The sequence below is a fragment of the Streptomyces sp. NPDC014734 genome, from assembly GCF_043083325.1.
Lineage (GTDB): Bacteria > Actinomycetota > Actinomycetes > Streptomycetales > Streptomycetaceae > Streptomyces.
Genome location: NZ_JBIBYN010000018.1, coordinates 69,972 through 126,369 on the forward strand (window position 1 = coordinate 69,972; position 56,398 = coordinate 126,369).

The window sequence follows — 56,398 nt, forward strand, 5'->3', positions numbered from 1 at the left end:
GGCCCTGCGCACAGCGGGCAGCACGGCGCGCGGCACCGTCACCGACGCGGCACTCACCGCGCTCGACGACCGGGCCGGCACCGCCGAGCTGATCGCGACCGTGGACGTCCGGATCACCGAGCGCACCGGCCGATCGGGCACCGAACGCAAGCGCTTCGAGGCCACGCTCGCCCGGACCGGGGACGGCTGGAAGGTCAAGGCGCTCACCGCGATCCCGGTCGGTGCCGCATGAGGAGCGGGGGAGGACGGCGATGGTGAGCACCGGCGAACGGACCGGAACCCTGGACGAGGAGGCGACGCAGCCGCCCCCGGAGGGGGCACGGGGCGCGGAGCCGCCCGAGGCGTCCGAGGCGTCGGACGACACGGTCACGGGCGGGGCGGGGCCCGACGGGACGGGGACGGACGCCCCGGAGCGGGAGACGACGCCGGCGGACACCCGGGACGGGGACGGGGTCCGGCCCGCCCGGCAGCGGATCCTCATGGGCGCCGTGGTGCTGCTGGTGATCGCACTGGTGGCCGCGGGCATCGGGCTCTTCGTCGCCGGACGGCAACTGAGGGACACACCGGCCACCGACAACCTCGCGCTGACCGACACCGCGGCGACCACCGGGGTCGTGGGCGACGTCAGCGACGCGCTCGGCAAGATCTTCACGTACGGGCCGCAGGACACCGCCCGGACCAAGGAATCGGCGAAGCAACTCCTCGCGGGGAAGGCACTCCAGCAGTACGCGGCGCTGTTCGGCCAGGTCGAGAAGCAGGCCGGCGACCAGAAGCTGACCCTCACCACCCATGTCGTGCGGGCCGGTGTCACCCGGCTCTCCGGCACCAGCGCCCACCTGCTGGTCTTCCTGGACCAGGTGTACGAGCGGCGGGGCGGGGCGGCCACCACGGCAGCCGCCCAGCTCTCCGTCACCGCCGAACTGCGGGGCGGGCACTGGAAGATCGTCGACATCACCGCCAGATGACCACCACCACACAGTGATCGACACGGACACCGCGGGACGCACCGCCCGGAGCGGTTCGGCCGGCAGGGGAGAGACAGCGATGGCACGGGTACGGACGAAGCACAACCCGCTGGTGGCGGTGGCGATCGCGCTCACGGTCGCGGCGGCCGCCGCGGCGGTCTGGGGCGGCTGGTCCTGGTACGGGGCGGCGCACGACACGTCGGCGTCCTACGCGCAGACCCGGGACGACGCGCTGGCGGCGGGCGAGCAGGCGGTGCAGAACATGAACACGCTCGACCACCGGAAGCTCGACGAGGGGCTGGACAACTGGGAGGACTCCACCACCGGCGAACTGCACAAGCAACTCGTCGAGGGACGGGGAGGGTTCGAGAAACAGATCCAGGAGGCGAAGACCGCGAGCACCGCCAAGGTGCTCTCGGGCGCGGTCACCGAACTCGACGAGCGGGCCGGCAAGGCGTCGGTGATGGTCGCGCTGCGCATCACCGTGACCGCCCCGAAGGCCGAGCCTGCGGTGAAGGAGAGCCGGATGCTCGGGCAGCTCACCCGCACCTCCGAGGGGTGGAAGCTCAGCGCCCTCGGCCAGGCGCCGGTCGGCAACACCGCCGGCTGACGCCACCGGCTTCCCATCCCGTCACCGAGAGGACCACCGGACATGTCGACGACCCGTCACCTCGTCAACCGTCGAAGGCGCCTGGCCACCGTCGCCGCGGAACGCGGCGGCGCCACCGCCCCACCGCGCGGGCCCGCGGAGCCGGGTGCATCACGAGCCGAGCCCGACTCCGCGCCCGCCGCCACGGCCACGGCCACGGAGGAGCCCCCGGTCGTCCGGGCGGCCGAGGACGACGCCGACCCGGAGGACGTCGCCGCGTCGGGAACGCGGGGCGCGGACGGCCGGGAGGAGCAGCGGAACGAGGCGGACGGGAAGAAGAGGGCGAGCATCCGCCCCCGGCTCCGGATCGGTCTTCCCGCCGTCCTCTGCGTCCTCACGGTACTGCTCGGCGCCTTCGCCGCCCTGGCCTTCGGCTCGGCGGCGAGCCTGCGCGACGAGCCGGCCCGGCACAACACCGCGCTCACCGACATCGCCCGCACCAGCGAGGTGAAGGGCCAGGTGTCGGAGGCGGTCGGCGCGGTCTTCTCGTACAACTACGCCGCCACCGCCAAGTCCGAGCAGGCGGCCAGGACCCACCTGGTCGGCAAGGCCGTCCAGCAGCACCGGGACATGCTCGCCCAGGTCCGTGCCCAGGGACAGAAGCAGAAACTCGTGCTGACCACGACCGTCACCGACAGCGGCGTCGAGCTCCTCGACGGCGACCGCGCCCGACTGCTGATCTACGCCGACCAGAGCAACACCCGTACCGGCACGTCGGACGAGACGACCTACGCGGCGGCCATGTTCGCCGTGGACGCCGTTCGCCGCGACGGCACCTGGCGGATCTCCGCCATCGACACGTTCGCCCGGTGACCCGGGGAGCCCGGTGATCCGGGCCAGAACCGGCGATTGCGGTGAGACCAGTGATCCGAAGGATGAGGGGAGCACCAATGAGATTCACCGGCACCACGCGGCGCAGGATCGGCGGCACCGCGGCCGCCGTCGCCGCGATGGCCGCGCTCACCGCGTCCCAGGCACCGGCCGTCGTCCGCCACGAGCAGACCCCGAAGGAGCGGCGGCAATCCGACGAGGTGGTGTGGTCGCAGGTGCCCAACGACGACTCCTACCACACCGAACTCCCACCGCCGAGCACACCGAAACCGCCGGAGAAGGGCGTGAAGCAGAGCCCGGCCGCAGCCCGGACCTGGGCCGAGGCGGGCATCCCCGCCACGGTGCTCGCCGCCTACCGCAAGGCGGAGGGCGTGCTGGGCCGCACCGATCCCGGATGCGGGCTGCCCTGGCAGTTGCTGGCGGCGATCGGCAAGGTCGAGTCGGGGCACGCGGCCGGGGGACGGGTCGACGTCCACGGCACGACGCTCACCCCGATCCTCGGACCGGTGCTCGACGGCGCCGGCTTCGCCCGGATCCCGGACACCGACGACGGCGTGTACGACGGGGACCGGACGTACGACCGGGCGGTGGGCCCGATGCAGTTCATCCCGTCCACCTGGGCCCACTGGGGCAAGGACGGCAACGGCGACGGGCGCCGCGACCCGAACAACGTGTACGACGCGGCCCTCGCCGCCGGGTACTACCTCTGCGCGGGAGCCCGCGACCTGACCGTGAAGGCCGACCTGGACCGGGCGGTCCTCGCCTACAACCACTCCGACACCTATCTGCGCACGGTGCTGTCCTGGCTGGAGTTCTACCGCGAGGGCGTCCACCCGGTGGCCGACGGCAAGGGCGTCGTCCCGAGGAGCCCCGGCGCGGGCGGTCCCACGCAACCGACGCGACCGGTCGGCGGCCCCGGCGCACCGGGCGGCGACATCGTCATCGGGCCCCGGCCCGGAGGTTCGCCCGGCCCCTCGCCGTCGGCGTCCCCCGGGCCGTCCGGTTCGCCGACCGGCTCCCCGCATCCGACCGGTTCCCCGGACCCCACCGACCCGGGTGGTCCGCCCGACCCGACCGACAGCGGATCCGCCTCGCCGGACCCCGGCACGACCCCCGACCCCGGCACCTCGGAACCCGGTTGCCCGACCGGCTCCCCCTCCCCGGACCCGACCGGCACGACGGAGCCGACCGAGTCCCCGTCACCGGAACCGAGCGGCAGCGAGGACCCGTGCGCCACCCCCTCGGGTGCGGCGTCAGCCGGCTGACAGCACCTCGGCCAGGTCGTACCGGGCCACCTCCTCCAGTTGCGCGTAGGTGCAGCTGTCCGGGGCGCGGTCCGGCCGCCACCGGCGGAACCGGGCGGTGTGCCGGAAGCGGTCGCCCTCCATGTGGTCGTACGCCACCTCGCAGACCCGTTCCGGACGCAGCGGCACCCAGGACATGTCCTTCTTCCCCGACCAGCGGCTCGGTGCACCGGGCAGCCGGCCGTGCTCGTGCGCCGAGGCGTCCGCCCACGCGGCCCACGGATGGCCCGCGAAGCCGACGCGCGAGGGTTCGAGTTCCGCGACCAGTTCCTCGCGGCGCCTCATCGAGAAGGCCGCGCACACCCCGACGTGCTGGAGCACGCCCTGGGCGTCGTACAGGCCGAGCAGCAACGAGCCGACCACCGGACCGCTGCGGTGCGGGCGGTATCCCGCCAGCACGCAGTCTGCGGTCCGCTCGTGCTTGATCTTGTACATCACCCGGGTGTCGGGGCGGTACGGCAGGTCGAGCGGTTTGGCGACCACCCCGTCGAGCCCCGCGCCCTCGTACCGCCGGAACCACTCCTCGGCCACCGCCGGGTCCGTGGTCACCGGTGCCAGGTGCACGGGGGGCGACGCGGCGGAAAGGGCCGCCTCCAGGACGGTCCGCCGTTCGGACTGACGCAGCGGGAGCAGCGACTCGTCGCCCACCGCCAGGATGTCGAAGGCGATCAGACTGGCCGGGGTCCGTTCGGCGAGCAGCCGCACCCGCGAGTCGGCCGGGTGGATGCGTTCGCCGAGCCGGTCGAAGTCCAGGCGGCCCTCGTGCACGACCACGATCTCGCCGTCGATCACGCAGCGCGGCGGCAGATTGTCCCGGACCGCGGTGACCAGCTCGGGGAAATAGCGGGTGAGCGGCTTTCCGGTGCGGCTGCCGATCACCACCTCGTCGCCGTCACGGTGCACGATCGCCCGGAAACCGTCCCACTTGGCCTCGTACTGCATACCTGGGGGGATCTTCGCGACGGACTTCGCGAGCATCGGCTTCACGGGCGGCATCACCGGCAGATCCATGACGCGATTCTCACCCGGGAGGCCGGTCTTCTCTCCCGATGTGCGGCATTGGTGAGCCCGGCCTACCGTGACCGTCATGGGTGCAGCGGGCAGAGCGGTGGAACTGGAGGTCCACGGACGGACCGTGCGGCTGTCCAGTCCCGACAAGATCTACTTCCCGGAGCCGGGCTACACGAAGAGGGACGTCGCCGAGTACTTCCTCGCCGTCGGCCCCGGGATCACCCGCGCCCTGCGCGACCGGCCGACCACGCTCCAGCGCTTCGTGGACGGGGTCGAGGGCGAGTTCTTCTACCAGAAGCGGGCCCCGAAGAACCTTCCCGACTGGATCCCCACCGCCCGGATCGCCTTCCCCAGCGGACGCACCGCCGACGAGATCTGCCCGACCGAACCGGCCGCCGTCCTGTGGGCCGCCAACCTCGGCACGCTCACCTTCCACCCCTGGCCGGTCCGCGGCACCGACACCGACCACCCGGACGAACTGCGCATCGACCTCGACCCCCAGCCCGGAACCGACTACGCCGACGCGGTGCGGGCCGCCCACGAACTGCGGTCCGTCCTCGACGACCACGGCCTGCGCGGCTGGGCCAAGACCTCCGGCGGCCGGGGCATCCACGTCTTCGTTCCCATCGAGCCGTGCCGGACCTTCACCGAGGTCCGGCGAGCCGCCATCGCCACCGGGCGCGAGCTGGAACGCCGGATGCCGGACCGGGTGACCACCGCCTGGTGGAAGGAGGAACGCGGGGAGCGGATCTTCGTCGATTTCAACCAGACCGCCCGCGACCGCACGATCGCCTCCGCGTACTCCGTGCGTCCCTTCCCGCACGCCCCGGTCTCCGCGCCGCTGCGCTGGGACGAGATCGACGACGCCGAACCGCGCGATTTCGACATCCGGACCATGCCGAAGCGCTACGCGGAACTCGGCGACGTCCACGCGGACATGGACGAGCACGCCTTCCGGCTCGACGGCCTGCTGGAGCTGGCCGACCGGGACGAGCGGGAACGCGGCCTCGGCGACCTGCCGTACCCGCCGGAATACCCGAAGATGCCTGGCGAGCCGAAACGGGTCCGGCCGAGCCGCGCCCGGCACGACGAGGACGGCGCCGCGTGAGCGCAACCGACCCGGGGCCCGCCGCACCGCACGGGGCCCATGGCCGGGCGCCGACCGGGGCCCGGAAGTGGGCCGTGTACAAGGGCTCGCCGTACTTTCCCGCCACCGTCCTGCTGTTCATCCTCGCGGCGGCGGCCGGGCTCTTCGCCGGCTCCTACACCTACGCCATGGCCAACCCGACCCCGCACCGGATCCCGACCGCCGTCGTCATCCGGGCACAGACCGGACGGGGCGAGGAGTTCGTGGCCGCCATGGACAAGGCCCTCTCCGCCTCCCTCGTCATCCAGAGGTTCCCGACCTGGGCACGGGCACGGGAGGCACTGGAGGAACAGCGGGTCTTCACGATCGTGCGGTCCGGAGGCGGCGGGGTGACGCTGGACGTGGCAAGTGCCTCGGGCGCCACCGTGGCACAACTGCTCGCCGAGTCCGCGGTGAAGGTCGGCCGGGCGATCGATGTGCCGGTCACCGTCCGGGACGTCAATCCCCTGCAGCGGGGCGACCCGCACGGCCTCGCCCTCTTCTACATCTCGCTCGCCGCGGTGATCGTCGGCTTCGTCGGGGCCATCCAGCTCAGCGTGCACGCGCGGGCGCTGGTGCCGCTGGAACGGATCGCCTTCACCGTCGCCTACTCGCTGCTCGGGGCGTTCGCCATCGCCGCGGTCGTGGACTGGTTGCTCGGCGCGCTGGACCTGCCGTTCGTCCACTCCTGGCTGATCCTCGCCCTCACCATGTTCACCTGCGGCATGGCCTTCACCATGTTCAACACCCTGATCGGGCGATGGGCGATGCTGCCCACCTGGGGCGTGATGGTGCTGCTGGGCAATCCCTCGTCCGGCGGCGCGGTCTCCTGGCCACTGCTGCCCTCGGTGCTCGGGCACATCGGCCGCTGGCTCCCGCCGGGGGCCTCGGTCAACGCCCAGCACACCGCCGTCTACTACCGGGGACACCAGTTCCTCTTCCCGTATCTGGTCCTCGCCGCCTGGGCGCTGGTGTCCTGCACGGTGTTCTGGGTGTGGCGCCACCGGCACCCGGGCGGCCGCGACCACGTGCCCCGGCACGCGGCATCGGCGGGCTGAGACCGGACGCGGTACCCGGGGACGGACATCCTCCGCCTCGCGGGTACCGCGTCCGGTGCGGGCCCGGGAGGCCTACAGCTCCTTGATCCGGATGTCGCGGTACGAGACCACGTCCGCGGCGCTGTGGACCTGGAGGCCGATGTAGCCGGAGGCGTACCGGCGTCCGTCGGTGCCCGGGTCGTCGTCCCGGGGCGGTTCGAAGAACTGCCCGCGATCGTTGTCGAACTCGTTGATCAGGACGCCGTTGCGGTAGACGGAGTAGTGCTGGTCCACCACCCGGATCTCGTAGTCGTTCCAGGTGCCCTTGGGAGCGACTCCGGCTCCCGCGAGCCCCACCCGGTCGAAGCCGTAGAGCGATCCGGTCTTGTAGATGTCGCCGTCCGGCCGGTCCAGGATCTGTACCTCATGGCCGTACTTGATGGCGACCCACTCCGGACGTGACTCCTCCGGATTGTCGTGGACGTCGGGGAAGCGGACGAACACGCCGCTGTTGGCGTTGCCCGCGCCGGGGGCGTCGTCCCGCCACTGGAGCTTGAGCGAGAAGTCGCCGTACTGCCGCGCGGGGAACCACAACATGCCCATGCCGTCCACGGTGCTGGAGCTGGTGAGGGTGCCGTCGGCATTGAGGCCGAACTCCCCGCCGCCGACCTGCTGCCACTTGGCGAACGACGCGGCGGTGCCGTCGAAGAGCTTGGTGTAGCCCTCGACCCGGCCCGGTGTGCCGATGCCCGACTCCTCGGCCGCCCGGTGGATCGTCCTGCGCTCGCGGGCGTCGATCACACCGGCCGCGAGCAGCTTGTCGAGGACACCGTCGACGTGCTTCAGGAACAGCGCGTGCGACGACCAGTCCTTCTCGTCCTCGATCAGTTCATTGACGGTGCAACGGTTGCCGGTGACGCGGTTCGGCACGCCGGTGTCGACCGTGCCGACGACGACGGTGAGCCGTTCGTCGAACTCCGGGCAGTTCGGCGCCGGAACGCCGCCGCTCCGCGCGATGGCGAACGACACCCGCTTCGCCTCGGAGGTGTTGCCCGCCCTGTCCGTCGCCCGGTGGGCGAGGGTGTGGTGGCCGACACGGTCGACGATCACGGCGGCGGTGTAGACGAGGTAGGGGCCTCCGTCCAGCGAGTACTCGATCCGGTCCACCCCCGACTCGGTGTCGGTCGCGGTGACCGTCACCCTGGCGCTGGTGATGTACGCGTTGTCGGAGTTCTTGTCGCCCTCGATTTTCGCCGCGGTCTCCGGTGGCGTCCTGTCCCGGGCCGGAGGCTCGACGACGGTGAAGTCCACCGACTTCACGGCGGACGCGTTGCCCGCCCGGTCGGTGGCCCGGTAGCGGACCGTGTGGGCACCGGTCTCATGAACCATCACGGGGGCGGTGTACGGCTGCCAGGCACCGTCCTCCCCGGTCGCGTACTCGATGGTGTTGACACCGGATCCCGTGTCGGAGGCGGTCACGGTGACCGTCGCCATCCCCAGGTACCGCCCCTGGTCGTCCGTGTCGCCGGACACGGTCGCCGACGTCTCCGGCGGCGTGGTGTCGTCCGTGGGCGGTGCGGCGACCGTGAACTCGACGGACTTCTCCGCCGAGACGTTCCCCGCCCTGTCGGCGGCGCGGTACCGGAGGGTGTGCGCCCCGACCTCGTTCACCACGACCGGTGCGGTGTACGGCTGCCAGGCGCCGTCCGCCCCGGTCGCGTATTCGACGGTGCCGACCCCCGAGCCCTCGTCGGTCGCCGAGACGGTGACCGTGGCCTGACCGACGTAGGCGCCGTCGGCGTTCCGGTCCCCGTCGACTTTCGCCGAGGTCTCCGGAGCGGTGGTGTCCTCGCCGCCGCCGTCCTCGGTCACGGTGAGGACGCCCTGCATCGCCTCGTGGCCGGGCATGGTGCAGTGGTAGAAGTACCGGCCGGGGGAGAGCGTCACCTCGGCGGTGTGCCTGCCGCCCTGGTCGTCGCCCGGGTTGGCCAGGATGTTCAGTGTCACGTCGTCGTTGAATTCCGGGTCCGAGACACCGAACGTCAGCGTGTGGGGCATCCCCGTGGTGTTGCCGGTCGCCTCGCTGTTCTCGAAGACGATGGTCGCCTTCCCGGCCACGGCTGTCTTCGGGACGGACAGGTAACGGTCGATGGGATCGCCGGCCGTCCAGGTCAGGACCTGTTCGGCAGCACCGTCCGCGCTGCGCCCGTACGCCGCCGTCGAGGTCAGTCCCAGCACCATCAGAAACGAACCGAGCAGGGCGAGCCACAGCCGCACGGGCCGGTATCGCCGTCGCGAGAACATCGAAGGGTGCCTCACCGTACCGCCGCCTTCCTGGCCAGATCCCCGGCGACCGGAGTCGGTCCGCCGCCCCGGTACGTCACCCGCCACAGCGCGGACTTGGAGTCGGAGGTGAAGAAGCCGCGCCCGTAGTCGAGGACGTACAGCGAACCGTCCGGGGCGAACTTCCAGTCCATCAGGTTGCGGATGCCGTCCGCGCCGACCGGGACGATCTTCCGCAGGGACTCCGCGTGCGTGGGCAGTCCTCCCTCGCCGGCCGTCCTCGGATCCGTCAGCACGGCGTGCCGCGGCTGGGTGTCGTCGTAGAAGTCACCGACGAACCACTTGCCGTCCCAGTAGGCGGGCCACTTGTCGGCGCTGGTGCTCGCCGCGTCGTACCGGTACACCGGTCCGTTCATCGTGGCCTGACCACCACCCCTGAGCCACGGCAGCAGTTCCTTCTGCTCCCCGGGCTCGTAGCTCGGGACGCCGTTCGCGTCGCGCGGGTAGTCCACCCCACCGCCCTGCGGCGAGTACCAGATGGTGTTGGACGTGATGGGCGGCAGGTTCACCAGCCCGTCGTTGTTCGGCGACTCGTTCTTCGGGTGGTCGCAGTCGTACCAGCCGAGCGGCTCGGCCGGATCCGGCAGATTGCGGTCACGGTAGGGCTGCTTGTTGCCCATGCAGTACGGCCAGCCGTGATTGCCCGCCTTCGTGATCGCGGCGAACGTGTCGTACTTGGCGGGCCCCCAGGTGGTGGACGGCGCGCCCGCGTCGGGGCCGACCCAGCCCGCGTAGAGCGTGTCGGTGGCCTTGTCGACCGAGATCCGGGCCGGGTTGCGCACCCCCATCACATAGATCTCGCCGCGCGTCTTCCCACCGCCCTCGTCGGGCTCCTTCCCGGTGAAGAGATTGCCCTCGGGGAGCGTGTACGTGCCGTCGTCCTCGGGGTGGATCCGCAGGATCTTCCCGTTGAGGTTGTTGGTGTTGCCCGCGGTGCGTCGGGCATCGGCGAACGAGACGCCCCGGTAGTTCGGCTGCGGGTTGTTCCCGGAGTAACCGTCGCTGAATCCGGAGGAGTTGTTGTCCCCGGTCGCGATGTACAGGTTGCCCCCGGAGTCCCAGGCCATGCCGCCGCCCGCGTGGCAGCAGCTGTGGATCTGGACCGGCCAGTGCAGCAGCACCTTCTCCGAGGAGAGGTCGAGCGTGTTCGTGGCCGGGGCGAGGGTGAAACGGGAGACCTGACGGACCGCCGTCTGCCTGTCGCGGTCGATCTTCGCGTGCGGGGTGTAATGCAGGTACACCCAGCCGTTCCGCTCGAAGTCCGGGTCCAGCTCGATCCCGAGCAGCCCCTCCTCGACCTTGACCAGTTCGTCGCCGCCGCCCTTGTTGCCGAAGACGGTCAGCTCCCCGGCGAGGGTGACCTCTCGCGTCCTCGGGTCGTAGACGTGGATCTGCCCCTTGCCCCTGCCGACGTCCGGGTCGTTCCAGTCGGTGACGACCGGCACGCTGCTGTCCGTGCCGCCGCGCCCGATGTACAGCACCCGCCCGTCCGGCGCCACGACCAGGCCGTGCGGTTCGCCGATCTGGTCGTTCAGGCCCGGCTGATTGGGCGCGGTGACCCGTTCGGCCGTGTAGTGGGAGGCGATGGTGGCCTTGCAGTCGGCCTGCGAGATGCGAGTGGTCCAGTCCAGCGCACCGCGCAGATGGTCGCGGAAGTCCGTCTCGGCGAAGCTGTCGACCGTGCCGCCCATCGCCGTGTAGAAGGAGCGTCCGCCGTCGTAGTCCCGGCACCAGGAGACCGGATGGTCCCAGCCGTTGGCGCCCGCGCCCGGCTTGTAGGTGAGCTCCCGGACGCGCGCCACCGTGTGCACGTCGCCGGACGGGTTCTTCGCCCAGTTCAGCCACTTGTCCGGGCGTTTCCACTCCAGCGGCAGGTTCTTGGTCGCCGGGTGCAGGCGGTCGCCGATCTCGACCGTCGCGCGCTGCACGGAGGCCGGACCGCCGGCCGCCGGACGGGCCCCGATCAGGCCGGTGAACCAGTCCGAGTACGGTTCGGTGCGCGCCGCGTCGTGGATGCCGAGGAAGCCGCCGCCCGCTTCCATGTAGGCCTCCAGACCGGCCTCCTGCTCGGGGTCGAGCACATCGCCGCCACCGGTCAGGAAGACGACGGCGTTGAACGTGCCGAGCCGCTTGCCGTTGGTGAAGACAGCCGGGTCGTCGGTGGCGACGGTCCGGAACCGGCCGCTCTCCGGCCCGGTGAGACCGATCCGTTCGATCGCCGCGATACCGGCGTCCACGGTCGGGGACTCCTCGGTCGCGGAGGCGTGGAACACCAGCACCTTCACGTCGGCGCCGCCCGGCGGCGACGGAAGGGACAACGTTGTCGCCGCGCCGTGCGGCGCTCCTGGACTGGGTCTGGCGTCGGCCGTGTTGCCGCCGAGCAGGGAAGCCGTCAACGCGCCGGCCGCCAGGGCCGCCGCGAGTCCGCGTCGCGATCCGGACCTGTGATGTGGTGCGTGCTGCATGTGGTCACCCACCCCTCTGTGGTCGCTGCAACAGCGGATGAAGCTAGACCCCTTTTCGTGACTCGCCAATAGCTATGGCAGCAATGAAACGAACTTTGTCCAGGGTGTGGATAAACGGGGAGGGGCCCGCTACGGTGTGGGCCGTCCGGGCGGCAGCCGCGCCCCGCCAACCCCTCAAGCCCCTGAAGCGGCCGAGTTCGCCGTAACCTCCATAGTCTCCGCGGTCCCCGTGACCGGGCCGAACTCTCGGCCGGGCGGTCCCCGCGACCCGGGTCCTCTCCGAGATCGCCCCGGCATGCCGGAACGCTCGCATCCGCCCCCGTACATTCCTCGGCGCAATAGGGAGTTCGTCATGGACAGAAGGAGCTTCAACCGTAGATTCCTGGTGGGCGGCGGGGTGGCCGCCGCCACTGGGGTGACATCGTTGTCGCTCGGTGCGGTCGAGGCCAGTTCGGCGGAGGTCCCGCCGAGGACCGCTCCGGCCGGGGGACTGGTACGTCATCTCAAGCTGTACGCCGAGAAGCTGGCGGACGGCCGGATGGGGTACGGGCTGGAGAAGGGCAAGGCGTCGGTGCCCGGGCCGCTCATCGAGCTCAACGAGGGCGACACCCTGCACGTCGAGTTCGAGAACACCATGGATGTGCCCGTCAGCCTGCACGCCCACGGCGTCGACTACGACACCGCGAGCGACGGCACCCGGATGAACCGGAGCACGGTCGAACCGGGTGGCACCCGGACCTACACCTGGCGCACCCACGTCCCAGGCCGGCGGAAGGACGGCACGTGGCAGCCCGGAAGCGCGGGCTACTGGCACTACCACGACCACGCCGTCGGCACGGACCACGGCACCGGCGGCATCCGGAAGGGCCTGTACGGCCCGCTGATCGTCCGACGCAGGGGCGACATCCTGCCCGACAGGACGATCACGATCGTCTTCAACGACATGACGGTCAACAACGCCCCGGCGCACCAGGCACCCGACTTCCACGCCACCGTCGGCGACCGGCTCGAAGTCGTGATGATCACCCACGGCGAGTACTACCACACGTTCCACATCCACGGTCATCGCTGGGCGGACAACCGGACCGGACTGCTCACCGGACCGGACGACCCGAGCCGCGTGATCGACACGAAGATCGTCGGCCCGGCGAACTCCTTCGGTTTCCAGGTCATCGCGGGCGAGCACGTGGGGGCGGGCGCCTGGATGTACCACTGCCATGTGCAGAGCCATGCCGACATGGGCATGGCCGGACTGCTGCTGGTCGCCAAGCCGGACGGCACCGTACCGGGCTACGACCCCCACGATCCGGCGACCCATGCCACGGCGACGCCGGGCACGACTCCTCCCGGCAAGGGGGAACCGGGCAAGGAGGAAACCGGCAAGGGCGGTTCCGGAAAACAGGCACCCGCTCCGGCCGCCACGGGGACCACCGCCCATGACGGCGCGGCACACGGGTCCTGACCGGATCAGTCCTGCGGCGCCGTCCCGCCGACGTCGGCGGGTTCGGCGGCTGGAGCGGGTTCGGCCGATTCGGCGGCCTCGGGCGTTCGGGGCGCGGGGGGTGCGCCATCCGCACCCGTCGTCTCCGTCGCGAGGCGCAGCTGCTCCTCCTCGACGATGCGCCGCGCGAGCGCCCCGTCCGACACGTCCACGGCATCCGGCGTCGTCTCGGCGACGTCGCTGCGCCGCGCGTACAGGTCGAACAGTTGCTCCTTGCGGGCCAGGATCGCCAGCATCCGTTCGTCGACGCTGTCGGTCGCGAGGAGCCGGTGCACCCGGACGGTCCGTATCTGCCCCATCCGGTGGGCGCGGGCCACCGCCTGGTGTTCCGTCGTCGGCTTGATCTGGGGCTCGCAGATGATGACGACGGACGCGGCCTGCATGTTGAGCCCGACACCGCCTGCCTGGATCTGGCTCAGCAGGACGGCATGGCCGTCGACGGCGCTGAAGGCGTCGATGACCTCCTGGCGCCGCGCGGCCGGGAGGCTCCCCGCCACGGGGCCGAACACATCGGGGCCCAGGGCCTGCCCGACGGTGCTCAGCACCTCGCGGAAGTACGAGAAGACCACCACCTTGAGGCCGCTCTCCACAGCCTCGGCGACCAGTTCGCGCAGGCGGTTCAGCTTCGCTGACGTGGCCGGCCGGGCGTACGCGGCCCGGCGCATCCGCATGAACTGCCCGGCGCTCACGGCCTCGCGGTAGGCGTCGAGGTCGTTCGCGCTGAACTCCTCCCACTCGTCGACCTGCACCAGGGCCGGAAGCTCGGTCAGCACGTCCTCCTGGTTGCGCCGCAGGTAGGCCGGGGCGACGGCCCTGCGGAAGGCGTGCGAACCGGCGGCCCCGTGCGTGGTGTGGATCGAGGGGGCGAGTTCCGGCTGGAGGTGGCGGACGAGGTTGCGGAACTCCTCGACGCGGTTCTCCATCGGCGTACCGGTCAGGAACAGCACCCGCTCGGTGCCCTGCGTCCACCCGGACACCGCCCGGGAGCGGCGGGTCTCCGGATTCTTGACGTAGTGGGCCTCGTCGACCACCAGCATGCCGGGCCGCAGCCCGCAGTCCCTGGCGGCCGGCAGCGTGTGCAGGGCGTCGAACGTGGTGACCGCGACCCCGCCGGTCTCCCGCCACTCGGCGAAGGCGGCCCGCCGTTCGGGGCCGTGCACCGGCAGCGCCCGCAGCGTGGAGCGGGCCCGTACCTCCCGGGCCCAGTTGATCAGCACGCTCGCCGGGCACACCACCAGGAAGTGCGTCTCGCCGTGCGCCGCGAGGTGCGCGAGCGCGGCGATGGCCTGGACGGTCTTGCCGAGCCCCATCTCGTCGCCGAGGATCACCCGCTTCTGCGCGAGCGCGAACCGGGCCCCGAACGACTGGTAGCCGCGCAGCGACACCCGCAGCCGCGCGTCGTCCAGACGCAGATCGCGCACCCGGTCGGCGATCCCCGACGGGATGAACCCCTCGGCCGCGTCCCGGTCCGGGCCGGTGCCGGACATCTCCGCGAGGAGGCTGTAGTACTCGGCGGACCGCAGTTCGAAGTCGACCCACGCCGCGACGTCCGAATCCGCCTCCCGCAGCAGATCCGCCGACACCTGCCCGAACAGCAGGGGAAGTTCGCGCGACGTCGCCCCGTCGACGGCCGCCCGCACCGAGACGACGGCGTCCAGCGCCCCGGTACGGGTCTGCCGCCGGGCGAACAGCAGGCGCATCCGGCCCCGCGCGGGGCCCGCGGCCGCCACCAGGGGCTCCAGCAGGGCGATCAGTGCCCGGGCCGCGTCCACCGCCCGGCGCACGTCGGGACCGGCCTCCACCAGCCGGTGCAGCGCGGTGAGCAGCGCGGTCGTGGAGTCGTCCGGGGCGTCCACGTCTATCCGCACCGCGACCGTGTCCCGAACGGCGTGGGCGATCTGGCCTGCCGCCGCCAGCGCCTGGTCGGCGGTCTGCGCGCCGACGCCGGGGATCTGGCGGAGCTCGTAGCGGTTCGCCCCGTGGACCTGGCCGACGGTCGTGAAACCGGCCTGCTCCACGGCGCCGAGCCGCAGCCTGCCCTCGGTCACGTCCCGGAGCCGGGAGACCGGGATGGCCGACAGTTCGTGGCGGACGAGGGTGTCGAGCAGAGGCGCCAGCGCCGCGCGCACGGCGTCGACGGCGCGGGCATGATCGGCCAGCACCGCGCGAGCCGAGTCCAGCAGCCGGTCGGCCCGCGCCAGCAGTTCCCGGGCGGCCCTCCCCGTGGGGGTCGCGTCCCGGTCCGCTCCGGCGTCTGTCATCCACGTTCCTCTGTCCGCGCAGCCCGGGCCGCCGTCCTGCCCGGAACCCGCCCCGAGCGCTTCATATCGTGCCATGTGGCACCGACAGCACCCCGGCCCAGGTCCCCGCCTGCGCCGACCGCGGGTCCCCGGACCCACCGCCCGCCGTCAGACGGCGGGCGGACGGCGCTCCGCCGGGGACAGCAGCAACACCTCCAGCGCCCGTGCGCAGGACCGGGCCTGCGCCAGGAACCACTCGATGCGCGCGTCCGGGATCAGCGACGGCGTGCCCCGGAGGGCGAGCGCGAAACGCACGTACCCGGACCCGTCCAGCACCGGGACCGCCAGGGTCCGCACCCCGTGGGCCGACTCGCCGTCGTTGAGCGCGTACGCCGCGCTCCGGACCCTCGCCAACTCGTCCTCCAACGCGCCCGGTTCGACGATCGTCCGGTCGGTGAACGCGGGCAGCGGCGGAAGCGAGGCGGGGCCGCCCTCGCCGGGCCGTGCCCAGGCCAGCAGCACCTTGCCGAGCGCGGTCGAGTGCAGCGGCCTGCGCAGCCCCACCTTCGGGGTGACGGAACCACCGGCGACGATCACCGCGTGCGGACCGCTGCGCAGCGCCAGGTCCGCGATGGCGCCGGTGCGCTCGGCGAGATCCGCCAGTTCCGGCGCGGCAAGGTGCAGCCCGCGCTGGTGGTACGAGAGCCGGCCCAGCTCGGTCACCGCGAGGCCGAGGCGGTAGCGCGACGTGTGGGCGTCCTGCTCCAGAAAGCCCGCACCGAGCAGGGTGCGGGCCAGCCGGTGCGCCGTGGAGACCGGGAGCCCGAGGCGGCGGGCGAGATCGGAGGCGCTGAGATCGGGGCCGTTGTCGTGGAAACAGTGCAGGACGTCCAGGGCGCGCCGAACCGCCTGCGCGCCAACGGGGGGACGCACCGCCGCGGCCTTGGCCATATCGGGTCACACTCCGCTCGTGAGCGAGGAACAAGGGTGCATGCGCTTGCCACATTACGGGAGTTGAGAGAGGGGAAACTCCGGCCGTGCAACACTCCGTTCATACCCGATCCCACATCATGGGAAGCGGGTGGTGGGCCGCGGGAGGTCTGTGGCACGCTGCTGCGCGTCACCACCGACGAGCGGAAGGGAGCAGTGCCATGGCCGGTCGCCACTTCGTGAGCCCCCCGCGCACCGTTCCGGACCCGCTCGCCCTGACGCTGCGCCGTCACATCGACCTGGCCCTCGTCTCCAGCGCCGTCTGTCGCTGACCCCCCGCGCCGCCCCGCCGTATCGACGCGGCCCGGGGCGCCCTTCCCGCACGCGGTGCCCACGTCCCCCGAAGGACGCGCCGCGCCCTGCGCCCTCCCCTCACTTCACCGACCCCTCGGGAAGACCCCATGACGCGTGCCGTCCTGCCCCGGACCATCTGGTTCACCCGCTGCCCCGTACCCACCGCGACCGGTATCGCCGCCGACCGGCGGTGGCTCACCGAGGAGTTCGCCCCCGACGGCATCGAGGTGCGCTCCCTCCAGGACGCCGCCCCCGGCGCCGACCGGGCCGCCCACTTCACCCACGCGCTGCCGGGTCTCTTCCGCGAAGGAGGCAACGTCCCCGCCCTGTGGGCCCGTTCGCGCGGCGAACGGACCCGGCTGATCGGGCTCACCTGGATCGAGGAACGGCAGACCGTCCTGGTCGCGCCCGGTTCCGGCATCCGGGGCGCCGGGGCGCTGCGCGGGCTGCGGCTCGGCGTTCCGGCGCACGACATCGCCATCGACTTCTGGCGGGCCATGGCCCTGCGCGGCTTCGCGGGGGCGCTCTCCTCCGCCGGGCTCGGACCGGACGACGCCCTGCGCGTCGACGTGCCCGCCGCGGGCCACGAGGGCCAATGGGCCGCCGAACTCGACGCACTGCGGCGCGGCGAGGTCGACGCCGTGTACGTGAAGGGGGCCCGGGCCGTCGAGGCCGCGCGGCGGGCCGGCGCCGAGGTGGCCGTGGAACTCGACGACCTGCCCGACCGCCGGTTCCGTGTGAACAACGGCACCCCGCGCCCGATCACCGTCCATCAGCACCTCCTCGACGACCACCCCGACCTCGTCGACCGCTTCCTCGCCGTCCTGCTCAGGGCCGCCGACTGGGCCGCCGGCCGGCCCGGCGAGGTGGCCCGCATCCTCGGCGCGGAGACCGGAGCGGGCGCCGACGGCGTCGCCGGCGCCTACCGGCCGGGCACCCACCTCGCCCTGCGCCCCGACCTCTCCGCGGACCGTCTGACCCTGCTCGCCGCACAGGAGGCCGGGCTGCGCGCCCACGGCTTCCTGCCCGAACCCGTCGACGTCACGGCCTGGGCCGACCCCGAACCGCTGCGCCGCGCCGCCGCACTCGCCGCCCGCCCCCACCCCGCCACCACCTGAGCCACGAGGACCTCCGACACCATGCCCCTCTCCCGCCCCACGCGCACGACGCCCGCCCTGCTCACGGCCACCGCCCTGATCGCCCTCACCGCCTGCGGCACCTCCGGGGCCGATACCGGCGGCGCGGGCCCCGGTTCCCGCGCCACGGTCGAGGTCCGCATCCCCGATCCCGGCAACTCAGGCGTGCTCGCCCTCGGCAAGAAGGACGGCAGCCTCGACAAGGCCCTCGCGAAGGTCGGCGCGAAAGTGAGATGGACCGGCAGCGCCGGGCCCTTCGCCCCCGCCGCCCAGGCGATGAACGCCGACCAGCTCGACATCGCCACCGGTTCCATCACCTCCGGCATCACCTCGCTCGCCCGGCGTCCCGGCTTCAAGTTCTTCACCGCCGTCGCCCCGGACGGCGCCGGTGAGGGAATCCTCGTCAAGAACGGCTCCGGCATCGACTCCGTCGCCGGTCTGGCCGGTCGCAAGGTCGCCGTCAACCAGGGCGGCACCGGCGAGTACCTGCTCCTCAAGGCCCTCGCCCGAGCGGGCGTCCCCGCCGACCGGGTGGAGCGCGTCTACCTGCGGCCCGACCAGACCGCCGCCGTCTTCAACGCGGGCAAGGTCGACGCCTGGGCCGTCTGGTCCACCTACTCCGTCGCCGAGATCGGCACCGAAACCGCGCACTTCGTCGCCGACGGCGCGGCGATCGGCTCCGACAACTACAGCCTCAACGCCGTACGGACCGCCTTCGCCGAACAGCACCCGGACATCGTGAAGGCGCTCTACCGCTACCTCCACGACGCCAGCGTCCAGGAGAAGAAGAACCCCGACGCGTACCTCAACGTCTTCACGGACGCCGGACCCACCGCCGTCAACGGACGGGCGAAGGAGGTCCAGGCCGACTTCACCCGCAAGGGCGGCACCGTCGACCCCATCCGCCCCGACGACATCCGGCGCTTCCGGAACGTCGCCGCCTTCTACGCACAGCAGAAGGTCACCACGACCGAGGTCGACGTCGCCCCCCACCTCCTCGACATCGAGAAGACGCCATGAGCGACGCCACCCCCGCCCCGGACCTGGTCCGGCCGCGCCCCGGACGCCGCAAGGACCGCGGCCGGACCCGCACCCTCACCGTCCGCGCCCTCGGACCGATCGCCCTCCTCGCCCTGTGGTGGACCGCGTCCGCCACCGGACTGCTCACCCCCGACGTACTGGCGTCGCCGGAAGAAGTACTGCGCGCGGTGGGGGAGCTGTGGGGCAACGGACAGCTGTCCGACGCGCTCGTCACCTCCCTGACCCGCTCCGGCCTCGGCCTGGCCCTCGGACTCGCCGCCGGTCTCACCCTCGGCATCACCACCGGATTCACCCGCCTCGGCGACGAACTCCTCGACTCCTCCCTCCAGACCCTGCGCACCATCCCCTTCCTCTCCCTGGTTCCCCTGTTCATGGTCTGGTTCGGGATCAACGAGACCGCGAAGATCCTGCTCATCGCCGTCGCCACCACCTTCCCGATGTACGTGTCGACATCGAGCGGGGTGCGCGACACCGACCCCAAACTCGTCGAGGCCATGCGCACCTTCGGCATGGGCCGACTCGCACTCGTCCGCGAAGTCGTCCTTCCAGGAGCCCTGCCGTCCCTGCTCGCCGGCCTGCGGCTCTCCATGACCCTCAGCGTCATCGCCCTGATCGCCGCCGAGGAGATCAACGCCACGGCCGGCATCGGCTACCTGATGTCCCAGGCCCAGAGCTACGCCCGCACCGACATCCTCGCCGTCTGCATTCTCGTCTACGGACTGCTCGGACTCACCGCCGACATCGTCGTCCGGCTGCTGGAACGCGTGCTGATGCCCTGGCGCGACGCGAGGGGAGCCACCCGATGACCGACGCCACCCCCCGGGCCGCCGCCGTACGGGTACGCGGACTGCGCCGCGCCTTCCGCGGCCGGACCGTGCTCGACGGCCTGCGACTCGACATCGCCCGGGGCGAGTTCGTCGCCCTGCTCGGCGCCAGCGGAAGCGGCAAGACCACCCTGCTGCGCATCCTCGGCGCGCTCGACGGCGCCGACGCGGGCGAGGTGCTCGTCCCCCGCGCCCGCACCGTCGTCTTCCAGGAACCACGCCTCGTACCGTCGAAGAAGGTCCTCGCCAACGTGACCGTGGCCCTGCCGCGCGGCCACCGCGCACAGGGGCTGCGGGCGCTCGCCGAAGTCGGACTGGAACGGCACTGCGACGCCTGGCCCGCCACCCTCTCCGGCGGCGAGGCACAACGCGTCGCGCTCGCCCGCGCCCTGGTCCGCCAGCCCGAACTGCTTCTGCTCGACGAGCCGTTCGCCGCGCTCGACGCCCTGACCCGGCTGAAGATGCAGGACCTGGTCGGGGAGCTCTGCCGCACCCACCGGCCCGCCGTCCTCCTCGTCACCCACGACGTGGACGAGGCGGTGCGCCTCGCCGACCGGGTCGCCGTCCTGCGCGACGGCCGCCTCGTCACCGACGAACCCGTGTCCGTCGGCCACCCGCGCGATCCCGGCGATCCCGCCTTCGCGGATCTGCGCCGCCGTCTCCTGCGCGACCTCGGTGCCACCCCGGCCCCGCCGCCCTTCGCACCCGCCTCGCCCACCCCCGAACGAACCAGGACCGGAGCGATCTGAATGACCATCACCATCGGTGTGCACAGCAGCAACCCGTCCCTCTACCACCTGTACCACCTCACCCGCCTCGGCCTCGCCCGGGACGCACTCGCCCCGCTCGGCGAGGACGTCGTCTTCCGCCCGTACACCGACGGCGTGCGCACCGGAGAACTCCTCAGCCGCGGCGTCATCGACTTCGGCGGCACCGGATCCACCCCGCCGGTCACCGCCCAGGCCGCCGGGCACGACATCGTCTACGCGGCGGTCTCCGCCCCGCGCCCCGAGCACGGCGCGCTCCTGGTGCCCGAGGACAGTCCCGTGCGCACCGTCGCCGGTCTCCGGGGCGGCACCGTCCACCTCGCGATCGGCTCCTGGCAGACCCATCTGATCGCCAAGGCGCTCGACGACGCCGGGCTGTCCTACGCCGACGACATCACCGCCGTCCGGGGCGGCGAGGACAGTGAGGAACTGCTGCGCACCGGCGCGATCACGGCGTGGGTGGCCCAGGGCGCCGCACTCGCCGCGGCCCGCCGTACCGGCGGACTGCGGACCCTGATCCGCACCGGTGACGTCATCACCGACCGCTCCGTCTTCTTCACCCGCCGCGAGTTCGCCGAGAGCCGCCCCGATGTCGTCGAGGCCCTCATCCGCGCCCTGCGCGGGGCCGACGACTGGGCGGCCGCACATCCCCGGCGGGCGGCCGAGATCGCCGCCGCCGATCTCGGCGGTCCGGTGGACGACTGGGAGACCGCGCTGCGCGCCCTGCCCTGGCGGATCGAACCCGTCACCGACGCGTTCCTCGCCGAGCAGCAGGAGGCTGCCGACATCTTCCACCGCACCGGCTTCATCGACCGGCCGGTCACCGTCGCACACGCCCGCGCCGGCGCCCGTGCCGACAGGACGGCCTGACACCATGGCGACCGAAGTCCTCTGGTACATCATCCCGCGCGAAGGCGCCTACCCCTGGGAGCCCGGAGGACGACGACCGGTCGACCTCGGCTACCTCGCCCAGCTCGCGGGCACGGTCGAGCGCCTCGGCTACAGCGGCGCCCTGCTCGCCACCGATCTGTATGACGTCTGGCCGCTCGGCAGCGCACTCGCCGCCTCCACCGGCACCCGGTTCAAACCGCTGCTGGCCGTCCACCCCGGTCTGATCTCGCCCACCCTGCTCGCCAAGATGGCGCTCAGCTTCGACACCCTCTTCGGCGGCCGACTCCGTTTCAACGTGGTCAACGGCTCCACCGCGTCCCTCCGGGAGTACGGACTCCATGTGGAGCACGACGAACGGTACGCGCTGAGCGCCGAGTACTGGTCGATCGTGAAGCGGCTGACGGCCGGCGAGGTCTTCGACCACCGGGGCCGCTTCTACGACCTGAGGAACGCGGGCGCGTCGTTCGGGGAACTGAAGCCGGTGCAGGCACCGCACGTCCCGCTCTGGTTCGGCGGTTCCTCCGCACCCGGCATCGAGATGGCGGCCGAGCACGTGGACGTGTACCTGACGTGGGGCGAACCGCCGCACCTGCTCAAGGAGAAGCTGGCGACGGTAAGGGAACGAGCCGCCGCGCACGGGCGCACGCTGCGGATCGGACTCCGCCTCCACCTCATCGTCCGCGACACCGAGGACGAGGCGTGGGCGGCGGCCGACCGGCTCCTCGACGTCACCAGCCGGGCGACGTACTCCCGCCAACTCGGCGAACGCGCGGAGGAGGACGGTGTGGGCTGGCGGCGCCAGTTCCGCCAGCACGGCGGCAGGGTTCCCGCGCACGCCCGGGAACTGGAGGAACACCCCAACCTGTGGCCGGGGATGAGCCTCTTCCGTCCCGGACCCGGTACCGCCGTCGTCGGTTCGACGGCCCAGGTGATCGAGCGTCTCCAGGAGTTCGAGGACCTGGGCGTCGACACCTTCATCCTCTCCGGCAACCCGCTGCTGGAGGAGGCGTACCGGGTCGCGGAGACGGTGCTTCCGGCGCTCGGGGCGCGGAGCTGAGCCGGGGCCCGTCGCCCCGTGCGGAGGCCGGGGCGACGGGCGCGAATCGGCCACATCGCGCGATGCGTGTGTCACGTGCGCCGGTATGGTGAGCGGCGTATCGGCCCGCGCGGCCGGGGCGACCGCGCCGCGGCACGAGAGCGCCGGAGAATGAGCCGGAAGACGTCGGCGCGCCGCGTTGATGAAGCGTTGATCGGTCGTTTATCGCCACCGGGCACCGTGGGTCCCATGCTGATCAACACCGCGGCCGATCCCGCACTCGCCTGGCAGGAGACAGCGTTGTGCGCGCAGGCGGGACCCGAGTTCTTCTTTCCGGCCCCCGGCAGTTCCACCCGCGAGGCCAAGCAGCTCTGCAACGCCTGTGAGGGGCGCGTGGCATGCCTGGAGTACGCCCTCGCCAACGACGAACGCTTCGGCGTGTGGGGCGGGCTCTCGGAGAAGGAGCGGGAGCGGCTGCGCAGAGACGAACGCCGGCGGGCCTGACCGCGCCCCGCGTCGCCCGGGTACGGTCCGTCGGGGGACCGGACCGTACCCGGGCGCAGGGTTCGAGGCCGGTCATCTGCGAACATGTCCGCATGAACGACCAGGAACCAGATGCCCTGCTCGCGGCGGCCGTGCGGCTGCGCACCGAAGGGCGTCCCGAGGAGGCCCGGCAGCGGCTCCTCGCCCTCTCCGCGGCCCGTCCCGCCGACGCGGAGGTGGCCTACCAGACCGCGTGGACGCACGACGTGCTCGGCCTGGAGGCCGAGGCCGTGCCGTTCTACGAGCGCAGCCTGCGGGGCACCGGGCTCCGTGACGAGGACCGCCGGGGCGCGCTGCTCGGCCTGGGCAGCACCCATCGCGTGCTCGGGCAGTACGACAGGGCAGTCGAGGTGCTGAGCGGCGCCGTCGAGGAGTTCCCCGACGACGGGGCGCTGCGGACCTTCCTGGCCATGGCCCTCTTCAACACCGGCGAGCACCACGCGTCCGCGCGGCTGCTGCTGGAGCTGCTGGCCGCCACCAGCGAGGACCCGCACGTGCGGCGGTACCGGGCGGCCATCGCACACTACGCGCGAGATCTGGACGAGACGGTGTGACGCGGGCGCGCCGCGCCCTCCTGTCCGTCGCCCGGGGCGGGGCAGGAGGACGCGGGGCCGTCCGGTCTCCCGGCGGGCCGGGCGGGATCAGACCCCGGCCCGCGCGGCCATCCGCGCCTTCCGGGCGGCGAGCTTCTCGTCGAACTTCGACGCCTCGCTGTTCAGACCGCCCATGTACAGGCCGAGTTCCTCCTGGGCCCGCAGTCCGTCGGGGCCCAGACCGTCGATGTGGAGCACCTTGAGGTGGCGCAGCACCGGCTGGATCACGTCGTCGTGGTGGATACGCATGTTGTAGATCTCGCCGATCGCCATCTGCGCGGCGGCCCGCTCGAAGCCCGGCATCCCGTGACCGGGCATCCGGAAGTTGACGACGACGTCCCGCACGGCCTGCATCGTCAGGTCGGGGGCGAGCTCGAAGGCGGCACCGAGCAGGTTGCGGTAGAAGACCATGTGCAGGTTCTCGTCCGTCGCGATGCGCGCCAGCATCCGGTCGCAGACCGGGTCGCCGGACTGATGGCCGGTGTTGCGGTGCGAGACACGGGTGGCCAGCTCCTGGAAGGCGACGTACGCCACGGAGTGCAGCATCGAGTGGCGGTTGTCGGACTCGAAGCCCTCCGCCATGTGCGCCATCCGGAACTCCTCCAGCTTGTCGGGGTCGACCGCGCGCGAGGTGAGCAGGTAGTCGCGCATCACGATGCCGTGGCGGCCCTCCTCCGCGGTCCAGCGGTGCACCCAGGTGCCCCAGGCGCCGTCACGCCCGAAGAGCGAGGCGATCTCGTGGTGGTAGCTGGGAAGGTTGTCCTCCGTCAGCAGATTCACCACAAGGGCGATCTTGCCGATGTCGGTGACCTTGGACTGGTCGGCCTGCCAGGCCTCGCCGTCCTCGAAGACGCCGGGGAAGTTCCGTCCGTCGGAGAAGGGCACGTACTCGTGCGGCATCCAGTCCTTGGCGACCTTGAGATGACGGTTGAGTTCCTTCTCCACCACTTCTTCCAGGGCGTACAGCAGCTGAGCGTCGGTCCACGCCTGGGAACTGCCGAGGTGGGGAGCGGTGATCGTCACGGGGGACTCCTGGGGACGGGAGAGGTACCTACGAGACCGTAGGTTACGAGACCGTAGGTTAAAGCGGCGGTAAGCCCGTCGCCAACTCCGGCCCCCGCGGACCGCTCCCCGCCGGGCGTCGTCGGCCGCGCGGATCGCGGCGCAGGCGCCCGACGGCGCACGAGGCGAGACGGCCGGACGGCGCCGCCGGGGCGCCCTCAAGGGCGACGCCTCCGCCGTCGGTGCCCGAACCCGGGCCGATGCCGACGGCGTGGTCCGCGCCGGCCATCACGTCGGGGTCGTGCTCGACGGCGAGGGCGGTGCCGCCCCGACCGCGGTCCCGGACATCCCCTTTCCGGGATCGCCGGCTGTTCGGGCCGGGAGGGCCCCCGTCTGCGGACGCTCGGAGGTGTCGGCGTACTCGGAGTGAACGCGAACGGGGGCGACGGATCGGGTGGTCCGGACGGTCAGAGCAGATGGTCCGCCGCGCCGGACTTCACCGCGGAGATCAACGCCCGCAGCGCCTCCACGGAGTCGCTGACGTGGACGGAGGTGTCGGTGGTGGAGCCGATGTAGGCCCGGCCCAGGTCGTCGAGTCCGAAGCGGAAGCAGTTGGCGCCCTCGCTGCAGAAGGCGTCGTCCCAGTGGATGTCGGTCATGGTCTGTCCTCTCGGAGGTCACGGAGTAGGGATCGGATGAGGTCGCACGACTCGCGTTCCGGGAGTGCGAGTTCCCGAAGTTGCTCCAACAGCCCCTGATATCTGCGCAGTTGCATGTCGGAGTCGAGCAGTGCGGAGCCGTGCGCGGAATCGAGCTGCACGGTATCGAGCTGGGGCACCGCGGCGCCCGCGTACGTGAACGACTGTCCGGAGCCGGGGAAACCGTCGGCGGCGAACGGGACGACCCGGACGGTGATCCGGTCCCGCTCGGACTGGGCGACGATGTGGTCCAGCTGCTCCGCGGCCACCTCCGGGCCGCCGAACCGCATGCGCAGGGCCGCCTCGTGGATCACCGCCTCGTACCGCGGCGGCCTGTTCCCCCGCAGCACCTCCTGGCGGCGCATCCGCAGGGTCAGCCTGGCCCGCAGATCGGGTCCGGGCAGGCGCGGATTGGCCAGGTCGAAGACCGCCCGCGCGTGTGCCTCGGTCTGCAGCAGGCCCGGGATGTGTGTGGTGGTCGCGGTGATCAGCGCGACCGCGTGGTGTTCGAGTTCGGCGATGTCGAGCAGCCCCGGGGGCAGCAGCCCGCGCTGCTCCTCCCACCAGCCTCCGGTTCGTTCCCGGGCCATCGCGGCGAGCTGGTCGACCAGACCGGTGTCCGGGCAGCCGTAGTTGAAGGCGAGGGCGCGTACCCGCTCGGCGCTGATGCCGAAGCGTCCCGACTCGATGTTCGGGATGCGGGTGCGGTCGACGCCGAGCAGCGCGGCGGCCTGTTGGACCGACATCCCCGACTGCCGACGCAGCTTGCGCAGTTCCGCGCCGAGGCGTTGTTGGCGGGCGGTCGGGGTGCTTCTGGGGGGCACGAAAGGCGTCCTTCCGGGGAGGGGGTGAGCGAAATGACCGGAACCGGGCAAGTAGTAGCACTGTGCTCCATGCTGCGCTACGGTCGGTAGCGCAAGTCTCACACGGGGCGACTGTGCCGCTGTGTGATCGTCGCTACGATGACCGGAAATGTGAGCATCTTGATGAAGGGCGCACTGCGTTGCCTCCCGGCACCGGCACCGGCACCGGCACCGGCACCGGCCGGACCCCGACCGCCGATGGTGGACAACCTCAGTTACTCGTTCGCACTGCCGGGCGGCGCCTTCTGCGCCGGCCTCGCACGTGGGGCCGTGGGCGAACTCCTCGACCGCCACGGCCTCGCCGAACTCCGGGAGCCCGCCGTCCTCGCCGCCTCCGAACTCGTCGCTTCCGCCTATCGGTTCACCCCGGACCGGGAGATGCTGCTACGGGTGCACTGGCAGTTCGACGCGTTGCGCGTCGTCCTCTACGACCGGCATCCCTCCCACCGCTCGGCCGAGAAGTCCGAGAGATGCCGCGAACGCCGCAGCGAGAGCATGTGGCTGCTGGCGGCCGCCGTCGCCGCGCACGGTGGGGACTGGGGGCTGGCTCCGGCACTCACCCCGTCCGGTGGCTGCAAGGCGTGGGCATTACTCCACCGTTGAACCCGCCGCTCCACCACCGGCCACGTACCGGCCCGGTCCGCGCCGAGCGGGTCCGCACGGGCGCCGCGGACCGGGCCGGTCAGCCGTCGCCGAACAGATCGGCAAGGTTCCGGTCGAGGTCCAGGAACCGGTGCTCGTCGCCGACCGGCACGAGTTCCTGCGCGCGTTCGAGGAAGAGCCGCAGTTCCGCCGTGCGCACGTGGACCATGGCGACCCCCTCGAAGGCGTGGAACTCCAGCACCGTGCGGTCGTACCCGTACGGCCTGATGCGCACGTCCCCGACACCGGCGACCCCGTCCATCCCCGCCGCGAGCAGTTCCCGGGAGAACTCCCAGGACACATCGGTGCCCTCCAGCGTCGCCTTCGCGGGGAACGCCATGCGTACGGCGAACGGATCTCGGCGGTCGTACTGCAACGTGGCCGGAAGGGTCTCCATCCGCGGCGCGGACGCGACCATGCGGGCCTGCACGGACTGCTCTATGACGGTGGACAAGACCTGCTCCCTTTCTCGGCCAGATGAATGGTTCCGGTCACCGGGGAAGACGACGGAACCCCCTGACGCGTGCACAGCGCAGCGGCGTGAGTTCGGTCACCGCGCGCCACTCCACCGGGGGGCTACCCGTTCCGCGGCCGGGCACCCGGACGCGGCCGGGGCCCATCGGCCAAGTGCTGCCCTGGGGGCTCTGCGCGAGGGTGCCGAACAAGGTGGCCCGAGCCGCCGGGCGCTGCCCCGCGCGGGCATGCCGGAGGCCCGGGACGGCGAGGCGTCGTCCGCCGCCGGCCTCGCGGATGTCCGGCCGACGGCCGGAGGCGCCGCCACCGCGCCGGTGCTGCGCTCCGTGGACCGGCGACCGACCCGGAGCGCGGCCGAGTCGACGACCCCGCCGGCGCCCCGGCCCTCGCGGCCGTGACCGGTGACGGGGGCCGAAGCCGGCACCTCGGCCGCCCCGCCCGCCTCGGACACGGCCGAGCAGCGTTCGGGTGCCGCCCGGCCTCAGCGCAGCCGGTCGGGCGCCGGCGGTCGGCCCGACCGGAACGCGCCTCACCCGGGACGTCGCTCGCATCCGGCGCACGGCCGGCAGGGGGCGTAGACACCGTCGGCTGCGCCCCGGACGGCGGCTGCCGGGCGGCGGGCGGGAACGGCCGCGTGGCCCGGACGACGCCGCGGAACCCGCGGTGAACTCGCGGCCCGTCCGCACCGGCCGTTCGGCCCACGCCCCGCTACGGCAACTGCTGCCGGTACGGTGCGAGTTCCTCCGAGGTCTTCGTCGCGATGAACTCCGTGATCCGGTAGGCGCACACGCCCTCCACCGCGAACGGGTCCTCTGCCGTGATCCTCTCGATGCGGGCGCGGTCGTCGCCGACCGCGAGGATCACCCCGCCGTCGCGCGGGTTCTTGCGGCCCGACGCGATGAACACCCCGTCCGTGTACTGCCGGTCCAGCCACGCGACATGGGCCTGCAGGAGTGCGTCGACGCGTTCGACGGGGGCGGTATAGGTCAATTCCAGTACGAACATGATCGCCAGGCTACGGGACGGCCGCGACCGGCCCCGGTGCGTCCCGCCGTCCGCGGAGCGAGAGGGCCGCAGGCGAGCCGGTGGCGGCGTGTGAACGATCGAGGCCGGGCGTGCGGCGTATCGAATCGAATCCGCGTGTTCTTGTCTGCAATTGGAATTCATGGACGCGCCGAGTTCCGGTTCATATGGCCGGAGAGTCTCGTTCAGGTGATTTCCCTCCGGGACCCCCGGGTGCGGATGATGGGATCCGTAAGATGCTCGTTCAGTGCCGATGCGCCCGAGACGGCGAAGGGCATTCCGGTGCAGTATTTCGACTCTAGGGGAAAATGATGATCTCAAGGACGAGGAACATCGCGCGCTCCACGGCGGCGGCGCTTGCCATGGCCGTCGCGTTCACCATGGCCGGACCGGCCGGAACGGCTTCCGCCATCGACCACGTCACCTGCGATCCCGACGCGGGCTTCCTGAAGATCTGGTCGCACAACGGCAGCGGGCGCGACAGCGTGGACTGCTATGCGAACCGTGGGAAGACCGACTTCGGCGGGTGGTGGATCGACCAGATCTCGACGGGGAACAACGACGTGAAGTACTACGACGCCAATGGTGATGTGGTGAAGATTCCCAGGAACAGCAATATCAAGTACTCGAACGTTCCGAAGGTCACCGCCATCGAAATCCTGTAGGGAATCCGATCGGGGGCTTTTCGCCCCGAGGGGTGAGGATTCGGCGGGCCGTGGCAGGACGATGAGTTCGTACCGCCCGCCATGGACGCGACGGAGCTCCGGCCGGACTCGCGGCGACTTCCCCAAGTCGCCCCGAGCCGCCGGAGCTTCGGTGTGCCGTCGGGACGCCGCGGTCCGTTTCACGGCATGCCCACGGCCCCGCGGGACGGCTCATAGACTTGACGTCACTATGACAATCTTCCAGGCACCCACCGACGAGGCCGAGGCCCGAGCAGTGCAGGACGCCCTGCGCTCCCGGGTGGTGCGCGACGAACCGGGCCCGCCGCCGGGAACCGGGCGGGTGACCGGGGTCGACGTCGCCTACGACGACGAGCGGGACATCGTCGTGGCCGCGGCGGTGGTCCTCGACGGTGCCACGCTCGATGTGGTCGCCGAGGCCACGGCCGTCGGCAGGGTCACCTTCCCGTACGTTCCCGGGCTCCTGGCCTTCCGGGAGATCCCCACCGTGCTGGCGGCGCTGGAGTCGCTCCCGACGGACCCCGGGGTCGTGATCTGTGACGGTTACGGCCTGGCGCACCCGCGCCGTTTCGGCCTGGCCAGTCACCTCGGGGTGCTCACCGGACTCCCGGTGTTCGGTGTCGCCAAGAATCCGTTCGTCTTCACCTACGAGCAGCCGGGCCCCCGCCGCGGCGACCGGTCGCCGCTCCTCGACGGCCGGGAGGAGGTGGGCCTGGCCCTGCGCACCCAGGACGACGTCAAGCCCGTCTTCGTGTCGGCCGGACACCGGATCGGCCTGGACAACGCCTGTGCCCACACGCTGCTGCTCGCCCGCGACTTCCGCCAGCCGGAGACGACCCGCAGGGCCGACGCGCTGTGCCGACGGGTTCTGCGGGAGGCGACGGCCGGACCGGCGGGTGCGAAGCCCGCGAAGCAGGCGCCCCGTGGCCCCGCCGTTTGAGTACGCGTACGGATGTCGCTCGTCGATCATGGCGGGCAGGCTGGTACGCATGACCGAGCATCGAACGTCCACGCGACCGGGAACCGTCTACCTCGCCCAGCGCCGGGTCGCGGTGGGAATGACCCTCGGCCTGGTCGCGGGCGTGGTCTGGGCCGTCTCGATGATCTGCACGCTGGTGGCCTGGGCCCTCTGACCCGGCCCCGGGCATTCGGCCCGGCCCCGGCAACACACGTCCGGCCCTCCCTCCCACGGGACGGCCGGACTTTTCGGCATGCCGTCCGGGCGGGGCGCACGTGGCGGTGTGCGGCCCCGACGCGCCCGTGGGGGAGGATCCCGGGGGAAGGCCGAGCGCTCGCTCGGTCCAAAGGGTTGTGCGCGGCGCGGCTCATTCTTAGCATCATCGCTGTTACATCAGTTGTGTCATACCGTTGCTGGGGGCTCGATGACGACGACGGAGCACGGATCGCAGGGCCCGCTGGAGGGCGTGCGGGTGCTGGAGCTGGCGGGCATCGGCCCCGGGCCGTTCGCCGCGATGCTCCTGGCGGATCTCGGCGCCGACGTCGTCAGGGTCGACCGCCCGGGCGGCGCGGGGCTCGGCATCGACCCGGCGTACGACCTGACCAACCGCAACAAACGGTCCGTGGTCGTCGACCTCAAGGCCGAGGACGGACCCGGCACGGTCCTCGGCCTGGCCGAGCGCGCCGACATCCTGATCGAGGGCTACCGGCCGGGTGTCGCGGAACGCCTGGGGGTCGGCCCGGACGCCGCTCTGGCCCGCAACCCGCGCCTCGTCTACGGGCGGATGACCGGCTGGGGCCAGGACGGCCCGCTTGCCGAACGTGCCGGTCACGACATCGCCTACATCGCCCTCACCGGCACCCTCTCCATGATCGGCAGGCCCGGCGAGCCGCCCACCGTCCCGGCCAACCTGGTCGGCGACTACGCCGGCGGCTCGCTCTATCTCGTCGTCGGTGTCCTCGCCGCCCTCCAGCACGCCCGCCTGCCCGGTGGCCGGGGGCAGGTCGTGGACGCGGCGATCGTCGACGGCGCCGCCCACCTCGCGACGATGATCCACGCGATGCTCGCCGCGGGGGGCTGGCAGGATCGGCGCGGCTCCAACCTCCTGGACGGCGGTTGCCCGTTCTACGGAACGTACGAGACCGCCGATGGGCAGTACATGGCGGTGGGCCCGCTGGAGCAGCGGTTCTACGACGAGTTCGGCGCCCTCCTCGGTATCGGCGAAGAGGCCCCGGACCGGTGGGACACCACCCGCTGGGACGAGCTGCGCGCACGTGTGGCCGAACGGTTCCGCACCCGCACCCGCGCCGAGTGGACCGAGGTGTTCGAGGGCACCGACGCCTGTGTGGCGCCCGTCCTCTCCCTCCGCGAGGCCCCCGCCCACCCGCACCTCGCGGCCCGCGCCACCTTCGTCGAACACGGCGGACTCACCCAGCCGGCCCCCGCCCCCCGCTTCTCCGCCACCCCCGCCTCCGTCCGCGGCGGGCCGGCGCGGCCCGGCGCGGACACCGAGGCCGTCGCCGCCGACTGGGCCGTCCCCGGGCTCGCGCGGAACGGGGACGCGCGCCCGGAGTGACGGGCCCCGCCCGCACCCGTCGGAGCCGGACCGGCCCGACCGAACCCCACCGTCGACCACCGGCCCCAGGAGGCCCGCAGTGCAGCGGCAGATCTTCACCGAAGAACACGACGCGTTCCGCGCGACCGTCCGTACCTTCCTCGACAAGGAGGTGCTCCCGCACTACGAACAGTGGGAGCGGGACGGCATCGTCTCCCGCGAGGCCTGGCTGGCGGCCGGACGGCAGGGACTGCTCGGCCTCGCCGTGCCCGAGGAGTACGGGGGCGGCGGCACCACCGACTTCCGCTACAGCGCCGTCCTCGCCGAGGAGTTCACCCGGGCCGGTGCTCCCGGACTCGCGCTCGGGCTGCACAACGACATCATCGGCCCCTACCTCACCGGACTCGCCACCGACGAACAGAAACGGCGCTGGCTGCCCGGATTCTGCAGCGGCGAGACCATCACCGCCATCGCCATGACCGAACCCGGCGCGGGTTCCGACCTCCAGGCCATCCGCACCACCGCCGAGGACCGGGGCGACCACTGGCTGCTCAACGGCTCGAAGACGTTCATCTCCAACGGCATCCTCGCCGATCTGGTGGTCGTGGTCGCGAAGACCACCCCGGAGGGCGGGGCCAAGGGCCTCTCGCTGATCGTCGTCGAACGCGGCGCCGAGGGCTTCGAGCGGGGCCGCAACCTCGACAAGATCGGCCAGAAGTCCCAGGACACCGCCGAACTCTTCTTCCGCGACGTCCGCGTCCCGAAGGAGAACCTGCTCGGCGAACGGGACGGCGCCTTCATCCACCTGATGACCAATCTGGCGCAGGAGCGGATGGGCATAGCGGTCGCCGGAATCGCCGCCGCCGAACACCTGCTGGAGATCACCACGCGGTACGTCAAGGAACGCGAGGCGTTCGGACGGCCGCTCGCCAAGCTCCAGCACATCCGGTTCGAGATCGCCGAGATGGCCACCGAGTGCGCCGTCACCCGTACCTTCATCGACCGGTGCGTCGTCGACCACTGCGACGGGACGCTCGACGCGGTGCACGCCTCGATGGCCAAGTGGTGGGCCACCGAGCTCCAGAAGCGCGTCGCCGACCGCTGTCTGCAACTGCACGGCGGATACGGGTACATGGCGGAGTACCCGGTCGCGAGGGCGTTCACCGACGGCCGCATCCAGACCATCTACGGCGGCACGACCGAGATCATGAAGGAGATCATCGGCCGGTCGCTGCTCGCCTGATCCCCTCGATCCATCACCCCGAAAGGCTGCTGACTTGAGCACCGAAGCGTTCGTCTACGACGCGATCCGCACCCCGCGCGGCCGCGGCAAGGCCAGTGGGGCCCTGCACGGCACCAAGCCGATCGACCTCGTCGTCGGCCTCATCCACGAGATCCGCGGCCGTTTCCCCGGCCTGGACCCGGCGGCGATCGACGACATCGTCCTCGGTGTGGTCAGCCCGCTCGGCGACCAGGGCTCCGACATCGCCCGCATCGCCGCCATCGCGGCAGGCCTCCCCGACACCGTCGCGGGCGTCCAGGAGAACCGCTTCTGTGCCTCGGGCCTGGAGGCCGTCAACCTCGCCGCCGCCAAGGTCCGTTCCGGCTGGGAGGACCTCGTCCTCGCGGGCGGCGTCGAGTCGATGTCCCGTGTCGCCATGGGCTCCGACGGCGGCGCCTGGGCGATGGACCCGATGACCAGCTTCCAGACCGGCTTCGCGCCGCAGGGCATCGGGGCCGACCTCATCGCCACCATCGAGGGCTTCTCCCGCCGCGACGTCGACGAATTCGCCGCACTCTCGCAGGAACGCGCCGCCGAGGCGTGGAAGGACGGCCGTTTCGCCCGCTCGGTCGTCCCCGTCAAGGACCGCAACGGCCTCGTCGTCCTGGACCACGACGAGCACATGCGACCCGGTACCACCGCCGACACGCTCGCCGCGCTCAAGCCGTCCTTCGCCACCATCGGCGAGACGGGCGGCTTCGACGCCGTCGCACTGCAGAAGTACCACTGGGTCGAGAAGATCGACCACGTCCACCACGCGGGCAACTCCTCCGGCATCGTGGACGGTGCCGCGCTCGTCGCCATCGGCAACAAGGAGGTCGGTGAACGTCACGGACTCACGCCGCGCGCCCGGATCGTCTCCGCCGCCGTCTCCGGATCCGAGCCGACCATCATGCTGACCGGCCCCGCCCCCGCCACCCGCAAGGCACTCGCCAGGGCCGGGCTGACCATCGACGACATCGACCTCGTCGAGATCAACGAGGCGTTCGCCGGGGTCGTGCTCCGTTTCGCCAGGGACATGGGCCTCTCCCTCGACAGGATCAACGTCAACGGCGGCGCCATCGCGATGGGCCATCCGCTCGGCGCCACCGGCGCGATGATCCTCGGCACCCTCGTCGACGAACTGGAGCGCCGCGACCTCCGATACGGCCTCGTCACGCTCTGCGTCGGCGGCGGCATGGGCATCGCCACCGTCATCGAGCGTCTCTGACCATCCCCGGCCCCCTCCCACGGAGCCCCCTGCCGGCCCCTCTCTCACGGAGAAGAAAAGCAATGACCGAGAGCACGACCATTCGCTGGGAACAGGACGAGACCGGCGTCGTCACCCTCGTACTCGACGACCCGGACCAGTCGGCCAACACGATGAACCAGGCGTTCAAGGACTCCATCGCCGCTGTCGCCGACCGGGCCGAGGCCGAGAAGGACTCCATCCGCGGCATCGTCTACACCTCCGCGAAGAAGACCTTCTTCGCGGGCGGCGACCTCAAGGACATGATCAAGGTCGGCCCCGAGAACGCCCAGCAGGCGTTCGAGACCGGTACCGCCATCAAGAACTCGCTGCGCCGCATCGAGACCCTCGGCAAGCCGGTCGTCGCCGCCATCAACGGTGCGGCGCTCGGCGGCGGTTACGAGATCGCGCTCGCCTCCCACCACCGCGTCGCGCTCGACGCCCCCGGTTCCCGGATCGGCCTGCCCGAGGTCACGCTCGGCCTGCTGCCCGCGGGCGGCGGCGTCACCCGCACCGTGCGCCTCATGGGTATCACCGACGCGCTGCTGAAGGTCCTCCTCCAGGGCACCCAGTACACGCCCCGGCGCGCCCTGGAGAACGGTCTGGTGCACGAGGTGGCAGCGACCCGTGAGGAGATGCTCGACCGGGCCCGCGCCTTCATCGACGCCCACCCGGAGTCCTGGCAGCCCTGGGACGTCAAGGGGTACAGGATTCCCGGCGGGACTCCCGCGCACCCGAAGTTCGCCGCGAACCTCCCCGCGTTCCCGGCCAACCTGAAGAAGCAGCTCGCCGGCGCCCCGATGCCCGCGCCCCGCAACATCCTGGCCGCCGCCGTCGAGGGCGCGCAGGTCGACTTCGAGACCGCGCTGACCATCGAGGCCCGCTACTTCACCGAACTGGTCACCGGCCAGGTCGCGAAGAACATGATCCAGGCGTTCTTCTTCGACCTCCAGGCCGTCAACTCCGGCGCCGGCCGCCCCCGGGGCATCGAGAAACGCGAGGTCCGCAGGGTCGCCGTCCTCGGAGCCGGGATGATGGGTGCCGGCATCGCGTATTCCTGTGCCCGCGCAGGCATCGACGTCGTCCTCAAGGACGTCTCCGCCGAGGCCGCCGCCAGGGGCAAGGCGTACAGCGAGAAGCTCCTCGACAAGGCGCTGGCCCGGGGCCGCACCTCCGAGGCCCGGCGCGACGAGCTGCTGGCCCGCATCACCCCGACCGCCGACCCCGCCGACCTGGCCGGCTGCGACGCCGTCATCGAGGCGGTCTTCGAGGACACCGCGCTCAAGCACAAGGTGTTCCAGGAGATCCAGGACGTGGTGGCCCCGGACGCGCTGCTCTGCTCCAACACCTCCACCCTGCCCATCACCGTCCTCGGCGAGGGCGTCTCGCGCCCCGCGGACTTCATCGGCCTGCACTTCTTCTCACCGGTCGACAAGATGCCCCTGGTCGAGATCATCAAGGGCGAGCGGACCGGGGACGAGGCGCTGGCCCGCGCCTTCGACCTGGTGCGGCAGATCAGGAAGACCCCGATCGTCGTCAACGACTCCCGCGGCTTCTTCACCTCGCGCGTCATCGGACAGTTCATCAACGAGGGTGTCGCCATGGTCGGCGAGGGCGTCGAGCCCGCGTCGATCGAGCAGGCAGCGGCCCAGTCCGGCTACCTGGCCAAGGTGCTGTCCCTGATGGACGAACTGACCCTCACCCTGCCCCGCAAGATCCGCGACGAGACCAGGCGGGCCGTCGAGGAGGCCGGCGGCGTCTGGCCCGAGCACCCGGCGGACGCGGTCGTCGACCGGATGGTCGACGAGTTCGGCCGCACCGGCCGCAGCGGCGGAGCGGGCTTCTACGAGTACGACGGGGACGGCAGGCGCACCCGCCTGTGGCCGGGCCTGCGCGAGCACTTCGGCCGCACCGGGGACGGCACCGCGGGTGGGCGCGACACCGAACCGGACACCGGCATCCCCTTCGACGACATGAAGGAACGGATGCTGTTCTCCGAGGCGCTGGACAGTGTCCGCTGCCTGGAGGAGAACGTCCTCACCTCCGTCGCCGACGCCAACATCGGCTCCATCATGGGCATCGGCTTCCCACCGTGGACCGGTGGCGTGCTCCAGTACATCAACGGGTACGAGGGAGGCCTGCCCGGGTTCGTGGCCCGCGCCCGGGAACTCGCCGAACGCTACGGCGACCGGTTCCTGCCGCCCGCGCTGCTCGTGGAGAAGGCCGAACGGGGCGAGACCTTCCACGACTGAGAGCGGACACCCGGCGCCGGGGCCGCGTTCACTCCGCGGTGAACGCGGCCCGCAGCTCCTGCCGCAACGAGCGCTGGAACGCGGTCACCAGCGCCTGGAGCACCATCGGCTGCATATGGGCCGACAGCGACTTCATCGCCGCCACGTGCTCCGGGTCCGACTCCCGCTCCCGGTACGGGCCCCACACCTCGTCCCTGAACAGCCGGGTCAGCTCCTGCGCGGCGGACCGGGAGTGCTCCAGCAGCACCGTCCGGGCGGCCAGGATCGTCTCGTGCGCGATCGGCACACCGAGCAGCTCGACCCCGAGCCGCAGCAGCCCCGGGTCCACCCGGTAGCTGCCGTCGACCGGCTCCGCGCGCTCCAGCACCCCCATCGCCGCCAGCCGTTCGATGTCCTGGTCGGTGAGGGCCCGGCCCGCCCGCCGCTCCAGCTCCGCCCGGGTGGCGTCCTGTGCCGCGTCCGGTGCCCAGGACGCCACCAGCGCCCGGTGGATCGCCAGGTCCTGCGCGCTGAGATCCGGCGGCAGTTGTTCCAGGTAGCGTTCGATGGCCGCCAGCGTCATGCCCTGGTGCTGGAGCTCCTCGATGAGCGCGAGCCTGGACAGGTGCCCGGGCCCGTAGTGCCCGACCCGTCGGGGCCCGATCACCGGGGGCGGCAACAGGCCCCGGGTGCTGTAGAAACGGACGGTGCGCACGGTGACACCGGCGCGGGCCGCCAGCTCGTCCACGGTGAGCGTCGTCGGGTCCTCGGCCCCGGTCGCCATGTCTGCTCCTTGCGTTCCGGCCCAGCGGCACACCGCCGCGTCTGCACCCTCAGGCGCAACAGTATTGCTGTCTCACCACCGTTGTGAAAGTGCTCGGAGCATCCGGCGGCGCTCTGGCCGCAGTACGGATCCGCTCGGCTCCGCCGGTGGCGGCCGGAGACGACGACGGACACCGACGGGGCCGGGCCCGCTGTCAGTGGCTGCTCCTAGGCTGATGGCATGTCGGAGATCATGTATGTACAGGGGGACGCCACCGCCCCGCACGGCAAGGGCGTGAAGGTGATCGCCCACGTCTGCAACGACCTCGGCGGCTGGGGCAAGGGCTTCGTGCTGGCGCTCTCGCGCCGCTGGCCCGAACCGGAGGCGGCCTACCGCCGCTGGCACCGGGAGCGCGCGGGCAACGACTTCGCCCTGGGAGCGACGCAGTTGGTGCAGGTGAGCCCGTACATCTGGGTGGCGAACATGGTGGGCCAGCGCGGCATGCGCAGGGGCGGCAAGGGCGTACCGGTGCGCTACGAGGCGATCGACACGGCACTGGGGGCCGTGGCCGACCGGGCCGTCCACCTCGGCGCTTCCGTGCACATGCCGCGGATCGGCTGTGGACTGGCGGGCGGCACATGGGACCGGGTCGAGCCGTTGATAGAGCGGCGGCTGCTGAGCCGAGGCATAGCGGTGACGGTCTACGACTACGCGTAGTGCGCCCGCCGGGGATCACGGGGCAGCCCTTAGGGTGGGACGGAACCGGCGGGACGGGGAGGGCCGATGACGGCACGGGGCACGAACGAGACACTGCTGGCCCGGGCGCTCACCGAGGCTCCGACGCCGGACGCGCTGAACGAGCAGATCCTCGACGCCGCGCGCGACCAGTTCACGACCTTCGGCCTGCGCCGGTCGACCGTCGACGACGTCGCCAAACGCGCCAAGGTCTCGCGGGTCACCGTGTACCGGCGGATCGGCAACAAGGACAGTCTGGTCTCGGCCTGCCTGCTGCGCGAGTACCGGCGCTTCGTCGTGGAGGTGGACGACGCGGTGGCCGCGCTGCCCACGACCGAGGACCGGCTCGTCGAGGGTTTCACCGCGGTGCTCGGGCACATTCGTGAACACCCGCTCATCGGTGGTCTGCTGCGACTCGAACCCGAGACGATGCTCCCCTTTCTGACGTTGGAGAGCGGCCCCGCGCTCATGGCCATCCGTGAGTACCTGGCCGACCGGCTGCGCCACGCCAGGCGTGCGGAGGGCCGGCCGGTGAGCGATCCGACACCGGTCGCCGAGCTGATGGTGCGGATCACGGTCTCCTTCCTGCTCAACCCCGTCAGCTGTTTCGAGCTCGACGACGACGCGCAGCTGCGGGAGTTCGCACGCCGCTACCTGGTGCCGTTGCTCGCTGCGGGGGAATAGGCGGTTCCACCTCGGTCACCGGAGCCCGTCAGCCGTGTGGTGCTCCGTCCCCGGCCCCGGCGGGCGGGGAGGAACGGAGCGGACGTGCCCGGGCCCGGCTGCCGACTCACGGGGCGGGTGGGGCCGCGAGAAGCATCGGCCAGTCGTCGCCGAGGGCGTCGTCGAGCGTGCGGTCCGGAGCCGCCGTGAGCACCACGGTGGAGGAATCCGCCCGTGCGTACAGCTCCGGGTCCACCGTCGTCTCCGCGCGCAGGACCAGCGCCGCCTCCGGGTCGACCGCCGACCGGTCGGGGAAGGCCGTGGTGTCCACCCCGTTGCGCGCCAGCACGGCCGGGTACACGGCGATGTCGACGACCAGCCGGTCGTGATCGAGGGTGTGCTCGCCCCATCCGTCGGTCCGCGACAGGTAGAACACGCCGTCACCCTCGTAGCAGCAGTCGCCGAGCCGGGCGACGGCGCGTTCGCCCGGTGTGCCCTCGGGGTCGACGACGAGCGTCACGACGGGCACGTCCGGCTCGTCGGGATCGATGCCGGAACGTACATGGAGCCGGGCCACGGGCAACCTCCGGTGACATGGGTGCGGGGCAGCGGGGAGCGCGGCGGGACCCGGTGGTCACGACGTCCGGATCGTGCCCCCCGCCTCAGCGTGACAGACGTGCCCGTGCCCCCGGCGCCCGGGTCAGCGGGCGCGAGGCGAGAGACCGCCCTCCCGCTCGTCGGGCAGGGGCTCCAGCGGGCGGCCGCGGGCCCAGTGCGGGCCGAGGTCGTCGAGCCGCCAGCCGAAGGGGTACGAGCGGGGCTGCGGGCGCGAGGGCAGCCAGCGCGGCCGGGCGGGCAGCCGGCGTACGCATCGCGCGCGCAGCCGCAGAGCGCCCGCGGCCGACCGCCGGGCCCAGTGCGGCTGCGGCCGGAAACCGAGGGCCGCGAGCAGCGGCTCGTCCAGTACGGCGAGCGAGAACCGTGCCACGAACGGACGCAGCGGCCGCGGGTACCAGCTCGCCATGATCCGGAACGTGGCGTTCGCGACCCGTCGATTGGCCGGATCGTAGGCGAACATCCGGTCCTCGTACGCGTCGAGGAGCCGCGCGAACCCCTCGTACGTGTCGGGGGCACCCTCGATGCCCATCATCGCCGCCGTCTTCCGGCCGGCCTCCACGAGCGCCTGTACCTCCTGTGCGCACAGCGGACGCCAGCCGAACCGGTCGATCCAGCGCTTCGGGCCGACGACCGTGGTCGCGAGGACATAGAGGAAGTCCTCGTTCGGGATGCGGTACTTCCCGTGGATACGGTTGAGATGACGCGCCGCGGCCCGCCCCCGCTCCGAGTCGAAGCCGTCCGCCACCATCTCGTACCCGATGAGCACCGTGTCGTCGTACCGCTTCTGCCCCGAGCGCTCGAACTCCTGGGTGCGGTCGAGGAGTAAGGAGATCCGGGGGACACCGTAGTCGCGGAGGAACGCCACGCCCACGCCCTGCCGATAGTCCCAGGGGAACTCGTACTGCGAGATCAGCCGGAGGATCTCGGCGCAATCGCGTGCGGGATCCATCCGGCGGATCTCGTGCAGACGGCTGTACCGGCCCATGTGCGCCCTCCTGTCGTGTACCGGGTCTGTGCGGGCCCTGCCTCCTCGGACTTCTTCGCCGCCCCGTATCCCCCGCGCACACCGGATCTGATGGGGCGTCGAAGCGAAGGAGTCAAAGATACAAATACTATCGACTTGTTTCATCGACTGCGTCAACACCGTCGGCGGACGTGTGCCGGAAGACGGAGAGACGGAGAAGACGACGAGAACGCTGGGGGCGGTGGGGTGTGGGAGGCGCAGGGGCGTGGGTGGTGTTCCTGGGCGTCCGGTCGGAAGCGGTCGCATACTGGATCACGCAGGGGCGGACGCCGAGCGACGCGCCCCGCCGACCGCCGGGAGCACCGCATGAGCGTCGAGGACGTCGGGGGCGACACCCCCGCACCACCGCCCGGCGGTGTGCTCTGGAGCATCTCCGGCGACATCCGGGCCGTGCTGATGCTGCCCGCCGCCTTCACCCTCCAGGTGGCCCACCGGGCGGTCGGCGCGGGCGTCGACCAGCACTCCGTCTTCCGCACGGACCCGTGGGGGCGCGGCGAGAGGTCGCTGCGCTCGCTCCAGCTCTGGGTGTACGGGGGAGAGGAAGCGGTCCGGGAAGGACGCAGGCTCCGCGGGCTGCACCGCACCGTCCGGGGGACCGACAGCCGCGGACGCCCCTATCACGCGCTGACGGCCGCGAACTACGCCTGGGTGCACGCCACCGGCTTCCCCGTCTACCGGCACGCCGCCCGCTATCTGATCCGGCCCCTCACCGAGGCCCAGGAGCGGGCTCTGTACGGCGAATGGCTCCGGGTCGGCAGAGTGCTCGGCATCCGTGACCGGGACATGCCGCAGACGATCGAGGAATTCTGGCCGTACTTCCGCAGGGTGCTCGCCGAGGACATCGAGCGGAACGCCGTCGTCGAGGACCTGATCGCGACCGACCGCCCGGTACCCCCGCCGGACCGGGGGCCGCTGCCGCTGAGGCTGCTGCTGAGGGCGGCATGGCCGGTGCTGCTGCCGCCGCTGGCCCGGTTCCGGCGTTTCGTCACCATCGGTCTGATGCCGCCGGAGGCGCGGGAGGCGATCGGGCTGGAGTGGACCGACGCACAGGAACGCAGACTGCGGCGGCTGTGCGCGGTGGTGCGGCGTGTCGTGCCCGCGCTCCCCGAGCGGCTGCGCTACCTGCCGTACGCCCGCCGGGCGCGGGCCGCGCGTCGCGAGGCCGTCCGCGGCGCACCGGTCAGGCGGAGGCCCGGCGCACCAACGCGGTCGAGGTGATCACCGGCACCGTTCCGTCGGCCTCGCCGCCGGCCACCGGTTCCTCCGCGCCGTTCAGCGTCCGTATCAGCAGGCGTGCCATCAACCGGCCCATGCCCTCGACATCCTGGCGGACCGTCGTTAGCGGGGGATCGGTGGCCTCGGCGATCGACGCCATGTCGTCGAAGCCGATCACGGCCACGTCCTCGGGTACCCGCAGGCCCCGCTCGCGCAGCACTCGCAGTGCTCCCGAGGCCATCAGATCGTTCGCCGCGAACACGGCGTCCGGGCCCGGACGCCGGTCGAGCAGCCGTGCCATCGCCCGGACACCGCTCTCGACGGTGAAGTCGCCCGGCACGACAAGCCCCGGATCGGCGTCGGGCAGCACGTCGCGGTAGCCGGCGACCCGGTCCTGGGCCGAGGTCTGGTCGCGCGGGCCGGCGATGTGCGCGATCCGCCGTCGGCCGAGGGAGACGAGATGGCGGACGGCCTCGGCCGCGCCGCCCCGGTTGTCGCAGTCGACGTACGGCACGGCGGGTGCGGCGTCCGTGCCGGGGCGGGCAGGACGCCCGCCGTAGACCGTGGGGACCCGGAACCGGCGCAGGACGGCGGGCAGTCCGTCGCCCGTGTGCAGGGAGAAGACCAGCGCGCCGTCCACATGGCCGCCGGCCAGATAGCGGGCGACCCGGTCGAAGTCCCCGCTGCCCTCCACCAGCAGGAGCACCAACTGGGCGTCGTGCGCGTTCAGTTCCCTGCTGATGCCGCGGATCTGCCGGGAGAAGAACGGATCGGAGAAGATCCGGGACTCCGGCTCGTCGATGATCACGGCGATCGCGCCGTTGCGGCGGGTGACCAGGGTCCGCGCCGCGTGATTCGGCACGTAGCCGAGCTCGTCGACCGCCATGCGCACCTGCTCCACGAGCGTCCGCCGTACCCCCGCCCCGCCGTTCACCACGCGGGAGGCGGTCGCCCGGGACACCCCGGCGAGGGCGGCCACGGCCTCCAGCGTGGGGCGGGTGTCGCGGGGCGAATCGGGGGCCGGACCGGTCAAGTGACGCTCCTCGCGCGCGGGCAACGGACCGTGGACGGCCGGGCCGTCCGGACGGCGCCGACATCCTCGGGGCTGTCCCTCGGTCCGTGGCCGTCGTCGCGCGCCCGCCAGGGATTACGGGACAGCCCTCAGCGTAACCGGCGCGGTCGCGGCCCGGACGGGCACCGCCGCCCCACCGGGAGGAAAGGGGCGACGGTGCCCGGACCCGCCGTGCGGAACCGTCAGCGGTGGTCGTGGACCGTGTTCGTCGCCGCGATCTGCTTCCAGGACGCGGGCCGCTCGGGAGCGTGCAGCGAGCGGCCACCGGCCGCCGCCGGGGACGCGGGCCGTGTCGGTTGGTAGAGCCAGGTGTCGAAGAAGCCCGCCAGCGGCTTGCCGGAGACCCGTTCGGCGTACGCCACGAAGTCGCCCACGCTCGCGTTCCCGTACGCGTGCTCGGCAGGCCAGCCCTTCAGCAGCTCGAAGAAGGTGTCGTCGCCGACCTCGTTGCGCAGCGCCTGGAGGGCCAGGGCCCCGCGGTCGTAGACGGCGCCTGCGAACTGGTCGTCCGGACCCGGGTCGCCCGGCTTCACCGTCCAGAAGGGGTCGTCCGCCGGGTGCAGGGCGTAGGTGTAGTCCGCCAGCTCCTGCGCCGTTCCCTCGCCCTCCTTCTCCGACCACAGCCACTGGCTGTACCGGGCGAAGCCCTCGTTGATCCAGATGTCCTTCCAGCCCTTGACGGAGACACTGTCGCCGTACCACTGATGGGCCAGCTCATGGACGACGACCGACACGTTCGCACCGTTCGCGAACTGCTTCGGGCTGTAGAACGGCCGGGTCTGCGTCTCCAGCGCGAACCCGCTCGTCACATTGGGGGCGTACCCGCCGAGCGCGTCGAACGGGTACGGGCCGAAGACCTCCGTCAGCCACTCGGCGACCTCGGTGGTCCGCTCGATGCTGGCGCGCGCCGCGCCGCCGTTGGCGCCGAGATCCCTGCTGTACGCGTTGACGACCGGCAGCCCGTCCGCCGTGGTGTCCTTGGTGATGTCGAATCTGCCGATCGCCAGCGTCGTCAGGTACGTCGCCTGCGGCTTGCTGGAGCGCCAGTCGAAGCGGGTCCAGCCGAGCTTCGAACTCTGCGACTGGAGCGTGCCGTTGCTGATCGCCTGGGTGCCGTCCGGCACCGACACCGAGATGTCGTACGTCGCCTTGTCCAGCGGGTGGTCGTTGCTCGGGTACCACCACGCGGCCGACTCCGGTTCCTGCGCGGCCACCGCGCCGTCCGGGGTACGCACCCAGGAGGTCCAGCCGTTGATCTTCACCTCGGACGGCTTGTCGGCGTACCGCACCACCACCGAGAGCGCCTTCCCCTTCGGCAGCGTCGCCGACGGGGTGACCTCCAGCTCCTGCTCGCCGCTCCTGGCGAAGGCTGCCTTCTTCCCGTTCACCCGCACCTCGGAGACGTCCAGCCCGAAGTCGAGGTTGAAGCGGGAGAGCGCCTGCGTGGTCGTGGCGAGGATGGTCGCCGTGCCCTCCAGCAGGTCCGTCGCGGGCTGGTACTTCAGCCGCAGGTCGTAGTGGGAGACGTCGTAGCCGCCGTTGCCGCTGGCCGGGTAGTAGGGGTCGCCGATGCCCGGGGCGCCCACGGTGCCCTCGGCGGCCGAGGCCGGGATCGTCAGCAGCAGGGAGGCCGCGAGAACGCCGGGGACGAGGTATCTGCGGTGCACGAATGCTCCAAGTCGTCGGTTCGGATGAACTTCTGAGCAGTTGTCACGACCCTATTGAGGGGCCGGTGCACCAGTCATGTCCACGGTCACAGCTGTCACACGATCGCCATTCGGCCGACACGCCGCACCATCGTCACGTGGGCACGCCGCGCCACACACCTCGGTGACGGCCCTCTGTCGTCCGGGAGTTCACCGGGGTACCTTCCGCCCATGCCGATTCGTGCGCGGGGCACCCGCTTGACGTACCGATCGCTGATGGTGGCGGCTGTCGCCACCCTGATGGCCGTCCTGCTCCCGTCGACGGGCGCCCAGGGCGCGAGCCCCGCGGCGGCCGGTGTCCGGGAGGCCGTTCACCTGGTGAACGGGCCGGCCGGGGGCCGGACCGGGGAGAGCGGACCCGTCTTCTCGTACGAGAACGCCGTCCGTGAATCGGTCTGGGTCGACATCGGACTGGACGGCGACGGGAACGGGCGCGACGACCGGGTCGCCGTCGACATCGTCCGGCCCCGCGAACCCGCCCGGCAGAGGCGGAAGATCCCCGTGATCATGGACGCCAGTCCGTACTACTCCTGCTGCGGCCGGGGCAACGAGAGCCAGCTCAAGACCTACGACGCCGACGGCCGGCCCGTGCAGTTCCCGCTGTACTACGACAACTACTTCGTGCCGCGCGGCTACGCCTTCGTCGCCGTCGATCTGGCCGGTACCAATCGCTCCGACGGCTGCGTCGACGTGGGCGGACGTTCCGACGTCCGCTCCGCCAAGGCCGTCGTCGACTGGCTGAACGGCCGCGCCCGCGGCTACACCACCCGCACCGGAGACGAACGCGCCACGGCCGGCTGGACCGACGGCCGCACCGGAATGATCGGCAAGAGCTACGACGGCACCATCGCCAACGCCGTCGCCGCGACCGGGGTGGACGGACTGCGGACCATCGTCCCGATCGGCGCCATCTCCTCCTGGTACGACTACTACTTCGCCCAGGGCGCGCCCCTCTACGACGGCGGACCGGACGGGCTCGCCGACGGTGTGGAGAGCCCGGAGGCGCACGGGCGCTGCGCCGCCGTCCAGCGGCGCCTCGTCGACGGAGCGCCCCGCACCGGCGACTGGACCGGGCTGTGGACCGAACGCGACTACGTCAAGGACGCCCGGAAGGTCCGGGCCAGTGTCCTCGCGGTGCACGGAATGCAGGACCTCAACGTCCGAACCAAGCACCTCGGCCAGTGGTGGGACGCGCTCGCCGCCCGGGGCGTGGAGCGCAAGATCTGGCTCTCGCAGACCGGACACGTCGACCCGTTCGACTACCGGCGCGCCGAGTGGGTCGACACCTTGCACCGCTGGTTCGACCACTACCTCCTCGGCTACGACAACGGCATCGAACGCGAGCCGATGGCCGACATCGAACGCCACCCCGGCCAGTGGTCCACCGACCGGGTCTGGCCGCCGCGCACCACGGGCACCGTCACCGTGCGCCCCGGCACCGGCGACGCGCCCGGCGTCGGCACCCTGGGACTGCGGCCCGCCCGCCCCGGCGCCACCGAGACCTTCACCGACGACCCGACGCAGGGCGAGCTTCGATGGGCCGCCGACCTGGACCGCACCACCGCCGCCAAGGCGGGGTTCCGCACCGCACCGCTCACCCGGGACCTGCGGCTGTCCGGATCGTCCTCGGTGACCGTCACCGCCACCCCGACCACCTCGACCGCCCACCTCTCCGCCGTCCTCGTGGACATCGGACCCGACACCATCCGTGACTACGGAGGGGCGGGGGAGGGCATCAGCACCCTCACCGGCCGCTCCTGCTGGGGCGCGAGCACCACCGGCGACAGCTCCTGCTTCAAGGAGACCCGGGCCGACACCACCACCGTCGATCGCACCGTTCTCAGCCGCGGCTGGGCCGATCTCGGCACCCACGCCTCCGCCGGACACGGCGGACCGCTGACCCCGGGCCGGGCCCACACGATCACCATCCGCCTCGCGGCCACCGACCACGTCGTCCCCGCCGGACACCGCCTCGCCCTGATCGTCGCCGGAACCGACCGGGACCTCATCGAGCCGCCGGACTCCGCCCCCGCGCTCACCCTCGACCTGGCCCGCACGTCCGCGAAGCTGCCCCTCGTCGGCGGTACCGGGGCGTTCGTACGCGCCACCGCGGGTTCCGCGCCGTTGGCGGCCGGCCCCCGCGAAGCCCGGACCGAAGGCGTGACACCGCCGCGTCCCGCGCCGCACGTCCCGGCAGGAAGCCGCTCATGAGGACCCGCGCACCGGCCGCACAACGCCCCTTGTGCCGGAGACCGGCCCTCGTCGCCGGGGCCGCCGACGGGGGCGGGACCGTCCGTTCCCGGGAAGGCGGGGAGGCGGAGCCGGGGCGGCGCAGCCCGTAGGATCGGCACCCTGATGACTGCCACTCTCGTCGCCAAGGACCTCGCCGCCGGACACGGCGACCGCACGCTCTTCGCCGGGCTCGACCTCGTCGTCGCGCCCGGTGACGTGATCGGTCTCGTCGGAGTCAACGGCGCCGGAAAATCGACCCTGCTCCGGCTGCTCGCCGGACTCGACCGCCCGGAGGAGGGGGAGCTGAGGCTCTCCCCGCCCACCGCCACCGTCGGCCACCTCCCGCAGGAACCGGAACGGCGCCCCGGGGAGACCGTGCGGGAGTTCCTGGCCCGCCGCACCGGCGTCGCCGATGCCCAGAGGGCCATGGACGCCGCGACCCAGGCCCTCGTCGACGGGGCGCCCGGGGCGGACGACGCCTATGCGGAGACCCTGGAACGCTGGCTGGCGCTCGGCGGCGCCGACCTCGACGAGCGAGCCGAGGAGGTCGCCGCGGACCTCGGACTCACCGTCGGCCAGGACCTGCCGATGACCGCGCTCTCCGGCGGACAGGCGGCCCGCGCGGGTCTGGCCTCGCTGCTGCTCTCCCGCTACGACGTCTTTCTGCTCGACGAACCCACCAATGACCTCGACCTCGACGGACTGGAGCGGCTGGAACGCTTCGTCTCCGGGCTGCGCGCGGGCACGGTCGTCATCAGCCATGACCGCGAATTCCTGATGCGCACGGTCACCAAGGTCCTCGAACTGGACCTGGCCCAGCAGCGGATCAATCTGTACGGCGGCGGCTACGCCGCCTACCTGGAGGAGCGCGAGACGGCCCGTCGGCACGCCCGCGAGGAGTACGAGGAGTACGCGGACAAGCGTTCCGCCCTGGAGGGCCGCGCCCAGATGCAGCGCTCCTGGATGGACAAGGGCGTGAAGAACGCCCGCCGCAAGGCCACCGACAACGACAAGATCGGCCGCAAGTTCCGCAGTGAGTCGAGCGAGAAGCAGGCGGCCAAGGCCCGTCAGACCCAGCGCATGATCGAACGGCTCGACGCCGTCGAGGAGCCGCGCAAGGAATGGGAGCTGCGGATGGAGATCGCCGCCGCGCCCCGCTCCGGCTCGGTCGTGGCGACCCTGCGCGAGGCACGCGTGGCCCGTGGCGATTTCGCCCTCGGTCCGGTGTCGCTCCAGATCGACTGGGCGGACCGGGTCGCGATCACCGGCGCCAACGGGGCCGGCAAGTCGACCCTGCTCGCCGCGCTCCTGGGACGTCTTCCGCTGGACGCCGGGCACGCCTCGCTCGGTTCGGGCGTGGTGGTCGGGGAGGTCGACCAGGCGCGCAAGCTGTTCCACGGAACCGAGTCGCTGCTGGAGGCGTTCTGCGCGGCCGTCCCCGACACCGAACCGGCAGAGGTCCGCACCCTGCTCGCCAAATTCGGCCTGCGCGCGGACCACGTGCTGCGTCCCGCGACGACGCTCTCCCCGGGCGAACGCACCAGGGCCGCCCTCGCCCTCCTCCAGGGCCGGGGCGTCAACCTCCTGGTCCTCGACGAGCCGACGAACCACCTCGACCTGCCCGCGATCGAACAGCTCGAAGCGGCACTGGCGTCGTACCCGGGAACGCTGCTGCTGGTCACGCACGACCGGCGGATGCTGGAGGCGGTGCGCACGACCCGGCGCATCGTGGTGGCGGACGGCGGCGTGAAGGAACTCTGACCCACCGGCCCGGCAGGGCGCGGGGCGGGGCGGCGGTGGTCCGCACCCCGCCCCGCGCCGATGTCAGCGCTTCCTGCCGCCCCGCTCCGGATCGGTCAGTCCGGCCCGCCGCAGCGCGTCCGCCATCGCGCTGTTCACCGGCGCCGGCGCCGGACGCGCACCGCCACCACGCCGGTCGCGGTCCTGGCCGCCCTGCCGAGGTCGCGGCGGCCTGCCCGCCTGGCCACCCCGCTCGCCGCGCTCCCGCCGGGGCCCGCCGCCCTGGGAGGTCGCCCCCGCCCCGTCGTCCAGCCGCAGCGACAACGAGATCCGCTTGCGCGGGATGTCGACGTCCATGACCTTCACCTTCACGATGTCGCCCGGCTTCACGACATCCCTCGGGTCCTTCACGAACGTGCGGGACATCGCCGACACGTGCACCAGTCCGTCCTGGTGCACCCCGACGTCGACGAACGCGCCGAACGCCGCGACATTGGTGACCACACCCTCCAGCACCATCCCGGCCGCCAGGTCACCGATCTTCTCGACACCCTCCTTGAACGAAGCAGTCCGGAACGCCGGACGCGGGTCGCGGCCCGGCTTCTCCAGTTCCCTCAGGATGTCGCCGACCGTGGGCAGACCGAACTTCTCGTCCACGAAATCGTCGGCGCGCAGCGACCGCAGCACGCCCGTGTTGCCGATCAGCGAGGCCACGTCACCGCCCGTCCGCTTCACCATCGCCCGCACCACCGGATACGCCTCCGGGTGCACGCTCGACGCGTCCAGCGGGTCGTCACCGCGGATGCGCAGGAAGCCCGCGCACTGCTCGTAGGCCTTCGGACCGAGACGCGCCACGTCCTTGAGCGCCCGGCGCGACCGGAAGGGCCCGTTCGCGTCGCGGTGCGCGACGATGTTCTCGGCGAGCCCCGCGCCGATCCCCGAGACCCGTGAGAGCAGCGGCGCCGACGCGGTGTTGACGTCCACCCCGACACCGTTCACGCAGTCCTCGACCACCGCGTCCAGCGAACGGGACAGCTTCACCTCGGACAGGTCGTGCTGGTACTGCCCGACCCCGATCGACTTCGGGTCGATCTTCACCAGCTCCGCGAGCGGGTCCTGGAGACGTCGTGCGATCGACACCGCGCCGCGCAACGACACGTCCATGTCCGGGAGCTCCTGCGAGGCGAAGGCCGAGGCCGAGTACACCGAAGCACCCGCCTCCGACACCATCACCTTGGTGAGCCTCAACTCGGGGTGCTTGTCGACGAGCTCACCGGCGAGCTTGTCCGTCTCGCGGGAAGCCGTGCCGTTGCCGATCGCGATCAGCTCGACGTCATGGGCCTTCGCCAGCCGCTCCAGCTTCGCCAGCGACTGGTCCCACTTGTTCGCGGGCACGTGCGGATGGATGACGTCGGTGGCGACGACCTTGCCGGTCGCGTCGACCACGGCGACCTTCACCCCGGTACGGAAACCGGGGTCGAGCCCCAGCGTGGCGCGCGTCCCGGCCGGCGCGGCGAGCAGCAGATCGCGCAGGTTCGACGCGAAGACCCGTACCGCCTCGTCCTCCGCCGCCGTGCGCAGCCGCAGCCGCAGGTCGATGCCGAGGTGCACCAGGATCCTGGTCCGCCAGGCCCAGCGCACGGTCTCGCCCAGCCACTTGTCGCCCGGACGCCCCCGGTCACTCACCCCGAAGCGCCGGGCGACGATCGCCTCGTACGCCGACGGGCCGGGCGTGTCCGAGGGCTCCTCCGGCTCCAGGACCAGGTCGAGCACGTCCTCCTTCTCGCCCCGCAGCATCGCCAGCACCCGGTGCGAGGGCAGCTCGGTGAACGGTTCGGCGAAATCGAAGTAGTCGGCGAACTTCGCCCCCGCCTCCTCCTTGCCCTCGCGCACCCGGGCTGACAGCCGCCCGCGCGTCCACATGCGCTCGCGCACCTCGCCGATCAGGTCGGCGTCCTCCGAGAACCGCTCGGTCAGAATGGCGCGGGCCCCCTCCAGCGCGGCGGCCGGATCAGCGACGCCCCTCTCCGCGTCCACGAACGCGGCGGCGGCGGCGACCGGCTCCACCGACGGGTCGCCGAGCAGTCCGTCGGCGAGCGGTTCGAGCCCCGCCTCCCGGGCGATCTGCGCCTTCGTGCGCCGCTTGGGCTTGAACGGCAGGTAGATGTCCTCCAGGCGCGCCTTGGTGTCGGCGGCCCGGATCCGCGCCTCCAACGCCTCGTCCAGCTTGCCCTGCTCGCGCACGGAGTCGAGGATCGCCGTCCGGCGGTCCTCCAGCTCCCGCAGATAGCGCAGCCGCTCCTCCAGCGTGCGCAGCTGCGCGTCGTCGAGCATCTCGGTCGCTTCCTTGCGGTAGCGCGCGATGAACGGCACGGTCGACCCGCCGTCGAGCAGCTCGACGGCCGCCTTCACCTGCCGTTCGCGTACGCCGAGTTCCTCGGCGATCCTGCCTTCGATGGACGTCGTCACGGTTCTACCGACTCGCCTTCTCGTACGGGCTGTGCTGACCGGGGCCGGGCCCCGTGGTCTGCATTGTGCCGGGTGGCCGGGCACCGTGTCGCCCGGCCACCCCCTCGCGTCCCGTCGGAGCCGGGCTCAGCCCCTTCCGGTGAGTCCGTCGGGGTACGCGCCCGCCGCTGCCGCCGTCATCAGGAAGCCGCGGCCCAGCTCGGTGAGCCTGGCCACCCCCTCCGCGCCGAGGTGCTGGTACGGCGCCCGGTCCATCCGGTCCGTGGCCTCCTCCAGCTCCGCCCGCAGCGTGACACCGGCCTCGGTCAAATCGCCCGCGCCGTCGAGGAGACCGCGTCCGCGCAGCCGTTCCTCCGCCGCGGCCCAGTCGTCCTGCTCCCAGCCCCGGGTGGTCAGGAGCCAGTGCGGATTCATTCCCTTGCCGGTCGCGCTGTGGCTGACCAGGGCCTCCAGCGGGTCGAGGTCCGCCCTCAGCAGCGCGGCGAGGTGACCGTCGCCGCGGTGCTCGCGCAACAGTGTCCCGGCGTGCCAGTACGCCAGGTGCGGCTCCTCGGGTATCGGGAGATCGGCATGGGCGGCGTAGAGCGGCCGGGCGTGTCGGGTGCAGGCCTCGGTGGCGCGCAGGGCCAGTCCGGCGGCCTCGGCGAGTTCGGCGGAGGCGATGGTCTCCTCGCCCAGCAGGCGCCGCAGCGTGGCGTCGGCGGCGCGCAGCCGGGCGTCCAGGACCGCCTGCGGCGAGGCCGTCGACCATACGGCGGGTACGTGCCGGGCGACCAGGTCGTGGCTGAAGTTGTAGAAGGCCGCGGTGACCGTGCCCGGGCCGACGGCACCGAGAGCCGCCGCGCGGGCGGCGATGTAGACGGTGGTGGGGTCGTCGATGCCGATCTCCCCGAACTCCCTGCCGAGATCGGGGGAGAAATAGATCGTGGAGTGAAGGAGATTGACGGCGTTGTGGCACTGGCGTCCCGCACGCGGCGGCAGAGTACTCATGAAAGTCACGCTACCGACTGGTCGGTACTGCCCGGAACCCCGATCCGCCACCCGGTGGCCCCGGGCGGGCCATGGCGGAAAAGGTGGGATTCTCGTCATTGCGGCCGTCCGCCGCGCCCCGAAGGATGGGGGACATGACGCAACGATCCGTACTCGTCGTCCTGTTCGACGGCGTGCAGAGCCTCGATGTGACCGGCCCGCTGGAGGTCTTCGCCGGGGCCCGCCACCTCCCCGGGGCCGGATACGGACTGCGCACCGCCTCCCCGGACGGGTCCCCGGTCCGCACGAGCAGCGGCCTCCGCCTCATCCCGGACACCTCGCTCGCGGACGCGGAGCCGCCGCACACCCTCCTCGTCCCCGGGGGCCCGGGCACCCGTGCCCCCGCCCCGGAACTCGTCGGCTGGCTCCGCGAGCACGCGCCACGCGCCGAACGCCTCGTCTCGGTGTGCACCGGCGCCCTGCTGCTGGCCGCCGCCGGGCTGCTGGACGGTCACCGGGTGACCACGCACTGGACCGTCTGCGACCACCTCGCGCGCACCCACCCGGCCGTCGAGGTCGACCCGGATCCGATCTTCGTACGGGACGGCAGGCTGGCCACCTCCGCCGGTGTCACCGCAGGCATCGACCTCGCCCTCGCCCTGGTGGAGGAGGACCACGGCCGGGAGGTCGCCCTCGCCATCGCCCGTCACCTCGTGGTCTTCCTGCGCAGACCGGGCAACCAGGCCCAGTTCAGCGCGCAGCTCGTCGCGCAGACCGCCCGGCGCGAGCCGCTGCGCGAGGTCCAGCACTGGATCACCGAGCATCCGGCCGAGAACCTCACCGTCGACGCACTCGCCGCCCGGGCCCGGCTGTCGCCGCGCCACTTCGCCCGTGCCTTCCGGGCCGAGACGGGGCTGACCCCCGGCCGCTACGTCGACCGGGTCCGCCTGGAGCACGCCCGCCGCCTGCTGGAGGACACCACCGACGGTGTCGCCGGTGTCGCGCACGCCTGCGGGTACGGCACCCCGGAGGCCATGCGCCGCGCGTTCCTCAAGGCCCTCGGCACGGCACCCGCCGAGTACCGCCGGCGCTTCCGGCCCGGGTCCGCGGGGAACTGACCGGCGAACCCGGACCACCGCACTCCCGGGCCGCGCTCACCCGGCGCCCGGGCCACGCGCCGACCGGCCCCCGGATGCGCGCCGTCCCACCACAAGGAGCCCCATGCAGATCGCCATCGTCCTCTTCGACCGCTTCACCTCGCTCGACGCCGTCGGCCCCTACGAGATGCTCCAGCAGATCCCCGGCGCAGAGACCGTGTTCGTCGCCGACCGGACCGGGCCCGTGCGCAACGAGAGCGGCGGCCTCGCGCTCGTCGCCGACCGGACGTTCGCCGATGTGCCGGCGCCGGACGTGGTGGTGGTTCCCGGCGGTCCGGGACAGAGCGACCGGATGGACGACGAGACGCTGCTCGGCTGGCTGCGCACGGCCGACGGCACCAGTACCTGGACGACCTCGGTCTGCACCGGATCGCTGCTGCTCGCGGCGGCCGGACTGCTGACCGGCCGCCGTGCCACCTCGCACTGGCTCGCCCTGGACACGCTGCGGGAATTCGGTGCCGAACCGACCGGTGAGCGCGTCGTCCGGGACGGCAAGTACGTCACGGCGGCGGGCGTCTCCGCCGGCATCGACATGGGACTGACCCTGGCCGGACGGATCGCGGGCGACGAGCACGCCATGTCCGTGCAGCTGCTGACCGAGTACGACCCCCGGCCGCCCTACGACGCGGGCTCGCCGGAGAAGGCCCCGGCCGCACTTGTCGAGCGGTTCCGCGCCCGGAGCCGCTTCATCCTCCGCTGACGGCGGCCCGGTCCGGCTCCTCGGGCCAGCCGAAACGCGGCGCTCGCCGCTCCAGGAACGCGGCGACACCCTCCGCGGTGTCGCCGCTGCGCCGTGCCTGCTCCGCCCAGTACGCGTCCCGGTCCCGGCGCCCGTCGGCGAACTCCTTCGCCGCCGCCTGCGTCAGCCGTGAGCGCGCCGTCAGCGTCCGCGTGTACGCGTCCACCCGGGCGTCCAGGCCGCCGACCGGCAGCACCTCGTCCACCAGGCCGGTCCGCAGGGCCCGCGCGGTGTCGATCAGCTCGCCGGAGAAGAGCAGATGCTTCGTGGTGGCGGGCCCGGTCAGTGCCACCAGCCGCCGGGTCGACGACGCCGGGTACACGATCCCGAGCCGGGCCGGGGTGACGCCGAACGACGCTCCCTCCTCGGCGAACCGCAGATCGCAGGCGGCCGCGAGCTGGCTGCCGCCGCCGACGCAGTGGCCGCGGATCGCGGCAAGCGTCGGCCGGGGGAACGCCGCCAGGGCCTCCTCGGCGGCGACGGCGAGCGCCTGCGGATCGGCCGACGGGTCGCGGAGCGAGGAGATGTCCGCCCCCGCGCAGAAGGTGTTCCCGGCGCCCGTCAGCACCAGGACCCGGAGGGTGTCGTCGGCCGCCAGCCGGTCCAGCAGAACGGGCAGCGCGCGCCACATCGCGGCCGTCATCGCGTTGCGTTTGGCCGGATTGCCGATGACGACGGTGGCGACCCCGTCCGCGACCGTGTGCTCCAGCCCGGGTTCCGTGCGTTCCATGCGCCGGATGCTATCCCCATGGTTCGAACCTATGATCAAGAAGGGGTGGCCGTGTACGTACGCACCGTGAGGAGCTCCCCGTGGCCGATCCCGCAGTCGAGGGCCGGAGGCTGAGCCGCAGTTTCGGCCGACTGGTCCTGCTCGGCACCCTGCTCGTCGTGGCCGGCCTGGTCGGCCTCGTCTACACGGGCGTCGCGACACTCACCTCGATGCTCCTCTTCGGCTGGCTGCTGCTGGTCGGAGGCATCGTGGGCCTGCTCCACGCCATCGAGTCGCGCGGCAGCAACTACTTCTGGCTGGCCGTCGTGGTGGCCGCGCTGAACATCGCCGCCGGAGTCGTCGTCATCCGGCATCCGCACGGGACGGCCGAGGCACTGACCATGTTCGCCGCGCTGCTCTTCCTGACCGGTGGGCTGTTCCGGCTGGTCGGCAGCGTCGTCGTACGCGGCCCGCAGTTCGGCTGGACCCTGTTGCAGGGGGCCTTCGGGCTGCTGCTCGGACTGCTGGTGCTCTTCGACTGGCCGCACAGCAGTCTCTACGTGCTCGGCCTCTTCTTCTCGCTGGCACTGCTGTTCGACGGACTCGGGCTGATCGCGATCGGGGTCGGCGGACGCCGTATCGTCTCCCTCGTCTCTGACCGGACGACGACCGGCCCGTCCGGGGAACTCCCCGACGCGTCCACCGGAGGGGACGGGAACCAGTCCAAGAGCTGACCCTCTCGCGCATATTCGATCGGAACTTGTCGATTCGGGGCGACTTTTGATGAGTGGCCCAGTGGGCCGACTACGCCGCGCACCCTGTACTCGACGTGCAGTCACCATCGAGTCGAGAGCGGGTACCCGACTATGGAGAGCCGTGGCAGTGTTCCCGCCCGGCCCGTGTCGTACGAAGGAGTCTGGCGGTTCACGGCTCCGGCCGTGGACGCCTCCGTACCGCGGGCCAGGCACGCCGTACGCGACCTGCTGAACCGTCAGGGCGTGCCGATCGACACCGACATCGCCGAAGGGCTGCTGCTCATCGTCTCCGAGCTGGCCACCAACGCGGTGAAGCACGCCGCGCTGCTCTCACCGGAGCTCGCCGTCGAGGTCGCCGTCGGCGCGGAATGGGTAAGGGTGTCCGTGGAGGACAACCACCCCTACCGGCCGACGGCCCTGGAGACGGATCACGGACAGACCGGCGGTCGCGGACTGCTCCTGGTCCGGGAGATCACCCGGGAGGCGGGCGGGGCCTGTGACGTGCAGCAGACCGCGCGCGGTGGAAAGATCATCTGGGCCGCGCTGCCGCTCTTCGCGCGGCCCTGACCGGCCCCGTCCACCGGGGCCGGCCGCGCGCCGCTACCAGTCGGCGGAGGCCCCGGTCAGTTCCCTGATCGCCGGCCGCGCGGCGTCCAGCACCGTCATGAACCACGCCGAGAACGGCGCCTCGCCGTGCCGCTCGGCGAGTTCGCCGGCCGTCACGAAAGCGGTCTCGCCGACCTCGTCCGGGGCCGGTCGCGGCCGGTCCTGCACCAGGCCCACGAAGAGATGGTTGAACTCCTGCTCCACCAGGCCGGAAGCCGGGTCGGGGTGGTTGTAACGGACCGTGCCCGCCTCGGCCATCAGGGAGGGGGAGACCCCGAGCTCCTCGTGCGTGCGCCGGGCGGCGGCGGCGAAGGGCGCCTCGCCGGGATAGGGATGACCGCAGCAGGTGTTCGACCAGACACCGGGGGAGTGGTACTTGCCGAGCGCGCGCCGCTGGAGCAGCAGGCGGCCCTGCTCGTCGAAGAGGAACACCGAGAAGGCCCGGTGGAGTCGTCCCGGGGGCTGGTGGGCGGCGAGCTTCTCCGCGGTACCGATGGTGGTGCCGTCCTCATCGACCAGTTCGAGCATGATCGCGTCTGCTGTGCCGTTCGACGAGGCGTTCGTCGCGGTGGCTGGTGTGGTCGGCATACCCATCCTTCGCTATGGTCCCGGCCCGGTGCGCCGGTCCCGTCGAGTCCGCTCAAGTCTGCCGCACAAAAGCCGCTTGTCCGCACTTCGGGTCCGGGCATGTCCGTCCCCGGGGCCGCGTCCGGCGCGGCCTTGGGGACGGACACGCGCTGTCACACGCCGAAGGCGGCCGGGTAGTGGATGGTGCCGCTCGGGACCTGCGCCGATTCGTCGAGCACCAGCGCCATCATCGCCCCGTCCGGGACGTCGAAGGCCGGCCGGATCCCGTACCGGGACGCCGGTACGAAGCCGAACCGCGTGTAGTACGCCGGGTCACCGAGCACCAGAACGAGGGACTCGCCGCACAGACGGGCGGCGTCGAGCGCGGCCCGCACCACGGCCCGCCCCGCCCCCTTCCGCTGATGCTCCGGCA

The 56,398-nt window shown here is 72.0% G+C and carries 53 protein-coding genes (2 of these 53 only partly in view); 33 read left to right on the forward strand and 20 right to left on the reverse strand.

Annotated features, from left to right (window positions below):
* The 5 genes from ACF1CT_RS25745 to ACF1CT_RS25765 form a co-directional block, all read left to right on the forward strand.
* Positions 1-232, forward strand: partial view of a hypothetical protein gene (locus ACF1CT_RS25745; protein ID WP_391786319.1) — the 3' portion only. Its footprint begins 287 nt before the window's first position; 232 of the gene's 519 nt are visible here — the last part of the coding sequence; the start codon falls outside the window, past its left edge; it ends in the stop codon at positions 230-232.
* Between the two features lie 19 nt (positions 233-251).
* Complete coding sequence (locus tag ACF1CT_RS25750; RefSeq protein ID WP_391786320.1) at positions 252-965, forward strand: hypothetical protein; 714 nt, start codon at positions 252-254, stop codon at positions 963-965.
* Positions 966-1,044: 79 nt separating this feature from the next.
* On the forward strand, positions 1,045-1,575 hold the full coding sequence (locus ACF1CT_RS25755; protein ID WP_391786321.1) for a hypothetical protein: 531 nt from the start codon (positions 1,045-1,047) through the stop codon (positions 1,573-1,575).
* Between the two features lie 42 nt (positions 1,576-1,617).
* Positions 1,618-2,427 carry a hypothetical protein gene (locus tag ACF1CT_RS25760; RefSeq protein ID WP_391786322.1) on the forward strand — a complete coding sequence of 270 codons (810 nt, stop codon included), beginning with the start codon at positions 1,618-1,620 and terminating at the stop codon, positions 2,425-2,427.
* 77 nt (positions 2,428-2,504) lie between these two features.
* Positions 2,505-3,710, forward strand: a complete 1,206-nt coding sequence (locus tag ACF1CT_RS25765) for a lytic murein transglycosylase (RefSeq protein WP_391786323.1) — start codon at positions 2,505-2,507, stop codon at positions 3,708-3,710.
* Here ACF1CT_RS25765 and ACF1CT_RS25770 read toward each other — a convergent pair.
* Positions 3,699-4,760, reverse strand: a complete 1,062-nt coding sequence (locus tag ACF1CT_RS25770; RefSeq protein ID WP_391786324.1) for an ATP-dependent DNA ligase — start codon at positions 4,758-4,760, stop codon at positions 3,699-3,701. The genes ACF1CT_RS25765 and ACF1CT_RS25770 overlap by 12 nt on opposite strands.
* A 97-nt stretch (positions 4,761-4,857) precedes the next feature.
* Between ACF1CT_RS25770 and ligD the strand changes: the two genes are divergently transcribed.
* Positions 4,858-5,868, forward strand: a complete 1,011-nt coding sequence (ligD, locus tag ACF1CT_RS25775; RefSeq protein WP_391786423.1) for a non-homologous end-joining DNA ligase — start codon at positions 4,858-4,860, stop codon at positions 5,866-5,868.
* The gene (locus ACF1CT_RS25780; RefSeq protein ID WP_391786325.1) at positions 5,865-6,944 is read left to right on the forward strand and encodes an ABC transporter permease; all 1,080 of its coding nucleotides are present in this window, start codon (positions 5,865-5,867) and stop codon (positions 6,942-6,944) included. Before ligD ends, ACF1CT_RS25780 begins: the two co-directional genes overlap by 4 nt.
* A 72-nt stretch (positions 6,945-7,016) precedes the next feature.
* Here ACF1CT_RS25780 and ACF1CT_RS25785 read toward each other — a convergent pair whose 3' ends face one another.
* Positions 7,017-9,227 (reverse strand): OmpL47-type beta-barrel domain-containing protein, encoded by a 2,211-nt coding sequence (locus ACF1CT_RS25785; protein WP_391786326.1) that lies wholly within the window; start codon positions 9,225-9,227, stop codon positions 7,017-7,019.
* An 11-nt stretch (positions 9,228-9,238) separates the two neighbouring features.
* Positions 9,239-11,731, reverse strand: a complete 2,493-nt coding sequence (locus tag ACF1CT_RS25790) for a ThuA domain-containing protein (protein WP_391786327.1) — start codon at positions 11,729-11,731, stop codon at positions 9,239-9,241.
* 352 nt (positions 11,732-12,083) lie between these two features.
* On the opposite strand from ACF1CT_RS25790, the gene ACF1CT_RS25795 reads away from it, so the two are divergent.
* On the forward strand, positions 12,084-13,193 hold the full coding sequence (locus ACF1CT_RS25795) for a multicopper oxidase domain-containing protein (protein ID WP_391786328.1): 1,110 nt from the start codon (positions 12,084-12,086) through the stop codon (positions 13,191-13,193).
* Between the two features lie 5 nt (positions 13,194-13,198).
* On the opposite strand, the gene ACF1CT_RS25800 is transcribed toward ACF1CT_RS25795, so the two are convergent.
* Both ACF1CT_RS25800 and ACF1CT_RS25805 read right to left on the reverse strand, forming a co-directional pair.
* Positions 13,199-15,493: a DEAD/DEAH box helicase gene (locus ACF1CT_RS25800; RefSeq protein WP_391786329.1), complete on the reverse strand. Its 2,295-nt coding sequence runs from the start codon at positions 15,491-15,493 to the stop codon at positions 13,199-13,201.
* Between the two features lie 147 nt (positions 15,494-15,640).
* Positions 15,641-16,423 carry an IclR family transcriptional regulator gene (locus ACF1CT_RS25805; protein WP_391786330.1) on the reverse strand — a complete coding sequence of 261 codons (783 nt, stop codon included), beginning with the start codon at positions 16,421-16,423 and terminating at the stop codon, positions 15,641-15,643.
* A gap of 440 nt (positions 16,424-16,863) precedes the next feature.
* Here ACF1CT_RS25805 and ACF1CT_RS25810 point away from each other — a divergent pair, with 440 nt between their 5' ends.
* From ACF1CT_RS25810 to ACF1CT_RS25845, 8 genes are all read left to right on the forward strand, one after another.
* Positions 16,864-17,874, forward strand: coding sequence for an ABC transporter substrate-binding protein (locus ACF1CT_RS25810; RefSeq protein ID WP_391786331.1), 1,011 nt, complete (start codon positions 16,864-16,866; stop codon positions 17,872-17,874).
* Positions 17,875-17,895: 21 nt separating this feature from the next.
* On the forward strand, positions 17,896-18,912 hold the full coding sequence (locus tag ACF1CT_RS25815) for an NrtA/SsuA/CpmA family ABC transporter substrate-binding protein (RefSeq protein ID WP_391786332.1): 1,017 nt from the start codon (positions 17,896-17,898) through the stop codon (positions 18,910-18,912).
* Positions 18,909-19,739 (forward strand): ABC transporter permease, encoded by an 831-nt coding sequence (locus tag ACF1CT_RS25820; protein WP_391786333.1) that lies wholly within the window; start codon positions 18,909-18,911, stop codon positions 19,737-19,739. The genes ACF1CT_RS25815 and ACF1CT_RS25820 overlap by 4 nt, the downstream gene beginning before the upstream one ends.
* The gene (locus tag ACF1CT_RS25825; protein WP_391786334.1) at positions 19,736-20,506 is read left to right on the forward strand and encodes an ABC transporter ATP-binding protein; all 771 of its coding nucleotides are present in this window, start codon (positions 19,736-19,738) and stop codon (positions 20,504-20,506) included. The genes ACF1CT_RS25820 and ACF1CT_RS25825 overlap by 4 nt, the downstream gene beginning before the upstream one ends.
* Positions 20,507-21,394, forward strand: coding sequence for an ABC transporter substrate-binding protein (locus ACF1CT_RS25830; RefSeq protein ID WP_391786335.1), 888 nt, complete (start codon positions 20,507-20,509; stop codon positions 21,392-21,394).
* 4 nt (positions 21,395-21,398) lie between these two features.
* On the forward strand, positions 21,399-22,472 hold the full coding sequence (locus tag ACF1CT_RS25835; protein WP_391786336.1) for an LLM class flavin-dependent oxidoreductase: 1,074 nt from the start codon (positions 21,399-21,401) through the stop codon (positions 22,470-22,472).
* Positions 22,473-22,700: 228 nt separating this feature from the next.
* The gene (locus ACF1CT_RS25840; protein WP_376248452.1) at positions 22,701-22,955 is read left to right on the forward strand and encodes a WhiB family transcriptional regulator; all 255 of its coding nucleotides are present in this window, start codon (positions 22,701-22,703) and stop codon (positions 22,953-22,955) included.
* A gap of 92 nt (positions 22,956-23,047) precedes the next feature.
* Complete coding sequence (locus ACF1CT_RS25845; RefSeq protein WP_391786337.1) at positions 23,048-23,548, forward strand: tetratricopeptide repeat protein; 501 nt, start codon at positions 23,048-23,050, stop codon at positions 23,546-23,548.
* Between the two features lie 87 nt (positions 23,549-23,635).
* Here the strand turns inward: ACF1CT_RS25845 and ACF1CT_RS25850 are convergent, their stop codons facing one another.
* The 3 genes from ACF1CT_RS25850 to ACF1CT_RS25860 all read right to left on the reverse strand — a co-directional run bounded on the left by ACF1CT_RS25850 (position 23,636) and on the right by ACF1CT_RS25860 (position 26,111).
* Entirely contained in the window at positions 23,636-24,610 is a 975-nt protein-coding gene (locus ACF1CT_RS25850; protein WP_391786338.1) for an acyl-ACP desaturase, read from the reverse strand.
* 446 nt (positions 24,611-25,056) lie between these two features.
* Positions 25,057-25,248, reverse strand: coding sequence for a hypothetical protein (locus ACF1CT_RS25855; RefSeq protein WP_391786339.1), 192 nt, complete (start codon positions 25,246-25,248; stop codon positions 25,057-25,059).
* Entirely contained in the window at positions 25,245-26,111 is an 867-nt protein-coding gene (locus ACF1CT_RS25860) for a helix-turn-helix domain-containing protein (RefSeq protein WP_391786340.1), read from the reverse strand. The genes ACF1CT_RS25855 and ACF1CT_RS25860 overlap by 4 nt, the downstream gene beginning before the upstream one ends.
* A gap of 237 nt (positions 26,112-26,348) precedes the next feature.
* On the opposite strand from ACF1CT_RS25860, the gene ACF1CT_RS25865 reads away from it, so the two are divergent.
* Entirely contained in the window at positions 26,349-26,753 is a 405-nt protein-coding gene (locus ACF1CT_RS25865) for an ATP-binding protein (RefSeq protein WP_391786341.1), read from the forward strand.
* 79 nt (positions 26,754-26,832) lie between these two features.
* On the opposite strand, the gene ACF1CT_RS25870 is transcribed toward ACF1CT_RS25865, so the two are convergent.
* Together ACF1CT_RS25870 and ACF1CT_RS25875 are read right to left on the reverse strand one after the other, a co-directional pair.
* Complete coding sequence (locus tag ACF1CT_RS25870) at positions 26,833-27,246, reverse strand: SsgA family sporulation/cell division regulator (RefSeq protein WP_391786342.1); 414 nt, start codon at positions 27,244-27,246, stop codon at positions 26,833-26,835.
* 728 nt (positions 27,247-27,974) lie between these two features.
* Complete coding sequence (locus tag ACF1CT_RS25875) at positions 27,975-28,271, reverse strand: YciI family protein (RefSeq protein ID WP_391786343.1); 297 nt, start codon at positions 28,269-28,271, stop codon at positions 27,975-27,977.
* 329 nt (positions 28,272-28,600) lie between these two features.
* Here ACF1CT_RS25875 and ACF1CT_RS25880 point away from each other — a divergent pair, with 329 nt between their 5' ends.
* The 7 genes from ACF1CT_RS25880 (at position 28,601) to ACF1CT_RS25910 (ending at position 36,247) form a co-directional block, all read left to right on the forward strand.
* Complete coding sequence (locus ACF1CT_RS25880) at positions 28,601-28,954, forward strand: beta/gamma crystallin domain-containing protein (RefSeq protein ID WP_391786424.1); 354 nt, start codon at positions 28,601-28,603, stop codon at positions 28,952-28,954.
* A gap of 229 nt (positions 28,955-29,183) precedes the next feature.
* On the forward strand, positions 29,184-29,912 hold the full coding sequence (locus ACF1CT_RS25885; RefSeq protein WP_391786344.1) for an endonuclease V: 729 nt from the start codon (positions 29,184-29,186) through the stop codon (positions 29,910-29,912).
* 49 nt (positions 29,913-29,961) lie between these two features.
* Positions 29,962-30,105: a morphogenic membrane protein MmpA gene (mmpA, locus tag ACF1CT_RS25890; RefSeq protein WP_391786345.1), complete on the forward strand. Its 144-nt coding sequence runs from the start codon at positions 29,962-29,964 to the stop codon at positions 30,103-30,105.
* Between the two features lie 249 nt (positions 30,106-30,354).
* Positions 30,355-31,506 (forward strand): CaiB/BaiF CoA transferase family protein, encoded by a 1,152-nt coding sequence (locus ACF1CT_RS25895; RefSeq protein WP_391786346.1) that lies wholly within the window; start codon positions 30,355-30,357, stop codon positions 31,504-31,506.
* 79 nt (positions 31,507-31,585) lie between these two features.
* Entirely contained in the window at positions 31,586-32,728 is a 1,143-nt protein-coding gene (locus ACF1CT_RS25900) for an acyl-CoA dehydrogenase family protein (protein WP_391786347.1), read from the forward strand.
* A gap of 34 nt (positions 32,729-32,762) precedes the next feature.
* Positions 32,763-33,977: an acetyl-CoA C-acetyltransferase gene (locus tag ACF1CT_RS25905; protein ID WP_391786348.1), complete on the forward strand. Its 1,215-nt coding sequence runs from the start codon at positions 32,763-32,765 to the stop codon at positions 33,975-33,977.
* A gap of 62 nt (positions 33,978-34,039) precedes the next feature.
* The gene (locus tag ACF1CT_RS25910) at positions 34,040-36,247 is read left to right on the forward strand and encodes a 3-hydroxyacyl-CoA dehydrogenase NAD-binding domain-containing protein (protein ID WP_391786349.1); all 2,208 of its coding nucleotides are present in this window, start codon (positions 34,040-34,042) and stop codon (positions 36,245-36,247) included.
* A 28-nt stretch (positions 36,248-36,275) separates the two neighbouring features.
* On the opposite strand, the gene ACF1CT_RS25915 is transcribed toward ACF1CT_RS25910, so the two are convergent.
* Positions 36,276-37,010, reverse strand: coding sequence for a MerR family transcriptional regulator (locus tag ACF1CT_RS25915; RefSeq protein WP_391786350.1), 735 nt, complete (start codon positions 37,008-37,010; stop codon positions 36,276-36,278).
* Positions 37,011-37,229: 219 nt separating this feature from the next.
* On the opposite strand from ACF1CT_RS25915, the gene ACF1CT_RS25920 reads away from it, so the two are divergent.
* Positions 37,230-37,706 carry a macro domain-containing protein gene (locus ACF1CT_RS25920; RefSeq protein WP_391786351.1) on the forward strand — a complete coding sequence of 159 codons (477 nt, stop codon included), beginning with the start codon at positions 37,230-37,232 and terminating at the stop codon, positions 37,704-37,706.
* Positions 37,707-37,772: 66 nt separating this feature from the next.
* Positions 37,773-38,408, forward strand: coding sequence for a TetR/AcrR family transcriptional regulator (locus ACF1CT_RS25925; protein ID WP_391786352.1), 636 nt, complete (start codon positions 37,773-37,775; stop codon positions 38,406-38,408).
* Between the two features lie 106 nt (positions 38,409-38,514).
* Here the strand turns inward: ACF1CT_RS25925 and ACF1CT_RS25930 are convergent, their stop codons facing one another.
* Entirely contained in the window at positions 38,515-38,964 is a 450-nt protein-coding gene (locus ACF1CT_RS25930; RefSeq protein ID WP_391786353.1) for a hypothetical protein, read from the reverse strand.
* 123 nt (positions 38,965-39,087) lie between these two features.
* On the reverse strand, positions 39,088-39,990 hold the full coding sequence (locus ACF1CT_RS25935; RefSeq protein WP_391786354.1) for an oxygenase MpaB family protein: 903 nt from the start codon (positions 39,988-39,990) through the stop codon (positions 39,088-39,090).
* A gap of 345 nt (positions 39,991-40,335) precedes the next feature.
* On the opposite strand from ACF1CT_RS25935, the gene ACF1CT_RS25940 reads away from it, so the two are divergent.
* Positions 40,336-41,247, forward strand: a complete 912-nt coding sequence (locus ACF1CT_RS25940; protein ID WP_391786355.1) for an oxygenase MpaB family protein — start codon at positions 40,336-40,338, stop codon at positions 41,245-41,247.
* Here the strand turns inward: ACF1CT_RS25940 and ACF1CT_RS25945 are convergent.
* Positions 41,210-42,277: a LacI family DNA-binding transcriptional regulator gene (locus ACF1CT_RS25945; protein ID WP_391786356.1), complete on the reverse strand. Its 1,068-nt coding sequence runs from the start codon at positions 42,275-42,277 to the stop codon at positions 41,210-41,212. The two genes, ACF1CT_RS25940 and ACF1CT_RS25945, sit on opposite strands and share 38 nt — an antisense overlap.
* 221 nt (positions 42,278-42,498) lie before the next feature.
* Positions 42,499-43,983, reverse strand: a complete 1,485-nt coding sequence (locus tag ACF1CT_RS25950; protein ID WP_391786357.1) for a M1 family metallopeptidase — start codon at positions 43,981-43,983, stop codon at positions 42,499-42,501.
* A gap of 210 nt (positions 43,984-44,193) precedes the next feature.
* On the opposite strand from ACF1CT_RS25950, the gene ACF1CT_RS25955 reads away from it, so the two are divergent.
* Positions 44,194-46,233 carry a Xaa-Pro dipeptidyl-peptidase gene (locus ACF1CT_RS25955; RefSeq protein WP_391786358.1) on the forward strand — a complete coding sequence of 680 codons (2,040 nt, stop codon included), beginning with the start codon at positions 44,194-44,196 and terminating at the stop codon, positions 46,231-46,233.
* 144 nt (positions 46,234-46,377) lie between these two features.
* Complete coding sequence (locus tag ACF1CT_RS25960) at positions 46,378-48,015, forward strand: ABC-F family ATP-binding cassette domain-containing protein (protein WP_391786359.1); 1,638 nt, start codon at positions 46,378-46,380, stop codon at positions 48,013-48,015.
* Between the two features lie 63 nt (positions 48,016-48,078).
* On the opposite strand, the gene ACF1CT_RS25965 is transcribed toward ACF1CT_RS25960, so the two are convergent.
* Both ACF1CT_RS25965 and ACF1CT_RS25970 read right to left on the reverse strand, forming a co-directional pair.
* On the reverse strand, positions 48,079-50,463 hold the full coding sequence (locus tag ACF1CT_RS25965) for a Tex family protein (RefSeq protein ID WP_391786360.1): 2,385 nt from the start codon (positions 50,461-50,463) through the stop codon (positions 48,079-48,081).
* A 126-nt stretch (positions 50,464-50,589) separates the two neighbouring features.
* On the reverse strand, positions 50,590-51,453 hold the full coding sequence (locus tag ACF1CT_RS25970) for a hypothetical protein (RefSeq protein ID WP_391786361.1): 864 nt from the start codon (positions 51,451-51,453) through the stop codon (positions 50,590-50,592).
* Between the two features lie 134 nt (positions 51,454-51,587).
* On the opposite strand from ACF1CT_RS25970, the gene ACF1CT_RS25975 reads away from it, so the two are divergent.
* Both ACF1CT_RS25975 and ACF1CT_RS25980 read left to right on the forward strand, forming a co-directional pair.
* Entirely contained in the window at positions 51,588-52,550 is a 963-nt protein-coding gene (locus ACF1CT_RS25975) for a GlxA family transcriptional regulator (protein WP_391786362.1), read from the forward strand.
* A gap of 103 nt (positions 52,551-52,653) precedes the next feature.
* A complete protein-coding gene (locus ACF1CT_RS25980) occupies positions 52,654-53,289 on the forward strand; it encodes a DJ-1/PfpI family protein (RefSeq protein ID WP_391786363.1) in 636 nt (211 codons plus the stop codon).
* Here the strand turns inward: ACF1CT_RS25980 and ACF1CT_RS25985 are convergent.
* Positions 53,276-54,058: an enoyl-CoA hydratase/isomerase family protein gene (locus ACF1CT_RS25985; RefSeq protein WP_391786364.1), complete on the reverse strand. Its 783-nt coding sequence runs from the start codon at positions 54,056-54,058 to the stop codon at positions 53,276-53,278. The genes ACF1CT_RS25980 and ACF1CT_RS25985 overlap by 14 nt on opposite strands.
* Before the next feature lie 80 nt (positions 54,059-54,138).
* Between ACF1CT_RS25985 and ACF1CT_RS25990 the strand changes: the two genes are divergently transcribed.
* Together ACF1CT_RS25990 and ACF1CT_RS25995 are read left to right on the forward strand one after the other, a co-directional pair.
* Positions 54,139-54,771 (forward strand): HdeD family acid-resistance protein, encoded by a 633-nt coding sequence (locus ACF1CT_RS25990; protein WP_391786365.1) that lies wholly within the window; start codon positions 54,139-54,141, stop codon positions 54,769-54,771.
* 132 nt (positions 54,772-54,903) lie between these two features.
* Positions 54,904-55,359, forward strand: a complete 456-nt coding sequence (locus ACF1CT_RS25995; protein ID WP_391786366.1) for an ATP-binding protein — start codon at positions 54,904-54,906, stop codon at positions 55,357-55,359.
* Between the two features lie 33 nt (positions 55,360-55,392).
* On the opposite strand, the gene idi is transcribed toward ACF1CT_RS25995, so the two are convergent.
* Both idi and ACF1CT_RS26005 read right to left on the reverse strand, forming a co-directional pair.
* Positions 55,393-55,986, reverse strand: a complete 594-nt coding sequence (idi, locus tag ACF1CT_RS26000) for an isopentenyl-diphosphate Delta-isomerase (protein ID WP_391786367.1) — start codon at positions 55,984-55,986, stop codon at positions 55,393-55,395.
* A 152-nt stretch (positions 55,987-56,138) separates the two neighbouring features.
* A protein-coding gene (locus ACF1CT_RS26005) for a GNAT family N-acetyltransferase (protein ID WP_391786368.1) crosses the window boundary here: on the reverse strand, positions 56,139-56,398 show its 3' end. It continues 1,027 nt past the right edge of the window; the window shows 260 of its 1,287 coding nt (coding positions 1,028-1,287); its start codon lies off the right edge, out of view; the stop codon is at positions 56,139-56,141.

Bases quoted from the DNA above. Each gene is read 5' to 3' on its own strand.
- ACF1CT_RS25750 (WP_391786320.1), top strand. From the start codon at position 252: ATGGTGAGCACCGGCGAACGGACCGGAACCCTGGACGAGGAGGCGACG.
- ACF1CT_RS25755 (WP_391786321.1), top strand. From the start codon at position 1,045: ATGGCACGGGTACGGACGAAGCACAACCCGCTGGTGGCGGTGGCGATC.
- ACF1CT_RS25760 (WP_391786322.1), top strand. From the start codon at position 1,618: ATGTCGACGACCCGTCACCTCGTCAACCGTCGAAGGCGCCTGGCCACC.
- ACF1CT_RS25765 (WP_391786323.1), top strand. From the start codon at position 2,505: ATGAGATTCACCGGCACCACGCGGCGCAGGATCGGCGGCACCGCGGCC.
- ACF1CT_RS25770 (WP_391786324.1), bottom strand. From the start codon at position 4,760: ATGGATCTGCCGGTGATGCCGCCCGTGAAGCCGATGCTCGCGAAGTCC.
- ACF1CT_RS25785 (WP_391786326.1), bottom strand. From the start codon at position 9,227: ATGTTCTCGCGACGGCGATACCGGCCCGTGCGGCTGTGGCTCGCCCTG.
- ACF1CT_RS25790 (WP_391786327.1), bottom strand. From the start codon at position 11,731: ATGCAGCACGCACCACATCACAGGTCCGGATCGCGACGCGGACTCGCG.
- ACF1CT_RS25795 (WP_391786328.1), top strand. From the start codon at position 12,084: ATGGACAGAAGGAGCTTCAACCGTAGATTCCTGGTGGGCGGCGGGGTG.
- ACF1CT_RS25800 (WP_391786329.1), bottom strand. From the start codon at position 15,493: ATGACAGACGCCGGAGCGGACCGGGACGCGACCCCCACGGGGAGGGCC.
- ACF1CT_RS25805 (WP_391786330.1), bottom strand. From the start codon at position 16,423: ATGGCCAAGGCCGCGGCGGTGCGTCCCCCCGTTGGCGCGCAGGCGGTT.
- ACF1CT_RS25810 (WP_391786331.1), top strand. From the start codon at position 16,864: ATGACGCGTGCCGTCCTGCCCCGGACCATCTGGTTCACCCGCTGCCCC.
- ACF1CT_RS25815 (WP_391786332.1), top strand. From the start codon at position 17,896: ATGCCCCTCTCCCGCCCCACGCGCACGACGCCCGCCCTGCTCACGGCC.
- ACF1CT_RS25820 (WP_391786333.1), top strand. From the start codon at position 18,909: ATGAGCGACGCCACCCCCGCCCCGGACCTGGTCCGGCCGCGCCCCGGA.
- ACF1CT_RS25825 (WP_391786334.1), top strand. From the start codon at position 19,736: ATGACCGACGCCACCCCCCGGGCCGCCGCCGTACGGGTACGCGGACTG.
- ACF1CT_RS25830 (WP_391786335.1), top strand. From the start codon at position 20,507: ATGACCATCACCATCGGTGTGCACAGCAGCAACCCGTCCCTCTACCAC.
- ACF1CT_RS25835 (WP_391786336.1), top strand. From the start codon at position 21,399: ATGGCGACCGAAGTCCTCTGGTACATCATCCCGCGCGAAGGCGCCTAC.
- ACF1CT_RS25840 (WP_376248452.1), top strand. From the start codon at position 22,701: ATGCTGATCAACACCGCGGCCGATCCCGCACTCGCCTGGCAGGAGACA.
- ACF1CT_RS25845 (WP_391786337.1), top strand. From the start codon at position 23,048: ATGAACGACCAGGAACCAGATGCCCTGCTCGCGGCGGCCGTGCGGCTG.
- ACF1CT_RS25855 (WP_391786339.1), bottom strand. From the start codon at position 25,248: ATGACCGACATCCACTGGGACGACGCCTTCTGCAGCGAGGGCGCCAAC.
- ACF1CT_RS25865 (WP_391786341.1), top strand. From the start codon at position 26,349: ATGGTGGACAACCTCAGTTACTCGTTCGCACTGCCGGGCGGCGCCTTC.
- ACF1CT_RS25875 (WP_391786343.1), bottom strand. From the start codon at position 28,271: ATGTTCGTACTGGAATTGACCTATACCGCCCCCGTCGAACGCGTCGAC.
- ACF1CT_RS25880 (WP_391786424.1), top strand. From the start codon at position 28,601: ATGATCTCAAGGACGAGGAACATCGCGCGCTCCACGGCGGCGGCGCTT.
- ACF1CT_RS25885 (WP_391786344.1), top strand. From the start codon at position 29,184: ATGACAATCTTCCAGGCACCCACCGACGAGGCCGAGGCCCGAGCAGTG.
- mmpA (WP_391786345.1), top strand. From the start codon at position 29,962: ATGACCGAGCATCGAACGTCCACGCGACCGGGAACCGTCTACCTCGCC.
- ACF1CT_RS25895 (WP_391786346.1), top strand. From the start codon at position 30,355: ATGACGACGACGGAGCACGGATCGCAGGGCCCGCTGGAGGGCGTGCGG.
- ACF1CT_RS25910 (WP_391786349.1), top strand. From the start codon at position 34,040: ATGACCGAGAGCACGACCATTCGCTGGGAACAGGACGAGACCGGCGTC.
- ACF1CT_RS25915 (WP_391786350.1), bottom strand. From the start codon at position 37,010: ATGGCGACCGGGGCCGAGGACCCGACGACGCTCACCGTGGACGAGCTG.
- ACF1CT_RS25920 (WP_391786351.1), top strand. From the start codon at position 37,230: ATGTCGGAGATCATGTATGTACAGGGGGACGCCACCGCCCCGCACGGC.
- ACF1CT_RS25925 (WP_391786352.1), top strand. From the start codon at position 37,773: ATGACGGCACGGGGCACGAACGAGACACTGCTGGCCCGGGCGCTCACC.
- ACF1CT_RS25935 (WP_391786354.1), bottom strand. From the start codon at position 39,990: ATGGGCCGGTACAGCCGTCTGCACGAGATCCGCCGGATGGATCCCGCA.
- ACF1CT_RS25940 (WP_391786355.1), top strand. From the start codon at position 40,336: ATGAGCGTCGAGGACGTCGGGGGCGACACCCCCGCACCACCGCCCGGC.
- ACF1CT_RS25955 (WP_391786358.1), top strand. From the start codon at position 44,194: ATGCCGATTCGTGCGCGGGGCACCCGCTTGACGTACCGATCGCTGATG.
- ACF1CT_RS25960 (WP_391786359.1), top strand. From the start codon at position 46,378: ATGACTGCCACTCTCGTCGCCAAGGACCTCGCCGCCGGACACGGCGAC.
- ACF1CT_RS25970 (WP_391786361.1), bottom strand. From the start codon at position 51,453: ATGAGTACTCTGCCGCCGCGTGCGGGACGCCAGTGCCACAACGCCGTC.
- ACF1CT_RS25975 (WP_391786362.1), top strand. From the start codon at position 51,588: ATGACGCAACGATCCGTACTCGTCGTCCTGTTCGACGGCGTGCAGAGC.
- ACF1CT_RS25980 (WP_391786363.1), top strand. From the start codon at position 52,654: ATGCAGATCGCCATCGTCCTCTTCGACCGCTTCACCTCGCTCGACGCC.
- ACF1CT_RS25985 (WP_391786364.1), bottom strand. From the start codon at position 54,058: ATGGAACGCACGGAACCCGGGCTGGAGCACACGGTCGCGGACGGGGTC.
- ACF1CT_RS25995 (WP_391786366.1), top strand. From the start codon at position 54,904: ATGGAGAGCCGTGGCAGTGTTCCCGCCCGGCCCGTGTCGTACGAAGGA.
- idi (WP_391786367.1), bottom strand. From the start codon at position 55,986: ATGCCGACCACACCAGCCACCGCGACGAACGCCTCGTCGAACGGCACA.